Raw genomic sequence first — 57,671 nt, 5'->3', positions numbered from 1 at the left:
CAAGCTTGATGGCCGAGTACTTGCCGTTGCTCATGGACCAGTTGTCTTCGCAAGATGTCGATGTGTTGCCGGGGCGGATTCACCTGAACGAGGCCCCAGTGGAGATTCTTGCCGGATTGCCGTTGGTGGATGCCGATACGATGGCGGCGATCGTGGAAGCCCGCAGTTCCGGCGGTACCGGAACAGCATTGGATTCATCGACCGATCGCAGCCACGAGACGTGGCCGTTGACCGAAGGGATCGTGACGTTGGACCAGATGCGAGCGTTGCTGCCGTTGGTGACCGTCGGCGGCAGCGTCTTCCGAGCACAGATCATCGGCTTCGACGACTCGAGCGGTTTGGCGTCTCGCGGCGAGGCGATCATCGACGCCACAACGCTCAACCCTCAACTGGTCGCCTATCGAGACTTGACACATTTGGGTCGGGGGTTCGATGCCTCGGTCTTGGGAGGGAATCCAACCCAGTGAAAACTTATCTAGCCAGTACTCAGACTCAGCCGCTAACCGATCGAGTTGCAGTTATCGCGGCATCCGCACGCGATGCACTGGTGCACTCGTTCCCAAGCTCCCGCCCTCTTGATAGGCCACAAGTCCTCATGCTCCCCTGCCAGCTCGTCTGGCAGGAAGCCGAGGTTAGCAAGCTAGACACAAGCCGCAATTCGACCAACCTTCCGATTTTCACTTGTGCTCGCCGCTTGAAGCGGCGAGCACAAGTGAAAATCGGAAGGTTGGGAGGGCGTCGTTGTCTAGCTGGCGAACCTAATTCACCCACGAGACAAGCTCGTGGGGGTCAAAAAAGATGTGGCCTATCAAGAGGGCTCCCGCCTCCCGATCACCACTTAGATTCAGTTTAAGTTTAGTTTAAAGCAGACCTTCGAGTAAACTTGGGGTTGCCCAATTCAATCTTCAATCGTCAATCGTCAATCTTCAATAAAAAATCTCATGCTCTCTGTTGCCCTCGATTGGGATGATGAACAAATTCGCTTGGTCGCCGGCGAGTCCGATGGCGTCTCGACACGGTTGCGCCATGCCGCGATCGTTCCGGTGGGCGAAAGCGGATTGGTTGCGACGCTGCAATCGCTGATCGCAAAATACTCCCTTCAAAAGTGCCCGTGTTTGGTCGCCGTCGGTCGCGACCAAGCGGAGCTGCGTCAGATGGATTTCCCGCCGGTACCGGTCGAGGAGCTGCCCGACATGGTTCGCTTTCAAGCGATCCGGCAGTTCGCTTCGGCGGGCGACAGTGCGACGGTGGACTTCATCACGACCCAAGTCGACGATCAAGGCATCAAGGCGATCGTTTCAGCAACCGGACCGAATCATCTCAAGCCGATTCACAAGATCATCGATTCGACCGGATGGACGCTCCAGCGGATCGCGTTGAGGCCGATCGCCTCGGCTGCCTTGTACCGCATTTTCGTGTTGGAGAATCGTGGAAAAGGCATTGCCCAATCGGGACCGGTCACTTCGCTCGCCGATGGACCTTCGACCTTGGCGTTGATCGACTTGGTCAGTGACGAAGCCGAGATCGTCCTGCTGAGGCGCAGTCAGATCGTCTTCGTCCGCTCGGTTCGGTTGCCTTCGGAAATGCCGGCTCGAACGAATGCGTTGGCTGGCGAAATCCGCCGCAGCATGATGGCGTGCGGTGCCGCAGGCACCAATTGCAACGTGATCATGTGGGGTGTTGCCGATCGGCACGCGGTCGAGATCGCAAAGTTGGGCGAGCGACTCAGTGAACAACAAGAGGCCGCCTGTTTGACTCAATTGATCGATCCGCTCGAACTGGTCGGCGCGGACGATTCGGCCCGTCAGTCCGTGGGACAAACCGTCGGACGTCTCGCGCCCTTGGTCGGCCTGTTAGCCGCCAACAGCGGCCACGCGGACAAATTGATTGACTTCGAGAATCCTCGCAAGACGATCGAGGTCACAACCGACCGCCGCAAGGTAGCCGCCATGGTCGGTGTCCCCGTCGCGGTCGTCGCGGCGATCGTGTGGATGCTCTGGGGCAATCTCGCGAGACTCGACCGTCAGATCGAACAGCAGATGTTCGCCAACGCGGAGTTGCGATCAAAATCCGACGACGCCGAAGTCATGATCGACCAAACCGCTCGTATCGATCAATTCCTCAACGGCGATGTGAACTGGCTCGAAGAGTTGCAACGACTTGCGACGACAATGCCGAGTTCGGATCAGTTGATCCTGCGAGAAGTGAACGCGGCGTCGGAAGTTCGTGATGGTGGCGGGCGTCTGGTCGTTTCGGGGCGTGTGACATCGCCAGCTGTGATCGACGAATTTGAAGCCACCATGCGAGACGACTCGCATCAAATCATTGGTGACAAGGTCACTCAATTGGCAACCGAGGACGCTTACCGTTGGCAGATGACGCAGACCATCTTGGTCGCACCCGATGCGGTTCAATCACAACGGTACGAGCGGATACAACAGCAAGAACTTCGTGACCAGATCAAGGGTGAGGACATGAACAACGAATTGAATGCCACCGAGGAATCGGATGCCACCGAAGAAGAGGTGAGTGCCGACGAAGAGATCGAACGCACCGCGAATGACAATGGACTCACCCTGAAAGAGGTGCAAGCATGACCCAGCGAGAACGATTTTTGTCGATCATTATCGGTGGCTTGGTCTTTGTCGTTGCCGCGCAGTGGATCTTCAATCAGTACCGAGGTGCGCTGCGATTTAGGCAGAACCGGCTGAACTCATTGGCCGGCGAAGCAGAGACAATGCAGATGACTTGGTTAGCTGGTGCCGAGGCCGAGCGGCAGATGGGCGAGTACAAAATCCGCTCGCTTTCGAGTGATCCCCAGATCGCTCAAAGCTCGTTTCAATCTTGGCTGCTCGAGACGGTCCGAGAGGTCGGACTTCAAGACGCCATCGTCGATCCGGTCGGCGACATTCCGGTCGGAGACTTGTATCGTCGCTACGGTTTTCGATTGTCGGGTAAGACCGATTTGCCCGGATTGCTTGATTTGGTTTATGAGGTGCAAGCTCGCGATCAGCTGCATCGCATCCGTGATCTCAACTTCGCACCCGTCACGAAGGCCGCCCGCCGGGGAGTTTCGGAAGAGGAAACCGAAGACACGCTGAGCGTGGTGATGGTGATCGACGCGATCTCCTTGAGCATTGCGGAAACGAATCCGCCGACACCAACGGACCAACCCTCATGGCGGATTGCGCAATCCAAAGAAGACTACCGCAACAGCATCCTGAATCGCAATTTTTTCAAGCCACCCAATCAGGCACCACGCTATCGCGGATCGGAGCAGTTGGTGGCGACGATCGGTCAATCCAATGAGTTGAAATTCGAGTTTGAGGATCCCGAGAAGCATGACATCCGGCTGACCATCGACGGTGACTTACCGCCGTGGGCAATGTGGGATGAATCTCGCGGCCGATTGATCGTGTCGCCTCCAAAGCCGACGGAAGGCGAATCGGTTGACGGCGAGGAATCACCAACTCCATCTGCGGAGCTGGCTCCGATCGAAGTCCAAGTGACCGCCATCGACAACGGTTATCCGTCCCGGCAGACGACGCAAACGGTTCTTGTGAAGACTCAAGAGCCACCTCCGCCACCCAAGCCGACACCGCCGTCACCTGGATTCGACGACTCCACTCAGACTTTCTTGACGGCATTGGTCCATGGACGTGATGATTGGACGGCCTGGATGAGCGTCCGTACTCGGGGCCAAACGCTGAAGTTGAAAGTCGGTGACGAGTTCGAGATCGGCACGGTTCGCGGGAAGGTCACCGGCGTGACGTCTCGAAGCGTGATGATCGAGATCGACGGTCAGTCGTACGAACTAAAACCGGCGGACAAACTCAGTGACGCGATCAAGTCGTAAGACGTTGTCGGCTTAAAAGTTTGGGGAAGGCTGCATCGTGGCACGGTGGTCCCCACCGTGATTCACGGTGGGGACCGCCGTGACACGATTTCTAACGCGAAAACACTTTCGTCCGATCGAGTCAGGGATCTCATGAAACGCATCACCTCGCAAGTCGTTGCGCTTGGAATTGTCTTGGCAATCGCATCGGCGGAACTCGGCTACGCCGGCCGGCCCAATGTTGTCTTGATCATCGCCGACGATCTGATTCCGTATCTCGGGGCATCTCAAAACGCCCTTCCCGAGCGTCCGATGTATTGGCGAGTGGGTGAGCGGGCGGCGCTGCGTCGTGGCCATTGGAAGGTGTCTCGACAGGCGGGCAAGGGAGCGTCGCTGGCTTGGACGTTGACGGATTTGAAGAACGATTTTGCCGAACAAAACGATTTGGCCGACCGGCATGCAGGTTTATTGAACGAGTTGGTTGCGGAGTGGGAAAAAGTCGACGCTCAAATGGTACAACCAGCTTGGTGATACCAAGCGTCCTTTTTGGGAGAGGCTTTCTAACTTCGCCGAACCGTCCGATCGACTACAATGGACTCCTTCCCACTCTTCCGCCTGCTCCTATTTCGCCGTGTTAGAAGCCAAGATCACGATCTTTGAAGACAACCGGGAGCAATGGTCCTCGGTCATCCCCCTGCCCGCCGAGCTAGGCCGGCAGAAGCCGGACGAGCCTTCTGCGTTTCAGGTATTGGACTTGGGGACGCATTATCGTGTCACGATCGCCTCGAGCGACGTTCGCGAGGTTTCCCGGACCGCGATCCGTTTGGATTTTGACCAAAACGGCGGCTTGGTCGTGCGAAACGTTCACCCTCGATTGACGTTTTTGATCGGGGATCCAACCGGTCCCTTGCCTCCGGGCCATGAATACTCGGTAAAGACGCCGACGACTGTCGTGATCACACGAAGTTGTTCGGTGAGGATGGAACCGGTGAACACTCTTCGCAAGCCGGCCGATAGCGCCGTCGAGTCGTTTGCCGGCGATTCATTGCGGACGATGCAATGGATACCCCCGGGAAGCGAAGACGACCAACCCGCCGATCTGGGAAACCTTCTGCGCAGTGACGAAGACGACCAGCGGGGCCGGCTGGCCGTTACGATGGTCAAGAAGGCACTGGAGGTGGTGCAAAAAGCCGCAGGCAGTGACGAGTTCTTTCAAGCGGCGATTGAAAGCACGGCGAAGATGGTCGACTTGGATCACGCCTACGTTCTGCTTCGTAGCGATAATCATTGGACCTTGCGGTCGACCTATTCCAGGAAAAACAATGAGTCGTGGAAGCACGAGGACGGTAACGACACCGAAGGAATTCCCGAAGGCAGCGGTCGGTTACTTGATCGGCTGATGCTCGATAAACAAACCGTCATTTTTGAGCCCGAGAACTATTTGTCATCGATCGGGTCATCATTGATGTTACTGGGTCGAGCGGTGGCCGCACCGATGTTTGATTACGATCATAATGTCATTGGTGCTCTCTATGGTGATCGGCGTTTGGGCAGTGATTCGCCCGACGCCCCGATCGGTGATTTGGAGGCGGCCCTGATCGAAGTCATGGCGGCGGCCGTGGCTTCAGGAATCGCTCGGCAAAAAGAGGAAGCGGGACGACGTCGCGAAGCCGATTTGCGTTCATCAATGAACCAGTTCTTCTCGCCGGAAGTCCTCGCTTCGTTGCAAGCCGATGAAGGCTTGTTGTCCGGACGCGATGCTGAGGTGACCGTTCTGTTTTGCGATATTCGAGGGTTCAGCGCGGTCAGCGAACGCGTCGGTCCTCAACGGACGATCGAATGGATCAACGACATCCTGACGGAGTTATCAGAGTGCGTCTTGGCAACCGACGGCGTCTTGGTGGACTACATCGGCGATGAACTGATGGCGATGTGGGGTGCCCCGGCCGATCAACCTCACCACGCCGAATTGGCCTGCCAGGCGGCACTCGCGATGCTGCAAAAAGTCGAGCCGTTGCGGCAGCGATGGAGCGACATCACGCCTGAGAGATTCGGCATCGGCATCGGAATCAACACGGGAAACGCTCGCGTTGGTAATACCGGCTCTCGCGTCAAGTTTAAGTACGGGCCACTGGGCAACACCGTCAACATCGCCAGTCGCGTGCAGGGAATGACGAAGCAGTTCGGCGTCACCGCCTTGGTGACCCAGTCGACTCTTGAAGCGGTCCAGGCAAGCCGCGATACCAGCGTCATCACCTTTCGGCAGATTGCCGACGTCCGACCGGTCGGTGTTCAATCGCATTTGCGAATTCACCAGCTCGCTCACCAGTCGACGCCCGCTTGGAACGATCTGAAAGATCGATACGAAGAGGCTCTGCAGAATTTTCATGACAATAATCTGACCCGAGCCGCCCGCGTGCTCGTATCGTTGATGGATACGCATCCCGAAGACACGCCCTCAACGATGTTGTTGCAACGCGTCGTCGACGCGATCGTGCGCGGCGAACAATCCGTCGACGCTGTCTTGCAACTGGTCAACAAATAACGCGTCCATCACTCTACCGCAACGCCCGCCGCTAGCGGGCTGTTGACTTAATCGTAACCCGACGCCTGAGCGAGGGATTGAGCGTCATTCAATCCTCTGTATGTATCCCTCGCTCACGCTTCGGGTTACGATGCAGACTCAATCAATAGGTCGCTAGCCGTCGGTTCACTTAACCAACAAGCCCGATTGTCCCGGTGCAGATTTCACAAACCTCTGCCAACGAATTGCGGCGCAGTTTGTTTCTACGCAATGCGAGATCAATCAGAAGCGTTTTTTGCGCGTGGCGGCGACTTTCAGTCGCCGTTTCGAAAATTGGCGACTGAAAGTCGCCACCACGGGCGCCCGCGTACAATTTGGCGTTCATCCTGTTCAGTAATCCACACGATCGTAAAGGACACAATATGACAAAACCCAATCAACAACGTGCGGTGCTCGCAGGAGGTTGTTTCTGGGGGATGCAAGATTTAATTCGTAAGCTTCCCGGCATTGAATCGACACGCGTCGGCTATACCGGCGGCGACGTCCCCAATGCGACCTATCGCAACCACGGATCACACGCCGAAGGGATCGAAATTCTTTTCGATCCATCGCTGATCACGTACCGGCGAATCCTTGAGTTTTTCTTCCAAATTCACGACCCGACGACGCCAAATCGTCAAGGAAACGACCGCGGCCCGTCGTACCGGTCGGCGATCTATTATGTCGACGAAGAGCAACGGCAAACGGCCGTTGACACCATCGCCGACGTCGACGCGTCAGGCTTATGGCCGGGAAAAGTGGTAACCGAAGTCGAACCGGTCGGGGACTTTTGGGACGCCGAACCGGAGCACCAGGATTATCTTGAAAAGTTTCCCGGTGGATACACGTGCCATTTCCCACGACCGGATTGGGTATTGCCCGCGCGTCCGGTTTCGTCCACTACAAAAGATGGATCGCCCGACTAAACTTGTCGAGATTCGGAATCCATTTTCCGCCCTCCTTTCCTCCTTCCCAGAGCGTCCCCCTTCATGACCAATCAACCTTCCCGCCGTCGATTCCTGCAAACCACTGCCGCCTTGGGAGCCTTGTCGGCGTTGGCGCGTCCCGCCGCGATGGCCGCCGAGACCAGTTCGCCCGCGATGCCCTTCAAAATCTCATTGGCCGAATGGTCGTTGCACCGCGCACTCAAAGCGAAAGATGCGACGATCACCAACCTGGATTTCCCCGTGATCGCCCGCGAAAAATTCGGCATCGAGGCGGTCGAGTATGTCAATCAATTCTTCAAGGACAAGGCACGCGACGAAGCCTACCTGTCCGAATTGAACCAACGTTGCAACGACAACGGCGTCAAGAGCGTCTTGATCATGGTCGACGGCGAAGGCCAGTTGGGGCACGCCGACAATGCCGAACGCACCAAAGCGATCGAGCAACACTATCAATGGGTCGACGCCGCCAAATATCTCGGTTGCCACTCGATTCGTGTTAACGCCGCCAGCAGTGGTTCCTACACCGAACAACTCGACTACGCGGCCGACGGATTGCGTCGCTTGAGTGAGTATGCCGCCAAGCAGGACATCGGCGTGATTGTTGAAAACCACGGCGGCTTGAGCAGCAACGGTGCTTGGCTGGCCGTCGTCATGGAACGCGTCGGGATGGAGAACTGCGGTACCCTGCCGGACTTTGGAAACTTCTACATCACCCGTGGCGAAAACCCAGATCTGTTCGATCGATACCACGGCGTGCAAGCTCTGATGCCGTATGCCAAGGCCGTCAGCGCAAAGACGCACGACTTCGATGAGAACGGTAACGAAGTCCACACCGACTACGAAAAGATGATGAAGATCGTCTTGGACTTCGGCTACAACGGCTACGTCGGCATCGAGTACGAAGGCGGCGCCTTGAGCGAAGAGGAAGGCATCATGGCCAGCAAGAAACTGCTCGAACGGGTCGGCCAAAAGCTAGCCTAACCCAGATTTCATAGTCACCACGTAGGCTGGGTCGAAGCCGCTTCGGCGGAGACCCGGCATGTTCGTGATTCTCGAGTGCATGGCATCTGGTCAATTGCCATCGACCAATTGTCCCAATGCCGGGTGTTCTCGTCCCGATGCCGGGTGTTCGTCGCCAAAGCGCTCCTCCACCCAGCCTACAGTGTAGCTGCCGGGTGTTCGTCGCCAGAGCTCTCCTCCACCCAGCCTACCAATGGCGGATTACCCCCTGCCCGATTCGAACGAGCGTTTCCGACTGGATGAGCCGACGTCCTGGGCCACTAGACGAAGGGGGCAAATCACGAGCGACAAAGCCAACCTGTTAACCTGCAAGCCTGCAAACCTGTCAACCTCAAACCCTTACATCTTGTCGGTCACTTTACTAACAACCTTGTCGATCAAGCCGTACTGACACGCTTCGTCGGCCGACATGAATCGGTCTCGGTCGGTATCTTCCTCGATCTTCTCGAGCGAGTGGCCGGTATGTTCGATCATGATTTCGTTCATCCGTTGTTTAATCCGTCGTAGTTCACCGACGTGAATTTCGACCTCACGGGCCGTGCCCTGCATCCCGGCGAGCGGTTGGTGGATCATGATTCGGGCGTTGGGCAGCGAGTATCGCTTGCCTTTGGCACCGGCGGTCAGCAAGACCGCACCCATCGACGCAGCTTGGCCGATGCAATACGTCGCCACATCGCAGCTGACGAATTGCATCGTGTCGTAAATCGCCATGCCAGCGGTGATGCTACCGCCGGGAGAATTGATGTACATGTGGATGTCCGCTTTGGGATCATCCGATTGCAAGAATAGCATTTGCGCGACGAGCGCGTTGCTGATTTGATCGTCAACCTGTTGACCCAAGAAAATGATTCGATCCTTGAGCAAGCGGCTGTAAATATCGTACGTGCGTTCTTCGCGACCGTTGCTCTCGACGACGTAAGGGATGATTGGCATGGGAAAATCTTTCGGATGCGGGATTGGATGGTTAGGAAATGGTACCGACGAAGAGCGTCTCAGGCTTCTTCTTTCTCTTCTTCTTCGAGCGGTTCGCCCTTAAGTAGGTCATCGACGAGACCGTACTCCTTGGCCTCTTCGGCTGACAAGAAGAAGTCACGGTCGGTGTCTTTGGCGATCTGTTCGATCGACTTGCCACTGTGACTACTGATGATTTGATTCAGCTTGTCGCGGTATCGGAACATTTCCGACGCTTGAATTTCAATATCGCTAATCTGGCCCGAAACGCCGCCCATCGGTTGGTGCATCATCACCCGACTATTGGGCAAACAGAATCGTTTGCCTTTAGCACCACCGACCAACAATACGGCCGCACCGCTGCACGCTTCGCCGACACAATAAGTCGCCACGGGGCAAGAAACCATTTGCATCGTGTCGTAGATCGCCAAGGTCGCGGTCACACTACCGCCCGGCGAATTGATGTAAAAGTGGATGTCCTTGCGGCGATTTTCGCTCTGCAAGTACAACAGCTTCATCACGATTTCGTTGGCATTGGCGTAATGGATTTCGCCCTGCAAAAACACGATCCGGTTTTCGAGCAACAAGTCGCCGAGCGTCATCTGACGCTGGCGTTGGTAACTCTGGGAAGCGTAACTGGCGGCCATGCGATGATCGGACATCGAATCGACGCCACCGGCGATCATGTGAGACGAGTAACCAAACGGATCGGACATTCGATAAATACCTTCAGGGGGAAACACGGGCGACCATCTCGCGGCTAACCAAGAACGCCCAATCGGTGCGGTGAGCTTCGTAGCCAACACGAGCTTGTTCATAACAGTGTTCGCGATCGGCAAGCAAGTGACAAGGCGGGGACAATCTGGGAGTTTTTCAGCGATCAAGAGCGGGAATGGATAAGGGATCCTCGTGGCGGCGACCGAAAGTTGACACCACGGAGAGGAAATCGACAAAAGTAACCCGGAGTGGGAGCGAGGGATTCCTGCTGATCCCTCGCTTATGCTGCGGGTTACGATTGAGCGGGAAATCAGCTCATTTGAGTTTTCTCGGGCGCGTCCACCGATGGTTCATGGGATGGTAAAGTATTTATTCTCCACGACTGAATTCCCTTTGAGAAATCCTCATGTGTATCACGACCAACCCGCTATTTCGCCTATTTTTACATGCCTGTCGCTGCCTCATTTTGATTGCCGTGACAGGCACCTTGATGGCCCAGGGAATTGGGCCGGCTTGGTCTCAAGAGGCGTCGTCAGTTAATTCGCAGATCGAAGCCCCAGTCGAGCCCCCAGTTGAGCCCGCCGTCGAGCCGAAGCGCGAATCAGAAGTTGATTCCAAAGCCGCAAACGATCCGAATTGGGAACTTTTGACGCTGGGGCAGCTCAAGATCGCCGTCGAGAAATGGGATGACGAAATCCAAAAACTCGAACAAAAGGACCAAGACGAGCCTGACCCGCAAAACGCCGTTTTGCTGCTCGGCAGCAGTAGTATCCGGTTGTGGGAAAACGCGGCCGGTGCCTTGGCCCCGTATCCAGTCATCCGGCGCGGATACGGTGGAGCGAAATACAGCGATCTGTTGGTCTATTCTCGACGTTTGATCGTCCCCCACGAATTTCGCGCAGCCGTGATCTTTGTCGCCAACGACATCACGGGCGGTCAATCCGATCACGAAGTCGAGGCCGTCGAAAAATGGGTACGGGCCATCGTCCGGACTGCCCGGGAACACCAACCGCAAGCCGCGATTCTATTGGTCGAAGTCACGCCGACGCCGTCGCGTTTTGACGCCTGGTCCAAGATCCGCGAACTCAACGGGAAGATAAGAGAGATCGCCCTGACCGAACCGAACACCTACTTCGTCGCCACCGCCGAGTTTTACATGGACCGGGACGACCAGCCTCGAGCGGAGTTCTTCCGTGACGATCGGCTACATCAAAACGAAGCTGGTTACGCGATTTGGGCTTCCTTGATCAAACGCCGCCTAGATGAAGTCCTCTCCGGCTCGTAGGACGGAATCGACAATGGTAACCCGCAGCGTAAGCGAGGGATTCCTGCTCATCCCTCGCTCACGCTGCGGGTTACCATTGAGCCCGCAGTGAACTCATTTGGACTTTTGTCAGACGCGTCGTTTCGGCAAGCGTTAGCGTTTTCCTCACGGAAGCGGATTTCACTGCATCGTCTGCTTTGTTTGGGCGATTCCGTTTCCGGCTTTACGCCTTCATCTTGCGGTAACGCTCGATCAACGCGTTCGTGCTACTGTCGTGATTCAACTCGCCGCCATCGGCGTCAAGTTCAGGGATGATGTTCTTGGCCAGGACTTTGCCTAACTCCACGCCCCACTGGTCGAACGCGTCGAGATCCCAAATCACACTCTGGACGTAGACACTGTGTTCGTACAAAGCTACCAATTTGCCCAGCATCGACGGAGACATCGACTCACCGAACAACGTATTGGAAGGTCGGTTTCCTTCAAAAACGCGATGTGGCACGAGCCAGTCTTCGGTGCCTTCGGATCGAACTTCGTCCGCAGTTTTGCCGAAAGCTAAGGCCTCGCTTTGCGCGAGAACGTTGGCGATCAAAATGTCTTGATGCGAACCGATCGGATTGAGCGATTTCGCAAACGCGATGAAATCACAGGGAATCAAACGAGTTCCCTGATGAATGAGTTGGTAGAACGAGTGCTGTCCATTGGTGCCCGGTTCGCCCCAATAAATCAGACCCGTTTCATAGTCCACTTTCTCACCGGCGACGGTCACGTATTTGCCATTGCTTTCCATCGTCAGTTGCTGCAAGTACGCCGGGAAACGCTTGAGATATTGCTCGTAGGGCAAGACCGCACAGGTTTCGACGCCGAAGAAGTTGGAATACCAAACCGACAATAAAGCCATCACCACCGGCAAGTTTTTCCGAGCCGGAGCGGTTCGAAAGTGTTGGTCCATTTCATGGAATCCGGCTAGCATCTCCGAGAATCCTTCCGGGCCGATCGCGAGCATCGTGGATAGTCCGATCGCCGAATCCATCGAATAGCGACCGCCAACCCAATCCCAGAACTCGAACATGTTGTCCGTGTCGATGCCGAATGCCGAAACCTTTTCTGCGTTCGTCGATAAGGCGACGAAGTGTTTGGCGGTGGCCGACTGGTCGCCACCAACGGATCGCAATAACCACTCGCGGGCGGTCTCCGCATTGGTCATCGTTTCGATCGTCGTGAACGTTTTCGATGCGACGATGAACAGGGTTTCGGTCGGATCTAAATCTTGAGTGGCCTCGGCAAAGTCAGTGGCGTCGACATTGCTGACGAACCGGACGGTCAAGTTGCGATCACTGAAGTGTTTCAAGGCCTCGTACGCCATCACCGGACCAAGGTCAGAGCCGCCGATTCCGATGTTAACGATGTTTTTAATTGGTTTACCGGTGTGCCCTTTCCAAGCACCCGACCGAACCCGTTGACTGAACGCGGACATCTTCTCGAGCACCGCGTGGACTTCCGGAACAACATCCACACCATCAACAACCAACGACATCTCTTTCGGCGCTCGCAGTGCGGTATGCAGGACGGCTCGGTTCTCGGTCAGGTTGATCTTCTCACCGGTGAACATTGCTTCGATCTTGCCGGGGAGCCCTTGCGAATCGGCAAGGTTGATGAGCAAGTCAAGGGTTTGGCGATTGATGCGGTTTTTGGAATAGTCGAGGTACAAGCCCGCCGCCTCGATCGTCATCTGACGTCCGCGAGATTCATCCTCTCGGAAAAAATCTCGCAGATGCACATCCTTGATCGACGCATAATGATCTTGCAAAGCGTTCCATTGCGGACTGGACGTGATCGAAGGCATTGGGTTGGCCAGAGTTTCAGGGAGCTACGGATGAGTCATCAAGCTCCCAAGAATAACAATTGCCTCGCGCCCGCGAAACAGACCCCCGCGAAACAGACTCAGCGCCGCACGACCCTACAGTCCGCCAAACAATAGCAACAAGAGCACGGTTCCGATGACGGAAACGATCAGCGATCCGATACAGCCGAGCCGATTGGAAAAGAACGCAAACATCGTTATGACCAAGACCGATCTTTCATCCGATCCCACAAACTGGGTTCGGGGGTCGACTGCATGTATAGTGCGGTCACGGCGGCTCCGACGAGGATGCCGGCGACGAAACTGGCAAGTACCGATTCGGTCGGTCGGCTGGCAATGCACTCGTCGGCTCGCATGTAGGCCAACTGAGCCGATTCACTCGCGTGAGACCACTGATCACCTGCGACTTGGCTAACCCGGTCGACCATTGTCTCGTGCGGAGCAAACTCGTTGACAACCGAGTTGATTTCATCGTCACTGGCGTCCACCCGTTGCGAAATAAACTCGACGAGCTGCTTTTCGTCATTTGGACAATCGACCAGCTCATCGCGGTTGAGATGCGGCCAGCGTTGGGTGATCGCTTCGCGGACCTGCATCCACTTGAACTCACTGGTTTCTTCAATCTTGGATTCTGTACTCATGGTTGGTTTCCTTGGGATTCGACTTCAGTAGTGACGTGAGATATCGGGATTCAGTTTGATCGGCGGATCGATTTGATCAGCTCTGGCTTGTTCATCTTGCTTCGTCTGTGAACTTAACGTTGCGAATCTCATGCCATTGGCCGGCGAATGAAAACTCCATGAAGTGGATTCGAAGGGTATGACGAATGCTTCTCTCAGAGTGAACGCCGCAGGCACCGTTGTCCCGGCGTTTCCCCTCTCCGACATTCAGGAACTCGATGATGTCAAAGACTCGCTTTGCACTCGCTACCGTTGCTTTCGCTACGCTGTGCACCCTCTCACCGCTTCGTGCTCAGCAAAATGCAGGCACGCCACCGGTTGACCTTCCCGGATCGCAAATCAACCAATCCGAACGCTATGAAGCTCGCCGAGCTTCTGCGGATAACAACCAGCAGGGGTTGACGGTGAAGGAAGCGATCGTCAAGAAACTACACAAAGCCAACCAAGCGGAGATCGAACTGGCCAAGATGGCGATCGAGAAGACCGACAACGACGACGTCAAGCAGTTCGCGCAGACGCTCGTACAGGACCACCAAGCCTGCCAGCAAAAATTGAAGCAACTGACGAACATGAAATCTGCGACTAAAGCGACTTCACCCACAACCGTTGGTTCGCCGATGGTGCCGCAGGCGTTGTGCCAGGTCGTCGATCAAGCGAGCGAAAATGCTCTTATGATGATCAAAGAGATGCTCAGCAATTACGAAGGCCAAGACTTCAACATGGCATTTCTCGGGCAACAGTCCGTTGCCCATACGATGATGTTGGCCGAGCTCAAAGCGATCGAAAGCACCGGACCGAATGAATTGCAATCGGTCGCTCAAGAAATGAGCAAAAAGGTGGAAAAACATCTTAAGAAAGCTAAGGACCTTGCGAAAAAGCTGGAAGACGATCGCAGCAACAAACAATCGAGCGATCGATCTTAGTGCTCGATTCTGATTCAATCTTGGAGTGAGCCGAACACCCTAGCGAGCTTTTGAGTTAATCGTAACCCGAAGCGTGAGCGAGGGATTCAACGCCATTGAATTCTCTTTATATATCCCTCGCTCACGCTTTTTGAAGTTGCGCTTTTGCCTGTGGCATTGGTTTATCGTAACCCGACGCGTAAGCGAGGGATGAGTCAATATCAATTATCCCTCGCTTACGCAGCGGGTTACGAAAAAAACGCAGCATCAAAACTCACGCTTCGGGTTTCGATTCGGATTAGACCAACAGCCCGCTATCGGGCTGTTGATTTAATCGTAACCCGAAGCGTCAGCGAGGGATTGATCGCTATTAAATCCTCTGTATGTATCCCTCGCTCACGCTTCGGGTTGCGATGCAAACTAAATCAACAGCTCGGTTGCACCCAAACGGCTAATGTTGCCAACCCTAAAGTGGAATCTAGACAAAGCACTAGCCCTTTTCGAGTGTGCCATACGCTTCCCGCACCAATGCTTCTCCGTGGGTTCGCTCCAATCGCCGGATCGTGAAATGGGCACGAGCTAAGTCTTGGTAGTGATCGATGAAATAGCTATTGATCAATGCGCCGCCAAGGGCACCGATGACCGGAATCGCTTGCGCTGCGATCTTTTCGCTGACCACGACTCCGAACCGGTTCCCGATCTGGCTGACCAATTTTACCAGCGGCGGGGCCGCTCGATCCGACAGCCCGTGCTTGATCACATATTGCGACGCGTCTCGGATTTGTTTCGCCATCGCCGCGCGGACGGCAAAGTACCCGATCTCGGTGTCGTCTTCGATTTGGTCGCTATCGCCCGGGTCCAAGGCAAAAACTTGCAAGCACGCCAGTCTTGCTTCCACGCTCGAGAGGTCTTCACCCTCACTGCGGGCGATATCGGCGACGCTGCGGAGGATCAAGACAGTCGAGACCGGCAGTTCCGCTGCGATCGTGGCTCCGCCCAACGCTCCCCCGGCTGCGCCGGACAATCCGGCAAGCAATTTATGCGTCAATAACCGAGGTTTACCCGTTTTGACCGTGTCATCGCCAAGCGTTCGAAGCGCGACATCCAGTGCAATGCCCAGGGACTTCTCGATTGCCGCGTAGATCGCGTTCTCGGCAACGCCCGGCAACATCTTCAGCGACGCTGTAATCGGCGCCCCGACCAGTTCGGTCAGTCGATCGGCAATTCCGGTATGTTCCAAAATTCGCTTGGCTTCACGAAGCTCCGCCAACTCCTCATCGGAAAGTTCTCCATCAAGTACGTCAACCATGTCATCGGTCCTTTCGAATGTTTGTTTGGGAGCCTCACCGGCTCGTCAGTTGGAACAAAGGTTGCATTGTCGCAATTTAACGGTGTCAGAACGCAACCTTGTCACTCTGTACGCCCTCGCCGCTGAAACGTTCTTGTCGGAAGTCATGATGGAATTCATTCGTTTGTTGATCGTGTTTCTTGTCCCGCCCTTGGCGGTTTACTTGCAGTTTGGCATCGATCGGCACTTCTGGGCTAGTTGCCTTTTAACGGTCCTTGGATTCGTGCCAGGTGTACTTTACAGCCTCTACGTGATGACCGCCCGCCCTCCCGGCTTATCCCGACTTAGCATCGCGTGAACATTAAGTGGTGGCGACTTTCAGTCGCCAAACCCTGAAACGTCGACTGAAAGTCGACGCCACGTTAAGAATCCAGCACTTATTGTTCACGCGATGCTTAGGTAACTCCATACTTCATCGAGCCGTACGCGATCTATCAGTTCGTGCACGATGACCAGTTGATCCTAGAGACCCGTTGATCATAGGCACGAGACGCAATTCCTGAAATTGCGTTTTTTGACAGCCCCTAGGTCGACAGACAAGTTTTCGGGGCGTGAGTCCCTGGAAAACAGATTGGTTCGGTTTCCAACCCATTCCTGAGATCGACGCCGGCAATATCGACGCCGGCAATATCGACTCCGGCAATATCGACGATCGGGAACTGGTAGCCATCACCGAACACAAAGACGTGGCTGAATGGTCGTTCAAACCGAGAGTTGCCGGTTAAATTCTTGGCGCAATCTGACTCGTCTGAAAAATTTCGTCGCGAACCCCCAGGAATCTGAAAGACTCCTCTTCAGCAACCCAGGATCACGTGCTAAACTCTCGCAACGACGCTGCCCAAGGCTCGCAAGAGCCAACGCAAAGCGGTTCAAGTGTCGAATCAGCCGTCAGGATCACTCATGATTGTTCGTTTCTAAACGAGCCTCGCGGGTGTTTCCCTGGAAAACTGCCCCGTGGTGTAATTGGCAACACAACTGGTTTTGGTCCAGTCATTCTAGGTTCGAGTCCTAGCGGGGTAGCTTAATGGCAAGTCAGCCAAAGCCGATTGAAGACAAACCCTGTTATTTGCAGGGTTTTCCTCAATCGGCTTTTTTTGTGTCTCGGGATGGCGGCCGTTAGCCTGCACCCCCGGTGGTGGATTCGATGGTTGATTTCCCAGGCGGTGCGAATTTTTTGTATCGGCTTTTTCCACTCGATCAAACCGGCTCGGGTGATGATCGCGTCCATTGTCGTCAAAATTTTGTCGGTGTGAGCGTATCGGGTTGGGACGTAAACGGCACCTTCGGCAACCATCTCGCATGCACGCGTTCGATCGGCCCTAGCTCGGGGAAATTGCACCAAGGCGGACGGGGGGGGACGCCATCTTTACGCTGTTGGCTAGGTCCATGTTATGATTGGCTTTCACACCGCGTCTCTCTTCGAAGTACGCCCTACCTTATGCCCATCGAACAACCTGATAGTGACGCGACGATCGTGCCGGGCATGAATGACGCTTCGTCACGATCAATTGATACCGAGGCAAAAACCGGAGTCACCACGTGGATTGGTCCTCCAGTGGATCGGGGAAACGTGCCCTCGATCGAAACCGTCGTGCCAGACACTGATTCAGGTGGTGCTCGTCTTTCTGATTCCGAAACGGCTAGACGGGTCCACCGCGAAGCGGCCAGGCGTTTCAGTATTTTGCGTCCCCATGCCCAAGGTGGTCTCGGCAAAGTCTCCGTAGCCAAGGACCTCGAGCTCAATCGCGAAGTCGCCTTCAAAGAGATCCGGCTTCAATACGCCGATGACGAATCGGCTCGGGCTCGTTTCTTGTTAGAAGCCGAAGTGACCGGCGGACTCGAACATCCGAGCATCGTCCCGGTTTATGGAATGGGCTTCTTTCCCGACGGCCGCCCCTATTATGCGATGAGGTTCATCAAGGGGCAAAGTCTTCAAGACGTGGTCGACCGGTATCATCAGACACCAACCGCGTCCGTCGAAGAACGTTCAGTGGAACTCCGCGGCTTGTTGCAACGATTCGTTGCCGTTTGTCAAGCGATCGAATATGCACATAGCCGAGGCATCATTCATCGCGACATCAAGCCAGCAAATATCATGTTGGGATCATATGGCGAAACCCTGGTCGTCGATTGGGGGCTCGCCAAACCGCTGGGCCAAAAGGATATCTCGTCTGAACCAATCGGCTCTGTCGAGACGACTCCCGATGATCCGCTTCAGCCGGTTTCAGGCCGGTCCGTCGAGCCGACGCGGATGGGATCGACGATCGGGACATTGCAATTCATGGGACCGGAACAAGCTGCCGGGCGGATCGATCTAATCGGGCCGCCCGCTGACATCTACAGCCTTGGTGCAACGCTTTATTATCTGCTGACAGGTCGTACGTCGGTAACGGGCAAAGCATTGGCTGATGTTCTCAAGGCGATTCAATCGGGAGACATCGCACCACCGAGTACCGTTCTGCCGGGCGTTTCTAAATCGCTCGATGCCATTTGTCTGAAGGCGATGGCGTTGAAACCGGAAGACCGATATGTGTCCGCTCGTGCGATGGCAAGCGATTTAGAACGCTGGATGGCCGATGAGCCAGTCAGCGTTTACGTCGAGTCGCAAACCGATCGCATGGCTCGATGGTTACGCCATAACGGGGCTTGGTTTCGTGCGGTCTCTCTTGCAACCGTCGCCATCATCGTCGTCCTGCTCGTGGCGGTTGTCTTGATCAGCGGACAACGCAACATCGCCGACCAACAACGTCTTCTTGCCGAGAACCTGGCCAACGAAAAGTCAGTGTTGGCTGCACGTGAAACGGAGCTTCGCAAGAAGGCTCAGTGGCAGGCGGCCAGTCGTTCGTTCGAACAAAGTTTGTCGCTATTCGAGCGTCGCGATCCGTCTGACGGCGTCTTGTCGCTGGTGCAAAACTTGGAGGAAGCCCAGGCGATCGATGCAACCGATCTCGAATACTCCATCCGCGAACAGATTGGCCGGTGGGAAGGTGCGTTGAACACGCTCGAGTCGACGATCGTTTCGGACGGAGCGATCCGCGGGTTGTTGTTGAGCTCCGACGGGAACAAGCTGCTAGTCACAACCAATGGGCCGACCATGCTGATGGATCTGGCCACCGACCGTCCGATCGGTTCTCCACTGAAACATGATCAACGTGTGACTGCGATGGCATTTTGCACGATGACCGATCGTCTGATTACGGCCAGCGAAGATAAGACGATCCGCTATTGGAACGCGAGCACCGGCGAAGCACTCGGCGAGCCGATTTCGGTAGACGAGGTTGTCGTCGCGTTATCGCTAAATTCGGACGAACGTGTTTTGGCGACGGCCTCCGCTACTGAGATTCGTTTGTGGGACGTCGACTCTCGCGAGCCGGGCAACGAAGTTCTCACCCATACTGGATCAATCACAGACGTCGCCTTTTGTCCCTCGTCGCCCCTGCTTCTCGCATCCGACTGGGAGGGCCACGTGAATGTCTGGAATACTGAGACTCGCAAGATGATTGGCGTTTCTTGGGACCTTGGTTCGGCGGTGCTTGATGTTGCCATTTCACCTGACGGCAAAACGGCCGCCACCGCCGAACTCAACCATCAAGTGCGTCTGTGGGATATTAATACAGGCAAGCAGGTCGGATTGCCGCTGATGCATGCGGGCATGGTCGGTCATGTTAGTTTCAGTCCTGACGGTCGTCGGCTGGTCACCGGATGTGTCGATCAGCGGGCGAGGGTTTGGGAAACCGCGACGGGTGACTTGGTGGGATCTGCCTTGCATCATACGTCGATCGTTAACGCGGCGATCTTCACGAAGGATAACGAGTTTGTGTTGACGGGTTGCGGCGACTCGGGACTTCGCCGGTGGCGAGTTGCGAATGGTCGCTCGGCAGAAATACCGCTGGGTCGGAATGCCAACGTCATTGCGACCCAATTTGACCCTTCGTCGGAGTCGTTGTTGACGGTTTCTGGTGCCATCGTCGCGGGAACCTATGTGTTGCCCGGCGAACTTCGTCTTGTCAAGTTTCCAAAAGGCAGGTTCCTTGACGAACCGATATCAGCAGGCGACTCGATTTCAGGCGAAAGATGGCTCGAAGTCGCGACCTTATCTCAAAACGGCAAGTTGTTCGCAACCGCATCCGACGAACATGCGGTGCAAGTTTGGAGCGTGGAAACAGGCGAGCCGGTATCGCAGGCGATCGAGCTGGACTCCGTGCCAAAGAATCTCGCGTTCAGTCCTGATCACTCGATTCTGCTGGTAGGAACCGAAGCGGGTAATGTTCACCTTTGGGACATTACCAAGAGCGAGTTAGCGGGATCAACGATTCGGCTCGCCAACCGGATTTCGGCTAGTGCTTTTTTTCCCAATGGCGATCGCTTTCTTGTCGGCTCGTGGGATGAAAAGGTAAGGATTTATTCCCTGAATCACATGTCGAACCAGTCGCCGATCGAATTGCCTCAGGAAAGTCTCGTCACATCAGTCGGCGTCAACCCTGCAGGAACCATGTATTTTACCTGTGTCGCCAATGGCGGTATCCGGCTTTGGGACGCGTTGACGAACCAGCAGATCGGGTCAGTCATGAAACATGATTCGAGAGTCAAGTGTGCGGCGTTTTCTCCCAATGGCAAAACCATTGTGGCTGGCTACTTAGATGGCAGCATTCGCCAATGGGATTCGCGAACCGGCAGTGAAATTGGTCCGCCGTTACGGCACTCGAAAGAGATCATGGCGATGGATCTGAGCCGCAACGGACAATGGCTGGCAACGGCGAGTGCCGACTGGACCGCTAAGCTGTGGAACATTGGTGCGGCCACGGGAACCACGGAGACGATCCGGCGGCGTTTTGAACGTCTTACCAACCGCGAGCAACTTGCCGACGGATCGTTTCAGGTGTTAACGATAGAACAATGGAAAGAACGAGAGTTACCACGTGATTGATCGCGAATTTGATCCGCGAGCGGCGTGTTGATTTAGTTTGCGTCGCAACCCGAAGCGTGAGTTTGGAAGTTGCGTTCTTTCGTAACCCGCTGCGTAAGCGAGGGATCATTGAAACTGACTCATCCCTCGCTCACGCTTCGGGATACGATTCAATCAACGGCTCGCAAACGCCGGTGACCGAAGCCTCAAGTTCCTGAACGGCTTCCGAAGCGAATGCTCAAAAATCAGATTAATGGTTAGATTTAATCGATTGTGAGGATTGTAAGGCCGATACCGGAAATGACCTAGCAGAGTTTCGGGGGAACTGGCCCTCACACTGCCGAAGTGTATACCGAGGGATGTTCGTGCAGAACTGGCTGTTTTTCCTCGCCGTTGAAACAGTCGTGCTGGTTTGCACGGTGACGAACTCGTCGGCCCAGGTCCCAGGAACGGTCCTCGGTCGCGACGGAAAGCTTGCGTACGTCGCCAACGATCCGGCCTACCGGGCATATGCCTCGCTAACCGGTCGGGCCGATGATCCCAATCGGGTCCACACCGACTTGTTCGCACCACTGGTCTCGCAACACGATGATCTCCTGTTTGCTGATGTGCGAGGTCAGTTTCTCTACGGCGGTGGAGCGGAAGGCAACTTGGGCTTGGCGTACCGTCACATGTTCGACAACAGTTTCATCGTCGGCACATACGGCTTTTATGATGTGAAGCGATCGACCAATGAAAACACGTTTCATCAAGCGGCATTTGGGATTGAATTGCTCAGCGACCTGTTTGACGCACGTTGGAACGGCTACATCCCCGAAGGAGGTTCGGCCCATGCGGCTCAGGCCACTGCGGTCGTATCGGGAGGAAACTTAGTCGTCCAGAACAACACCGAGCGAGCCTATTACGGTACCGATGCCGAGGTCGGCATGTTGCTTTGGCGTTTGCCTCAGTGGTGCGACAGCGAGGTTCGGGCCTTCGCCGGTGGCTACCACTTCGACACTAACTCACCGACCGCCAATTCCATTTCAGGACCAAGGATTCGAGCCGAATTGCGATCGTTTGATCTGCCGTTCCTGGCGATCGATTCGCGGATGACCGTCGGGTTCCAATATCAATACGACAGTGTTCGTCACTCGCAAACCGCCGCGACCATTGGGATACGAATGCCGTTCGGGTTGGATCGTCATCGGCGACGGAAAATGACTCATCTCGAGCGACGCATGACTGACGTCATCGTGCGAGACGTCGATGTGGTGGCCGCCGTGACGCCCACGCCAAACGGTCAAGAAACCGCCGTGCACGCGATCTATGAATTTGAGATCGGCTCCGTCACGGTCTTGGATGCGCGAACGGATGACCTTCCTAATGCGGTCGCCACCGCCACCACCGACTCGGTGATCATTGATGGAGGCAGCGGGAACTTGGAACTCGACGAACCGATCGAAGTTCAATTGGGTCAGCAACTGCTCGCCGGCGGACTACGGGTCAAAGGGGCTGACACCGGTATCCAAGCGAAGTTCGGAACTCCGATCAAAATAACCGGAACGGATGATACCAAAGCGGTGATTTTGACGGCGGACCACAGCATCATCTCGGGCTTCGACATATACGGAGGAAAGCACGGTATTTCGAGTGACTTGCCCGGAGGATTGGATGACTTGATCGGCGTGCTGATTTTCAGCAACAACGTCAGCGACGCCGCCGACAGTGGATTCCGTTTCGGAACATTGGATCCCTTGAGCGTGATCGCGCACAACCGGTCGACGGGTAACGGGAACCATGGATTCGACATCGAGTTGAATGAGGGTGAGTTCTATCAAAACAACTCACTCGGAAACGTCGGCAATGGATTTGACCTGTTCGACAATGATGGTGAAGTCACGCTCAACCGGTCGCTGCGAAACGAAGGATTTGGCTTCTACGCAGGTGATAACTCCGGCAAGTTCAACCTCAACGAAGCGTACGAGAATGACGCGAGCGGATTCGATTTTGCCGACAATAACGGCGAGATCAACAACAACCTATCCGCCGACAATGGTTTGCAAGGATTCACATTCGCGGCCAACAACGGAACGGTCAAAGGCAACGCGGCATTCGATAACGGCTCACTCGGGTTTGACTTCGTCGACAACAACGGCACGATTCAAGAAAACCTGGCGTTTGACAATGGTTCGGTCGGATTCGATTTTGCCGACAACTACGGTGATTTCCTTGACAACAGTTCATCGGGCAATGGTTTGGTCGGCTACTTCTTCAATAACAACTACGGGAACGTCCTCCGCAATACGGCCAACCTCAATGGTGATGAAGGCTTCTTCTTCACGGACAACATTTTTGGTGGTGTCTTCTCCGGCAATACCGCGTCGGTAAACGGTGACGTTGGATTCTTGTTCTCGAACAATGATGGTGATTTTGTCGACAACGTAGCCGATGCCAACGGATTGACCGGATTTCGTTTCGCCGAGAACTCGGGCACGGGAACATTCGAAGGTAACTCCGCCGACTTCAACGGTGACTTAGGCTACGAAGGCGTCAACAATGGAACCGCGTCTGCGAATACGGGGACCGGAAACGTCTCGGGAGGCGATTCCTTCCCATGATCAATCAAGCCAGTTGGATAAAAAGATCGATCAGTATCCTGTTGGTCAGTTCGGCGATGTGGCATACCGAACAGGCGAGTTCGCAAGATTTCGCAGCGCCGGTGCAGTCGCCCGCAGTGCCGATGGAAATGCAGATGCCCATACCAAGCCCGATGCAATTGCCGGAGGATGCGGAGCGTCCACCGTCTCGCCTCGATGGCGTCTCCTCCACGGATTCTGACGCTGAGAAATCGATCGCGTCGGATGATCGTGTCGCGAGGTTGTTTGGTGACGTCAGTCAAATCGACGGGTTGCCAGCAGATCGAGAGTCGCTGGCGATCTCGCCTGCCGCCGATGCCGTTTTTCGGGAAGAGGCCTTGGGTCGACGCACCGCTGATATCGGCGACTTGTTGCGACGATCCAAAGGAGCCCACGGCGTTTCGATTCAAAACCGAACCCCGATCGTGAGCGACACTCGCATTCGTGGGCAACGTGTCGGCCAGGTATTGGCGTCGGGGTCCTATTGGGCACCCGCCCGAATGGACCTGGACACCATGATGAGCAAGATCGACTCGCGTCTGATTCAGGACTCCATTTTGATCAAAGGACCGTACGCAAGTCGCTACGGCCCCGGCTTTCGTTTTGTTGATTTGGAGTTTCTGCAATCGCCACGCTACCTTGACGGCTATGAAGGACACGGGTCCACAAGCGGAACGTACAACACCAACGGTGACCAGTTTTATGGACGCCAGTCGTTTTGGGGCGGGGCGGAGGACTACGGTTTTCACTTAAGTTATGGGCATCGCGTGGGGAGCGATTACGAGACCGGAAAAGACGGATTCTTCATTCCGGCCGACTACAAGTCTCGGGATCTGTTCGTTGCCGTCGGCTTCGATCTGAATGACCATGAAAGAATCGAATTGAATGCTTTACGGTTGGATCAAACGGACTTGGAGTTCCCTGGATTGGTGACCGACCTGAATCTATTGGTCACCGATGGGTATGAAATGACCTATGTCAATGAAGATCCCGGGTTCGCCGACTACTTTACGTCCGAGGTTTGGTACAACCGCACACGATTCGAAGGCGATACCAAGCGACCAAGCAAAGCTCGTCAGATTCCGACTTTAGTCGACGCGTTTCAACCATCGTTTCTCGGGGCAGCGGATGGTTTCACTTTCACCGATGGGGATGCATTATCGGCTGGTTACCGTTTCGAGGCCACCTTCTTCAGTGACGGAGATCAGTGTTCGGTCGGAACGGACTTGATCTATCTGAATCAAGAGCTCAACGAATACGACTTTTATGATCCCGACCCGAACGATAACAACTTTCCGATCCCCCGCAGCGATTCGATCGACATCGGAATCTATGCCGAGCGAATCGTTCAGGCTAATGACGTCTGGGTGTTGACGGCGGGGACACGGCTGGACGGCGTCTTCACCGATTCTCGTGACAATGTGCAAGGGGTCCCGTATGCGATCAGTGATGCCGAAGGCACAACGCTAGAAAAAGAATTCTTCCTTGGGTCGGCGTATCTGACGGCTAATCGCGATCTCGGTTTGGGATGGACCGCAAACGCGGGCATGGGTTTCGCAATGCGGCAGCCGACGTTAACCGAGATGTACGCCGAGTATACGTTTATCGGATCTCTGCAACGAGGACTCACGTTTCTTGATGGCGATCCCAACCTGAAATCTGAAAAACTGTATCAAATGGACCTTGGTGTTGAGTACATCGAGAATGGCGTGCAATTCGGCTTGCATGGTCACCACGCCTTTATTCAGGACTATATCACGTACGATTTGTTCGATCCCGCAGGAACCATTGACGGGTTTCAGCAGGGTGCTTCGTTCGTCAACACCGACTTAGCCACGTTGTCAGGATTCGAAACCTATGGCCAGTTCGAGATGTCTTCGATGATGTCTGTATTCGGAATCCTCACTTTTGTGGAGGGACGTGACCACACCCGAATTGATCCTTCGAGACATACGGGAGAGCCGACTCGCAGCGATAGCACGGTGGAGGCCGAACCGTTGCCGGGGATCGCACCGATGGAAGCGCGGACTGGGATTGTCATTCACGATCCGTCGCCGCTAGACCGTTGGGGAATCGAGCTTTCCGCTCGAATCGTCGACAACCAGGATCGCGTCGCGTCCACCTTGCAAGAGATCGAAACCCCGGGGTTCACCGTTTACGACATTCGAACTTACCAACGACTTGGTGCCCTATTGGTCACCAGTGGATTTGAAAACGTTACCGATAAGTTCTATCGAGAACACATCGACTATCGTTCTGGTCTAGGCGTGTTTCGCCCCGGCTTCGGGTTCTATGTGGGCGCGGAACTGACGTATTGAGTACGTTGGATGAGGTTCGGAAGCAACCCTCAGGAACTGCTAGTCTTGGCGACTTACGGTTAGCCGCAATGACGCGACAATGGATTTCCACCGGGCTTGCGGGCTGTTGATTTTGTCGTATACCGAATGACAACAATTAGCCGATGGGCGTTAGCCCCGGTTCAGCGATGCCGCAACCGTGGCTAACGCCAAAACGGCTAATAAAGTCAGCAGTCTCCTTCGCGGGGGAGAGGGGAACCAGAATGTCGTAGAGTAAAACTTGCGCGATCGGGAGTCACCGCAATACCAACCTTTTAGCAACCCAGCGTTAGCCAAGTTTGCCGTCCAAAAAGAATTACTGTACGTCGCCTACCGAGTCGATCCGTAAGCGGAGCTGATTGCATCGGGATACGTCGTCAGGTTGGAGCGGTTGGTAGTCCTTGAGAATCTCAAAAGCGTCGAGTGATTTCTTCGCATGATCGATGCTTAGGGCGCGAGAACTTGCGTCGGCGGATTCGAAAATCAGGTTGGACAAAGCCGCGTGAGTTTGAGCATATCGATGCAGAATGTCGTAGGTGATTTCCTCCCGCAGGAGGGCTTCGTAAGTCTGCAAGGACTGCCGCAGTAGCTGACCGGCGAGCTCTGGGTCTCGTTGGCCGCCTCGTGAAAGCAGCGTCCCAAGATTGTTTTTTGAGGTCGCCAAGTTCACTCGATAAAACTCATCGTCGTCCGTCAAACGCCAGGCGGTATCGAGGTGCGTGATTGAATCCTTGAAATCGGCAGCGGCTTCCTGGAGCATCCCAAGTCGCACCCGAATGTTGCCACGTTGCAGCAAGGCATGGGCACTGGATTGCAAATAGTCGATCCGGTCTGAATCAAGCTGGATCCATTGGTCAAGGTCGTTAATCAACCGAGACCAGCTTTCTTGGGCACGTTCGTAGTTTTCGGCATCTTGCAGCCGGCGCGAGTTGTCGGTTTGAATGGTTTCGGAAAGTCGTCGATCGCCAACGGTTCCTCTTTGTCGGACGAGCCAGCTCGCAATTTCGATGGCACGTAAATACGGTGGCTCGGTCCAAGAGTGATGTCGCCGCACCTTAAGATTGTTACGATAGGCAAGTTCCAGGCGTACCGCAGCGGACGCGGCCCGAGCGACCAGCGGAGGCATCGCCGCGTCACAGGTCGGTTGATCTATCGAGAGATTGTTCAACAATTGTTCGTCAAGCCACTGACGAGCCGCATGTATCCGCTCGATCGAAGGCGGCTCCGTATAGGCTGAGTCGGGAAGCAGTAGCTGTCCGATCAGCGAATTCACCCGCTCGATCCCAAACTGACTCTCGAGCTTGGTTTCGATCGACCCAACCGACACTAACCTGACTTTCCATTTCTCATCGTCGTCGCCAGTATCGTTGAGCAGAGATTCGGCCGCGGCATACTGCCGACATGCGTCCTCTATCTGGTCCGTTAGACGGTAAAGATCGCCCAACCGAAGATGCGTCTTGATCCGTTCCAATAACGCCAGTTGTTCGGTGTCGTTTCTGCATTGACGCAAGTCGAAGGTTCCGAGGACGCGACTCGTCTCGGCTTGCTCGGTCAAACCGATGTTCTGGCTTGCAATTCCTTCGTATTGCTCGATGGCGCGGTCCAAGAGTTCCGATCGGATCGAAGCCATTCCTGGGTAGAACTGCAATGACCCACTGAGTTCGACAAGCCACGTATCGGTGGCTTCGAGCGTTTCGCCAAGTTGAAGGATCGCTTCCCGGTGAGCTTGTTGAGCTTCAATGCGGGCGATTCGCTCGGCACGATGCGATCGGTGAAGAAAAACTGCAAAGACGAGAGCGGCAACTAGCAATGCGGTGGTCGAGATTGCGGCAGTGGCCGCAACGCCTTGGTGATGACGGCACCAACGGATCGCTCGTTCCAAACCATTCTCGCGATGAACCGAGACCGAATCTCCCGCGATGAACCGCCTCACATCCTGAGCAAGCTCTTGCGCGTCAGGATACCGGTCATGTTGGGACGCTGACATCGCTTTGCGAACGATGGATAACAGTGGCGTCGGTGTGAGCGGTTGGATGGTTCGAAGATCTGGATAATCGGCGTTTCGAACTTGTTGCAGGATCGAGTCGACCGACTGCCCTTGATAGGGATGGCGACCCGCAATGATCGTGTAGAGGACAACACCTAGAGAGTACAAATCCGATGAAATGTTGATCCGAGACACTTCGCCCCGCGCTTGTTCGGGGGACATGTAGGCAGGTGTGCCGATAACGGTTCCGTCGGGCTCGAACAATGATGAGACATCGGCCAAGCCGACCGGCTTTGACGGGACGGTAGTTGACGCAGACTCGGGCGGGCGGCTTTCGACCGACTGAGCGAGTCCCCAGTCCAACACGACGGTTTCGCCAAAGTCGCTGATCATGACATTAGAAGGTTTCAAATCGCGATGAACGACGCCACGTTGGTGTGCGTAAGCCACCGCGTGACAAACGTCGACGAATCGTTGCAGCAAGGGTTCGAGAGAATCGCCGAACTGAAATCGAGTTTGGTTACCGGTCTGCCGGATAGCTTGATGATGGTCTTGAATGTACTTGGCAAGAGTGATGCCATCGAGCAGCTTCATGACATAGAAGGCATCGCGTCGATCGCCCAACTCGTGGACCGGAACGATTCCGGGATGTTGGAGCTGACTGGTGACCTTGGCCTCGTGCAAGAACCGTTGCCGTTCTTGTTCACTGACATCGTTGACGTCACAGAACCGCTTGACCGCCACTTCACGATCAAGCTGGCGATCGAAGGCTTTTTCCACGATTCCCCATCCACCACGTCCGACCTCCGCCAACCGCTCGTAACGAGAAGGTTCCTCGCAAGAATTTGGCGTGATTGAGACCGCAACAGACTTGTCTTCTGACGAGCCTTTTGCGCCGGATCCGATGGTCGGATCTTGCGGGGGCAGATTCAGCGGAGCTTTTCGTGATCGACTGCCTCCCAACGAGCTGTTTCTCGACGAGGCCTTCCTTGACGAGGCCTTTCTCGACGAGGCCTTTCTCGACGGGTTCTTTCCAGGCGATTTTCCATCGCGATTCTTCGAATCATTGTCGGGCGATCCGACGACCTCGTCACTCGACGGCGTACCGGAGCGACAGGTCGATTCGGGGTCGGGCGATCGGGAGTCGTGCATGACGACAGATGCTCAGAAGACTCGTGGTGCCGTGTTGATCCGATTGCCGATCAATCGATTGAATGCTATGGCAAGCGTAGGTCGCACCCGCCAAACGCGAGACGATGACGAAACCAAGCGAGCTACGGTCGTCGCTAACCCAGTCCGTTCGTAACGGTGGTTGGGGTTCTGAGGATCGTGTGCATGGCAAGTTCGCGTTCCACGATCTGATCGCAAAAAACTTTCCAAGTTTCATCGGGCAAGTAAATGGTAATCCGACGGGTTACGCCTTGTTGAATATAACGTAACCCGACACGCAACTTTTGAAGTTGTTCTTTTTTCGTAACCCGCAGCGTAAGCGAGGGATTCTTTGGCTGCATCCAACTATAAGGGATCCCCTGCTCACCGACGTGTTGAGCTAAAAGTTTGGCACCACGCCGTTCGGAGAAGCAAGCCGAGGTCAGTGCGGTTTTCGGGCCAACGGCCCATCCGTTTGCCTAGCCCAGTCCGAAGGGCTGGGTGATCGATGACACGTTATTAGGTAGGACCAATGGTCCGGCCGTTTGTTCACGTCGCTAGCAAACGGCCGGACCTTCGGCCCTTCACGAATCGCTCGCACATTCAACCCAGCCCTGAGGGCTGGGCTAGGTAAACAGCCGGGCCTTTGGCCCTAAGTCTTGACAACCGGGGCTAACGCCCATCGGCTAATTGCCGTGATTCGGCATCCGATTAATTCAACACACCGTTGCGTGTGGGGTTCGGAAATCCGGACGTTATCCTCGACCGTTTTTTCAGCCGAACAGCTTCGCGATCGGGGTACCGTTGTCGGTGATGGGGACGGGGCGATCGCCGTCGTAGAGCGTCTTGGCATGATCTACTTGTAGGGCTGAGCAGACGGTTGCAAAGAAGTCTGGAACGCTCACAGGATCGGCGAGGATTGTTTTGGAAAGTTCGTCCGTTTGACCATAGGCGCCACAGTGCCGCAAGCCGCCTCCGGCCAACACGCACGTGAACGCTTTACCTTGATGACCGCGTCCGCCTCCGCTGTCGAACTCGGGTGGACGTCCGAATTCAGTGGTGATCATGATGAGGGTCTTGTCGAGCATGTCAACTCGCTCGAGATCGGTAATGAGTGTCGCGACCGCATGATCGAGTTCCGCAATCAGTCGATGCTGATCGACGATCCCTGCGTTATGAACATCCCATCCGGCACCGTTAAGGAAGTTGAGATTGTGCGAGACTTCGACAAACCGCACCCCGCGTTCGACCAGACGACGGCTTAACAAACAACGCTGGCCGAACTCCCCGCCGTACTCGTTTCGCAGCGAATCGCTTTCGCGACCCAAATCGAAGACGCTGGAGAATTCCGGGCCGCTGAGTTTCAGGCTTTGTTGGATCGCCGCGTCGTAATCTTTCAAACGTTGATCGGCGGCGGTTTTGCCAGCGTATCGCAGTGTCTCAAGGAAGGCTTCGCGACGAGCCTGTCGATCCGCCGTGATTCCATCGGGCCGGGACAATCCGGCGGGACCACGACTGGTATCCGTCAAATAGAGGTAACCACTTTGTGCACCGAGAAAACCGGGACCGCGGGTAACGTTGGGATATCCGATAAGCACGTAAGGCGGAACGCCATCGCCGATCGCACCTCGTTGGTTGGCAATGATCGATCCGATCGAGGGATAGGTCACCGTTCCGCTGATATCGCGCCCGGTATGCATTCGATTGGTCGCGGCGGCGTGTTCGTCGATGACGCCGTGGTTTACCGAGCGGACGGCCGTAATGCGTTCCATCTGTGCGGCCATCCGTGGCAAATGCTCGCAGACCTGCACGCCTTCGACAGCCGTGTCGATGGGGGAATAGTAACTGCCTGGTTTCTTGGCCTTCGGGTCGCCGATGCGTTTGGGGTCGAACGTGTCGATCTGTCCCATTCCGCCACCGAGCCAGATTGAAATGACATGTTCGGCGCGACCAGCAGGACGCGACGACGTCTGCGATGCTCGGCCCTCGCCTTGGGCGAGTAGGCATCCGGTCGATGCGGTCGCCGCAGCCAACCAACGACGACGATTGATGGGGGTGTTCATGGTTTCAATTCCTTTTCCGGGCAGGCACTCAAGGTACCCAAACAAACTCATTATGGTTGATCAAACTCCAAACGACATCTTCGTACATCATACGCCATTGCGGGCGTAACCTGGGATCCGGCGCTGGGCCGCGTTGCACGCGTCGTTGGATCTCTTGCTGGATTTCGTTCGCTTCGCCGACGAGGTGATTCGTCCAGGTGACGACGGGCAAGGGCTCGTCCGCAGGCACCTCGCTGAACTCGGCATCGGGGAGGATTCGGTCTTCGAATCCGGTCGCCAAAGCGAGAGTGAACTTCTCGCGTTCGGTGTCCGATGGGAATCTGGACAGGAATCGCAGAAACAAGGATTCGAGCAAGCTCTCGGCGTCGGCGGTTTGAATTGCCAGTTCCGCGAGTTCGCTTCCCGCAGACGCTCGTGTCAAATTCGATGTCAGAGTTCCGTTGGCAAGGATTCCGGGTTGCAACACGTTGGGATCCGTGTCCCGAAGGGCGATCGGGTTTTGTCTTGCTCCCGTCCAACCGAAAGCGTCGAGAACGTCAACGACGACTTGGGCTCGTGGCATCGAAAGACTCGGACGGTCACGTTCGTTTTGTAACCCGCAAAACATCCATGCGCGATGGGGAACGCCTAAAGAGAGTCGCTTGGATTCGGGAAGTGAGCCATCGTGCACGAACGTCAGCTCTTCGACATTCATCGTCGAACCGGTGCAATGAAACAGCGAATCGACCACTTGCTCCGCCGAGAGACGCCGCCGATCCGGTGCAGCAAAGTAGCGTTGTTCTTCCGAATCGGTCGCATTGTCGCCGATCGCTTCGCGTTGATACAAATCCGACCGCATGATCAATCGCATGATGTGTTTGATGTCATAGTCATGCAGGACAAGTTCATTCCCCAGCCAATTGAGCAATTCCGGGTGGCTGGGTGTCTTACCTTCCCAATCGTCGACCGGTTCAACAAGACCCGTGCCGATGAGCCGTTTCCATAAGTGGTTGACCAAAACCCGCGGAAAACGCTCGTTAGCAATGGATGTGAACATCAACGCGGCTTGCTCGCGAGTGTCCTCGGGCTTCCGTAACCATGTTTCGAAAGACTTTGCCGGTGCGGAAGAATCCGATGAAATCAAATCATCAAACGGCCAGGAAGCTTGAGCCGGATGCGAGAAATCCATCGTGACACTGATGAGCGACTCACGTTCCTTGCTTTCGAAAAACGCATCCGGCACTCGACTGGTTTTTGGTGGCGTCAGTGGGCGACGTCCAAGCATTGCGGCAAGAGAATAAAGGTCCTCTTGGGTTGTCGAATGGTAGGGCGAATCATGACACTTCGCACACTTCATCTCGATGCCCAAGAATGCCGACGACAACAGGTGCGCTTTCGCCGCCATCGGCGAATCATTCTCTCCTGCCAGCTCGAAACCGGCACTGCCGCCGGCGTGTTGATCGCCACGCATTAGGATTAAATTCGTAACCATGCGATCCAACGCCATGTTGTCTTTGAGCGAGTCATGCAAGAACCATCGGAACGGTCCGGTACTGCCCATCGATGGGTTGAGTAACGCAGGATTCTCGGCCAGCAAGTCCATGAACAAACTGACCCAGTGATCCGCATAGCGATCGTCTCGCAGCAACTTGTCGATCCACCGGAGTCGCTTGTCTTGGCTTGTATCGGACAAGAAGGCCTTGGCTTCGGCGGCAGTCGGCGGGATTCCGATCGTATCGAGATGCAAGCGGCGAATGAACGCGGCGTCATCGATGAGCGGTGACGGCTGAAGCTTGGCCGAATCAACAATCGGCTCAGGCCAAACGGCACCAGCGGCGACCCAATTTTCAAGTGTGCTGATTTGAGCGTCGGTCAACCCTTCGTCGGTCGGTGGCATCGCGCGGTCACGAACCTGAACGATTAGTTCGCTCGCATCGGGATCAAAAGGGACGACCGCGAGCTGTTCCGATTCACCCGGCTTCAACATTTCGTCGCGATGATCCAACCGCAACCCGCCTTTTTGTTTTTGACCGTGACATCGGAAGCACTGGTCTCGCAAAATCGGCAACACTTCCGAATGAAACGTTTCGGCATCTTGAAGTGCTTTCGCGTCGGCCTGACGTTTGACGGCCTTCACTATTTTGGACTTGATGAACGCGTCGATCGAATGCTGTTCGTTCGATGAGCTTTTCACCAACTCGCGAGCGGCCTGGTGACGTTGGTCCCAATAGTCGTCCTCCGACGCGGCAGCCCGTCTTCGATCGGAATCTTCCAAGCTAACCAGCGACGCTTCGATTTGCGGCAAAGCCTGTTCGACCGCTGCGTCGGTTAACGGCATCGTGTCTGTCGGCGAAAGAATCAAGAAGTCGCCGCTGCCTTCGGGTTGGATGGCAACGCACACCTCGCCCGACTCGACTCGCAGCCCGTTGCCGCCCACAACGAATTCCAAAACGACCCGGGATCGGGTGGAGTCGGATTCAACGGTATGTTCGACGATCGCTTCTTGTTGAACGAAACCGGCGCGTCGTCCACCGGGAAAGGGAGGTTCGGCAGGCGGAACGATCGGTTCCAGATTCCCACCCCGCCGCCGCAACGGTTGAGTCGTCGCCACTAATTTTCCATCGATCCACAATCGGCTCAGCGATCGTGCCCGCAACAGCATGCGATGAGTCCCGGCGGGCAATCGAAAATCACCAGCAATCCGAACCAGCACCGGCGAATCCCATAGTACTCGCGATCCCTGAGCGTCAAATCGGGCCGGCATCCGAGGTAGCAAGAACGAAGACGTCGACCATCGTGTTGTTTCGTCCGGCCACGTTTCGCCTTCGACCAACCATCGACCCGCGTCGCCGAGCCCCTCGTGAAACGTGACGAGAACGCGGTTTGGATCGGGCAAGGTCATGTCCGGCATTACCGCAGGCAGAGCAACGGTCTTGAGCGGTCCGTCGCGCGGCGGGGTTCGCGTAGCGAGAACATCATCACTGAGGATCATGCGATGCACGGCAACCTCGTCGATCCAACCCGAAAAGCTATTGCTGTTGTTGCCGCGACTCGCCGAACCGATCCAAACTTCGTCTTCATCGACCACGGGAGGCAACTTAGTTGCTCCGCCCATGTCCCACACGCCCTCGACCCTTTGTCCATCGATCCAACCTCGGATCGATTCCGGATCGCCAAATTGGTATCCGACGGCGATATGATGCCAACCCGATGAAATGCGAAAACCCTCCGTGCTTGTCCAGCGGTGCCAATGCTTGTCGCTCGAAGTCGGTTCGGTCGCAAACAGAAAACTAAGTTTCGCGACGCCGTTTTGGGACGTCGTTCGTAATGCCCAGTTCTGGTTGTCTTTGGGGAATCTTGGTGATCCGGAGCGTCCCTTGCCGATCACGTACATCTGATGACCATCTCGGGTTTTGTCTAACTTGACGAACGCCTCGATCGTAATCTCATCATCTTGTTGAAATTGAAAACGCGTTGGCTCGTCGGCGGTCGGAATGAACACATATCCCTTGCCACCGAACCGCAACGCGGTGTTGTCGCTGGGAAGATCCGGAAACTCCGGCGGACGTGGGCCGGTTTGGTCCCGTTTGACATCGCCGTTGATCTCAAAAGGGATCGTTTCCTCGGATCCGAAACTCCATTTGCCGATCATGCCCTCGTCGGCATCCGCGACCGTGCAAATCAATACCACACAAAACGTGACGATGAACAGGTGTTTTAACATCCCGAGATAGTTCATGGAGGTCGGTGAATATTTCATTGAATGATTGCCTTGATAACGGACGGGTTCGTATTGTACTCGATTTCGTAATGCGTCGGCGCAATTCATCGCGTTGAACGTTCGGCAGATGTGGGCAACTCGCCGGCTTGCCAGCGAGCGATCAGCGGGATCGTGACGGCGGCCCCCAGCCACGCCAAGGCGAGGTCTTTCTGGGCGTCCCAGGGATCGCCCTGCTGGCCATTGTAAGACTCCGCCATCGCTGGCGAAAAGGCGATGGCGATTTGCCACTCGAGGACTTCATACGCGGCTCCGACGGCGAGGACACAGCACATCGCCAAGACCGCCGCCGCCAACGGGCGGACTTGGCAGAACGACTGGATTAGATTCGACAAGGGAGGCAGACCGAGCACGCCCGAAGCGAAATGAACCAGACGATCGTAGTGGTTGCGTTTCCAATCAAACATCTCGGTCAATGTTCGTCCGGTTAATATTCGAACGACGTCGTCGTAAGGTACAAATGAATATATCCATCGCGCGCCGATCAGATGCAGCCACAAGAACGCAAGGCAACAACCCACCGCTAGCCGTGTCGGTTGAAACCAAATCACCGATCCGATCAAAAGCGTGATACCCAATACAGTCGGTACGTGCTGAAGGACTAACTCATTGGGATACGGGGCCGCGATGAATGATGCAGGGATCGCGACGACCGTCGCGAGCAGCAGGAACGTTTGAAGTCTCACTCGGAGGGCTCCTGGGCATCGATCGCCAACACATGAATGCAGTCGGCCCGAAACCTTACGTAGCCCAATGCGACGGTCGCTAAACAAAAGGTGATGATCGAGATGGGGGCGACGCCGGCCGCCAACATTCTGGGCGTGTCGAGGAATCGATCGCCCGCCCACCAAGCCAACGCGAGATACACACCATTGGCCAACAGGCAAAAATCGGCAACGAACCAGCACCACGATTGCCGGATCAACAACGCGGCCAAGATCGGGAGCGTCACTCCCAAAACTGGCCCGGCCCAAAGCGTTAACATGGGATTGGGATCGGGATTGTGCAATGAGAACGGTAGACGCCACGGCGAAACCGAGTAACCCGTCAGCGTCGCTCCACCACACCATCCGCCGATCAGATGCCCGATCTCGTGGCTAAACGTCATCGTGATCCAAGAGCACGCGATTAGGATCGCGAACGAACCGTAGCGACTTGTTGCATCACGGCGCATCCGGTTCCGCTTTCGATTCTTCGGTGAGAATGAAATCGGAAAATAACTGGTCCACGTCGCGTCGCATCCTCGCCGCGACCGGAGAACCATCGAGCGAACCGAGATCACCTTGGGTCAACTCGACGAGCGGCTGAAAGAACTTTTGGTGAAACGCGTCGACGGTCGTTTCGATGAATCCGTCTTCGCTCGAGAACGGGACGAGCAGTTCCATGTGACGAGAGCGATCGTTGCGAAACATCTCGATCAACAACTGGCCCCCGTCGAATGGTCGTACGTTGATCTCGCACCCTTGGTCGTGTTCGAAGAAACGGCTCGACGAAGCAAGGCACGACGCGATCGCTTGTTCCCGTTCGCCGTTCTGGACGTTCAAACGGATCGGAACGGCGATGTCCAATAAACGAAACGCTTGCGGGAAATCTCTCAACGTCGTGCTCCAATGATCGATAGCAACTTGAGGTTGATCCAGTTGCCACGCCGCTTGCCCGGCGATGGTTGCCACGAAGGCGCGATACAACTTTTCCGCTCGCGGTGGCAAGTCCACGAGTGCGGCGTCGGCCAAACGCAATGCTTCGGATTCGTCGCCCTGGCGCAAACGAACGCCCGCCCGAAGGGCTTGAAAGTACGGTGGCATCCAAGGTTGTTGCTCGGCTTGTTCGGCCTGGTTCAAAGCGACTTCCAAGACGCCTAGTGGGACCAAGTCGAGAAGTAAGAACCGGTGCCATGATTGCACCTGACTTTCGATACCCACACCACCGGGTTTGTAAGGACTCACCAAGTCGACAAGCCGCGTGCCGTTCAACTCGCTCGTGAGTCGTTGCTTGGTCGTCCACAGCGATGCTTGCAGCGACGCTATTCGGGAGAGCGACTTACCAACGGGAACCGATCCAATGGATAGTTGTTCCTGCAATTGCTCGCGTTCGTATTTCTGAATCGTCCATAAGATCAACGCGTCGGAGATACTTAAGTCGATCGACGAGTTACTCGTCGAAGCGGCACGGTCAGGCGATTCGGTCGCACGTCTTGCGAATCGCATCGCCAATTCGGACTCGTTGTATGCCAGCAACACCGATGCGATCGCGAGGTTCGTGTTCGCTTCGTCGTCGTGCAATGTATATGGCTCACGATCGCCTCGGTCCACTTGCGCTTTCTTGATCGCGTCGAGTGCTTCGGGAAAACGACCTTGCTGGACCAGCATTGCCGACAGCGGAACATAAGGTGACGAGTTCATCGGACTCTCCGTCGCATCCGCCGCTGCCAAGAACGCCTGTTCGGCTTCGCCAAAGCTTGCATTAAAAATTGCGGCGTAACCCAAATTGTTTTGCAGCACTCGTTGATTGGGAAAACGTTCACACATTTGACGTGCGGCCTGCAAGCTTGACTCGCGGCTCTTGAGCTTGTCTTCGATGATCATCAACGAATTACTCGCGTCGATGTCGTATTGACCGAGCCCTTGATACCTCGCAACCTCAGCCCGCGCCTCGTCGAATTTTTCAAGTTTGATCCATGCGAACGTTTTCAGCCAAGGAACCGGTGCGTAAACCTGCTCGATTCGATCGGCGGCCATCAGGACTTCTTCGGAACGGTCCATTGCCGTGAGGATATCCCATTCCGTCGAAAGGATTCGGATGTACCACTCTTGCCCGATCGGATCGTGTGGGTTGTCGTCCGCCATCGCCTCCGCCTGTCGCCGAGCGGCTCGGATCGAATTGAGTGCATAGGCCATGTCGCTCTCGGCGAACGCTTCGACTCTCGCCATCGCGTAGAGTCCGACGATCGAATCGGGACTTTCCCGCAAGATCGCGTCGGCTAGCGTACGTGCTTCGGCGTACCGTTCTTCCTCGACCGCTATGAACAGATCTTTTTCCTGTTGAGAGCCTTGCGCCAGAATCGTTCGCTCGAGCGAGTTCTCGGACACCTCGGCGATCGTATTCCAATAGTCCTCGTAGGCGGCCTCATCGTCGGGCGATGGTTCCTCTCGCAGCGGGATGATCTCGGGAAAGCCATCGGCAACGTGCTCAAAAGGACTGGGCGGATACAGCACCTCGTTGTTTTGGCAACCGGCGAGACCGCAACCGAGCAGACCGCAACCGATGATGCCGACAGCCCAGATGCATTCGAACGTTCGCCACCTCATTTCAACGAATCTCGGCAAAGCGATTCGATCACTTGCAACGTGACCTCCTCGACGATCGTATCGGACGAAGCGATTCCCGGCTGCAACTCCAACCGATGACTGAAGACCGGTAGCGACAATGCCTTCAAGTCGTCAGGAATGACGAAGTCGCGGCCGTACATCATCGCGCGAGCCTGCAACGCGGGGATCGTGACAACTAGCGCGCGGGTGGAGATCCCCTGTGCGACACGCGGGTCCGCTCGTAATCGACCTGCGATCTCGACGAGTGATTCGGTGATCGAACGCGAGATTTTGATTTGGTCTTGAATGACCTTCCGTGCTTGCGAAATCGATTCGGGTGTGATCAGTGGCGGAGACGCATCGGGTTCACGGGTGGATTGGGCCGCCGATGTCGCGTGTCCATCTTCGCGACACTGTGGGTACTTCATCGCCAGCACTTGCAACTCGTGATCCCGCGAAAGAAACGTCATCCGAATTTTGAACAGGAACCGATCCAGCTGAGCCTTCGGCAGCGGATAAGTGCCCGCTTGATCGAGAGGGTTCTGGGTCGCCAAAACCAAGAACGTGTCTTCGAGCGGATGCGTGACGTTGTCGACGGTGACTTGTTTCTCGGCCATCGCCTCAAGCATCGATGACTGCACCTTGGGGCTGGTCCGGTTGATTTCGTCTGCCAAAACGATGTTTGCGAAAACCGGGCCAGGCTGATAGGTCAACTGGTTCCGATTGGGATCGAACACGGTCGTACCCGTGACGTCCGATGGCAACAAATCCGGCGTGAACTGAATCCGCCGAAACGCGGCGAAGCGAGGATCGGAGTTCGTTGCCCGATGGATGCAACCGCCAAGAGCTTTCGCGAGCGTCGTTTTGCCCGAACCCGGATGGTCCTCAAGCAAAACGTGACCGTCCGCGAACAACGCCACCAAGATCAGATCGATCACGTCCGACCGCCCTTGAACCTGCGTCTCGCATGAGTTCTTGAGGGCGTGATAGATGGCTTGGACGTCCGACAACGTCTTGACGGTGGGAACCATGAAAGACTCGTTCTTCCGGAAAGGCTTGATTGGCTTTGATCGATCGGCTTGGTATTCTATCACAAGGGGGGTGAAAGAATCATCCTGCAGACCTCCGCGTTTTGTCAGGGCGAGTTCAACGACTTGTCCATCTCAACCAAAGACACGTTTGAATACGCTCAAATCCACTCTCCGATCAGTCCTTGACTGGATTCCGTTGACCGCGAGGGGAGTCATTCTGATTCCGGTTGCTTGGTGGACGCTGCGGAATCTTGCCTTGCAACAGCACGATCGATTGTTATTGGCCGCCACGACGGGAGGACTCTGTTTGTTGATTGCGATCGCAATGGTGGTCTTCGCTACCGCAATCGCGCTTCGTTGGATGAAGACGCCGGCCTTGTCGGACATCCGAGGGATGGAGACGGTTGAAATTTCGACCGGCTTGGTTCTTCCCGTTTGGGTGAGTTTGCCTTGCATCGCCGTTGACATTCGTTGGCTCAACTTTGAGGGCGTCGATGTGTCCATCGTAAGCCAACAAGGTTGTCTTCACGAACGAGCTCGGCCATCGCAACGCGGCCAGCGAGACGAACTGGTTCGGCAATTCGAAATCGGCGATGTGTTCGGTTTATCCCGAGTGAAGTTTCAGCGGACCTTTCCACAATCCGTTCGGATTGAACCATTGCCTGCGGTCAACGCTGCGGTGACGCAAGTCCGCCGCGATCAACAGGGTGACGATCTGGCTCACCCGAATGGAAAACCACATGGCGATTTGATCGAGATGCGTCACTACCGCCCCGGCGATCCATTGAAATTGGTGCTTTGGAAGCACTACGCACGAACGAAGCAGCTTCTAGTCCGTCAACCAGAAAAATCGATCGCGTGCATGACCCAAACGATCGCGTGTTTCGTCGCCGGCCCGGGTGACCAAGCCAGTGCTGGTGTGGCACGAACGATCTTGACGGAATTGACTCAGGCGGGCGAAGAGTTGTTGTTTCAAGCGGACGGTGCCTCGCGGGCGACCGATTGCGCCTTCGAGGCTCTTGATCAGATCATCCAATCGGCCGACATGCGGGTTCGTGGAGGTGGAATCATCGCGGCATTGGGCGCGACGATGCCGTCGAACGTGATTCGTCATTGCATCGCGTTTGTTCCCAGTCAACCAGGACCTTGGATCGATCATGTGATTGCCGGCAAGACGGCATCGCATTGGGAAATCGATGCCGTGATCGGCGTCGATGAACCGATCTCATCGAAGCCTCATCGATTTCTTCCTTCATGGACTTTTCGTAAGCCGTCGGCAGAATTGGTGCAACTTGACGAAGTCCAGTCGGTGGTCAGTCGTTTGACTCAAGCGGGGATTGCGACGCGAATCATCCATCGCCGATCGGGCCAACCTATCTCAACGATCTCGTTGCGGGGACAATCGGCATGAGTCGACCCGACACGCGCAAGCAGACGATGGTGCTGGCGATCGCATATGGCGTCGCGTTCATGATCTTGTCGTCGGCGATCGCGAGCGTTCCGGGAGTCGTTGCGACCGGACTCGGTGCAGTTGCCGGTGTGTATTCGTATCGTTGGTTGATCGACCAAACCTTTCGCAATGCAGTTCCTGCGTTGATCGCGTTGGCGTTCTTGATCTTCGGACTCTGGGGACCGGCTTGGATCGGACAAGCGTCGTGGGTAGCGAGTTTGTTCGGGATCTCCGCCACTTTGGTTCTGATTCAATCGGCGACTCTGGCGATCACGTCGCTCGGTGTGGTGATGCTAGCCCGAGCGTTGAATCAAAGCTCGCGGGTGTTCTCGATGATCGATGGTTTGGTGATGGTGGCGGCAATCTGCGGACGTTTCGCGGCGCATCGCAACTACCATTGGGGACATCCACGGTTCCTCGCCGATTGGGCGGGTATCGAAGGCTACGAACTTCCATTCCTGTTCGTGCTTCTCGGACTCGTCGCCTTGTCGTTCGGACTGATTGCGGGGATGCGAATCACTAGTGCCCGACACGCCGCCCTCTCGGTGATCAGTGTATTGTTGTTCTTTATGGTGTTGATGTGGCTCGGTGGCAGATTTTTGCGAAACCCAACCTCTGAACTAATCGTTTCATCGGGCAAGGCCGCCCAACGGTCCGGCGGTACGCTTTCGAATGATCCTTCCGATCAAGGGGAACCGGACGAGACATCAGATGGCTCCGGCACCGGCGGTCAAGCCGAAGAGCTAGGCGCTGAGACTGAGGGTAGCGGTTCGGCCGAATCGAGCGGCTCGGAAGGAAATGGCGATTCAGAATCGGGAAAAGGGTCTGAATCAAACAGCGAGACCCAGCCAAACAGCAACTCTCAGTCAAACAACGAGTCCGATTCGGGCAACGCACCGGCTACAAATGCGAAACGTGGTCGAAGCGGTCGCTCGAAATCCGACGATCCGATGCCTTCGGCCGCTAACCAATCGACCACGCCCGAGCCGATAGCGTTGGTGTTGCTGGAAAAGAATTTTCAGCCCGTCGAGAACGCTTGGTATTTTCGGCAGACCGCAGTCAGCCTGTTCAACGGCAAGCGTTTGGTGACCGCATCGGAGGACCGCTTCGACGACGATATTCCCAGCGGATTCTCGAGTGACGAGGTCGAGATTGTTGGAATCCCGTTACCCGAGAATATGCACGATATCGTTCCGCTGGTGGTTAACTTGATCGCCGAGCAACCTCGGCCGTTCAGTATGCCCAGCATGATTTCGTTTGCCCCGATGCGGAACCCGGACCCCGAGTATTTTCGTCAGTCGTTCCGCGCCGAAAGTTGCGTTCTAACCGATGAGACGGTCGAGGAGGAAACTTTCAGCTTGTACTCATCGTTGTGCTACTTTGATGAAGGCGACTCCGAATGGGACGAGGACTTGTGGGCCCACTACACGCGCGGCCCCGACGATCCTCGATACCGTGAACTCGCCGAAACGATCATCGCCGAACGAATCACGACGGTCGCGTATGAAGGGCTCGAAGATTCGGCGATGCTCAAGACGCTGGCGATCAAACGGTGGTTGGAAAAAAACACGACCTATTCGCACGACCCGCGATTCGACGATCCGACCGTCAATCCGGCGGAACAGTTTCTTTTCGGCGAACGTTTCGGTTACTGCGTTCATATCTCGCACGCGACCGTTTATCTTTTGCGTTCGCTCGGCATTCCCGCGCGGATCGGAACCGGGTACATGGTTCCGACTCAGCGGAATGGGAAGTCCTCATCGATCTTGATTCAGTCCACCGACGCGCATGCGTGGCCGGAAATTTATCTCGACGGAGCGGGCTGGGTGGTTGCGGACGTCTCACCGGAGAAAATCGACGAATCAACGCTGATTGCGCCGGAGCCCGATCCGACGGTCGGTCAGTTCTTGGCCGACAAGGCTCGCAACAAGGACCAGCACCAACGTCGTATTCGCGAAAAGAAGTACTCTCGCCATTTTCCGTTGAAACTGGCCGACCTGCCATGGATTTTGCTGGCGGCAATCGCGTTGCTTTACCTGATCAAATCATGGATCCGGTGGTGCCCCTGGATCGCGGGCGAGGAAGATTTCGTTCGCGTGACTCAGCGGGCGGCCATCTTGCATCTCGCCGAGATCGGGATTCAAAGAGGATTTGGTGAAACGCGATCGGAGTTTAGCCAACGAATCTCGAATCATTTTCCCGAGTTCGCGGACTTGACCGACGCTCACATGAGTGAAGTCTACGGACGCGGTCGACATTCTACGCGTCAAGAATGTTTGAAGGCTAACCTGCAAACGCGGTTGCGTTCACGGCAATCGGCCGGTTGGCCGCGTTGGGTGATCGGCATCCTCGATCCTCGTTTTTGGACGCTGGTGAGGTGAGAAAATCAAAATCTCTTCCGCGCATGTCCGGTCGAGGCTTCCTTTCAGTATTCTAGGGATAACGACGTGTTGAATCGGACCGATGGATCGGGGTGACGTGTGTCGGTTTCGTCGAAGAACTCTGCGACTTTCTTAATGTCCCATCTGAGCTAATTATGATTTTCACCGTTTACCGGACCTGGATTCGCGGCCTTTGCTGGGTCGGCATGAGTGCGTGTTGGGCGACCGTTGCGTCGGCCGATCTCGATTCGATCGCGCTCACCGAAGTGAAGGGGATCCTTCGCAGTCGTTGTTTAGAATGCCACCGTGCGGAAGCCTCGTCGACTGATTTTGATGTGCTCGACGTCGAATCCCTCATCAAATCAAAAACCGTCGCTCCTGGCGACGCCGACGGTTCGGCGTTGATGCGGGTCATCACGACGGACGACCCGGAAGTTCGAATGCCTCAAGATCTCCCCGCCTTACCCGCCGAGGAAATCGAAAAAATTCGCCGTTGGATCGCCGGCGGAGCGAAAGCGTTCCCGGAAGATGTCCAGCGCCCCGAGGTCCAACAGCAGGAGGATGCGTTTGCGGGATTGGTGGGCGTCGAATACGTCTTGAAACAAATTCTCGCTCACCAGAGAAAACAGAAGCCGGATCACCAGAGATACATCCGCTACTTTAGCTGCAATCACCTGCTGACTCGTGGTGCCACGCGTGACGAGTTGAATCTACAGCGGGACGCATTGGCTAAAACGATCAATCACCTGACGTACGAGCGTGATCCCGTCGAACTCGAAATCATCGATGGTGAAACGGCAACCGTGTTCGCCGTCGACATACGCAAGTTGGGATGGCACGCCGATGTGCTAAAGGCATCGGACAGTTTTTTGGCGACCAAGAGCAGTCTCGATAAGTACGACCTGATTCTTTTGGAGTATCCCTATGGGATCGGATACGAAGATTCGGAAACGTACGATCGTTTGGAGCGGGAGTTCTTGAAACCTTCGGAGATGGTCCGTCAGATTCCCTATCTGCGTTCAGATTGGTTCTGCAGCACGGCGTTGCAACCGGTACTCTATCACGACATCATGGGATTGCCCCACACGGTTTCGGAACTCGAACGCGACATCATCGGGGTGGACGCGGACGAAGAGCTTCACCACGAACGCATCCATCGTGGAGCGGTCATTTTGTCGGGCGTCTCGCGGAACAACCGGGCTGCCGAACGCTATTCGGCACCGCACGGCGCGTATTGGAAGTCGATCGACTATTCCAGCAACGTGGGTAGCGAGAACATCTTCCGCGACCCGGTCGACTTGCATGGCGTCGGTGGCGAAATGATTTTCAATTTGCCCAACGGTTTGCAAGGCTACTACCTAGCCGATGCCGCCGGCAACCGTCTCGATGCCGGGCCGACGGCGATCGTCACGGATAAATTCGCCGAAGACAAAGTCGTTCGCAACGCATTGTCGTGTGTTCGATGTCATGACAAAGGAATCAAACCATTCAAAGACGTCGTTCGTCCGGCGATCGAGAGCTTGCCCGGACATTTGGGATTCAACAAGAAACAAGTGCTCGCACTGTATCCCGAACAGGACGAACTCAGTGCGCTACTCAAAAAAGATACCGATCGTTTTCTTGGCGCCTTGGAAAAAGTCTTGGGACGGCCTCAATCGATCGAGCCACTGGTGCCGGTGACACGTCGGTACTTGGAAGACCCGTTGTTGTTGGGCACGGTCGCTGGTGAACTCGGTTTGGAAGATTCCGAAGACATGGCGGCAGTATTCCGCAGTCGCCAGTTCACGTCGTTGGGTTTGCTACCGTTGGCCAGCAAAGGCGCGATCCGTCGCGATACTTGGGAAGACTACTTTGACCAAGTCGTCCACCAACTTGGGCTCGGTAAACCGGTCGTGCCGCTCGATGCGATCTCGCGACGTAACTACGCTCCCTTGGGCGTTGGACCAGACATTACACTTACGACGACTCGCGGCACTCGGTTGTTCGGCGCGGGCGACAAGATCGCGATTCTGGTCAAGAACAATGGCAAGCTACCCATCTTCATTGAATTGATCGGCACCAGCACTCGGGGCGAAAATATCGTCCTCGTTCCGGCAGGAACGAAACTGTCGCCCGGTCAAGAGCACCGTTTCCCCGAGGAAGGCACCCTGACCGTCAAAGCTGCCACGGGCCAAGAATTCATCACCGTCTTTAGCAGCGATCAGTCCTTCGTCGCGGGAACCCGTTATCACGGCAAGCACACCGCCGACCGTTACGTCCACGACCTCTCGACGATCAACACCGCGCCGATCGTCAAGAAAACGCTCGTGATCGAAACGCGGTAGTCAGCTTTGCCGTTCAAGCGAACATCACCGGTTCGCCTTGTATCAGTTATCGCCGCATTCGGTGTCTTTTTTAGGCAATTGATACAAGCCCGCCGCGCGACGGCGTGTTGATTGAGTGCACGTTTGGGCGTTTTCGTTTAACGGCAAGCCGCAGGCGCCCGCGTTTTCAAACTCTGTCGCCTGCGGCTTGCCGTTAAACGATTCAATCACCAGACCGTTGCGCGTCGGGCTTGTAGGTTTGCGGCGTAACCGCTCAACGGTTAAGGGGGGGCTTTTGACCGACGCTCACATGTCGATCTCATAGCCTTTGCGACATTCTCGCGAGAGGAACGCATTGGCTTGTTCGTCACCGACGATTTCGCGTTTGGTCGGGTCCCAGTTCAGTTCCCGTCCTAAACGGATTGCGATGTTGGCCAAGTGACAAATTTCTAGCATGCGGTTGTGTGACCAAACATCGGAGATGGGTTGTTCACGCGACGCCATGGCGGCAACAAAGTTGGCGGTATGATTCTCGCTCACCGGGCCACCATAGACGGCTTCCACGGCACCTTCGGGTAACGGATTGGACTCTAAGTCTTCGACCGGTTTGCCGGTCAATTTGCCGCGATTGACAAAGAATCGCCCCTTCGTTCCTTCGAACAGAATACCATTGTCGCCTTCGCTGGTGATCACCAACGGAATGTCGCCGGGCATGTTGGCATGGATCTCGAACTTGGTCGGCGAATTGTATTGATCGTCGACGGTCGGATATCCATTCTCATATTCGACCGGCAACGAATAACTGACCGGGGTAATCTTGTTCGGTCCCGAATCGCTCGCGCCCAGTGCCCAGGTCGCGATGTCGACGTGGTGGGCACCCCAGTCATTCATTTGGCCACCGGAATACTCGTACCAATTGCGCCATGCGTAATGGCAGTTCGTGTAGAGCGGGACGCCGCCGCCGTAACCTTCACGCATTTGAGGCAACGCGCGATAAGGAACCTTGGCAGCCGGGCCGAGCCACTTGTCCCAATCGAGTCCTTCAGGCACATCGATGGCCGGAATCACCGGCGATCCGGTCGCACCATTGATTCCGCAAGTCACTTTCACAATCTCACCAATTCGGCCGTCTCGAATCAACGCGATCGCTTTGAGGAATCGCTGATCGCTCTCGGTACGCTGCATCGTCCCGACCTGGAATACTCGGCCGGTCTGTTTGACCACTCGCTCGATCAATTTTCCTTCGTCGATCGTCAACGTCAGCGGTTTTTCGCAATAGACGTCCTTGCCGGCCAACATCGCTTCGACCGAAATTTTCGTGTGCCAGTGATCGGGCGTCGCGATCATTACCGCGTCGATATCGTCTCGCTCGAGAACCTTGCGGTAGTCGCTGTATCCATCCGCCTTTTTGCCGGTTTGCTTTTCGAGTTTCTCAAGGTTCTCCCCGAGCACGTTGGCGTCGACATCCGCGAAAGCCGCAAAGTCGGCGAATTTGGTCGATTTGCTGGTAATCGACCAACCTTGATTACGCAAACCAATCGTGGCAAAAACCGGCCGTTCGTTCGGCGACTCTTGACCACGGGTGAGGCTGCTCGAGCCCACAAAATATCCAGTCGCCGCCGCAGCGGAAGTGGTTCGCAAAAAGTGACGGCGGTTCAGGGGACGGGGAGAAGACATTCAAAGCCTCAGGGTGAAGGGTGGTTGAAAATGGCGGATTTCGCATCGCGGAGCAGGATTATACTTGAACTGAAATCAACCGGTGAGCGATGAGCGGGTCGTTTCTACGACGTGGACTTGAGCCGTTTGGTTCGAATGCCGACGGGTGGAACGGGTATAAGCAACATAATCGCCGTTGGCCGAATAGACGACCGCAGTGCCCTGAGGCGGATGCTCACAATCGGGATCGGTCAAAGATGTGATTTGACCGGTCTGGGTATCGACTTCGCCGACCGCGTTACTGATCACGCAAGCGATCGCCCGGCCATCGCTGCGAAACGTGAAGCTGGACGCGATGCCGTGTTGTCCATCGGTGAGCTGCCGGAGCGACTCACCATCGGGTGAAGTGAGCCAGATCTGCACGACACCGGCATCGTCGCGCATCAAGAACGCGATTTGTCGACCGTCGGGCGAACTGCGCGGCCAATGCCGTACATCGCAAGCAAGACCTGGAAAAACGCGATCCGTCGTCCGAGTGAGGCGACGTTGCAAGGTACCTTTGGGCGGGCGAGGGCGAGTCGTCGGTGTGCCCTCGAGCGGACCTTCCCCGGCCATGCAGCAATCAGCGGGAAGCTGACACAGAAACAACTCCGGGACAGACTTTCCTTGGACCGTCATGACATCGCCGATAAAAGCAAACGCACCCGATGATTCGGGATCGTCGTTCGACCGATAGGTCGATGGCAACCATGCATCCTCGTAGGCGCGGCTGATTTGATCGCTGCCCGGTTCCGGCCGATCGTGAGTCCGCGTTGCCAGAAAACTAAAGAACTCACCGTCGTGGTTTCGAGGATGGGTTTTCGGAACGGCGATCCGTCGGATCGGAATCGATACGCCAACGTTGCGTTGATTGCGTTCGCACCGTTCGTCGTCGGCCACGTCGAGTACATGATCTTCGTAGGTATAACTGATCGAACGCCCGTCCGCACAAAACACATGCACGTGCGAACCGCCACGCAGCGCACCCGGAGTAAAGGGTGGAACCAGATCGCGGGCGTCCAAATTCAAAACCGAATCGGGTTGTCCCGGCGTCATCACGATGCCGCGTCGATGGCAAGCCGAATATCGCCAATCGCTCGTCGGTCGTGACGGACCATGGATGAATGCGATTCGATCATCCGTGGGGCTGGCCGTGACCACGCCTACCTTCGCATCATCGCGGGCCTGGAAAATAACCTGGACTTCTCCCGTTTGGTGATCGACTCGCTCGATCCGATCACCATCGAATCGGTGATCTGCGGAACGAACGTCGTAGTAGATCCAACGACCATCGTGCGACCATACGTTTGCGTTGGTCAAAACATGATTATCCGACGAATCAGTCAGGCAGATCTCTATCGAATTCATGGAGGGGACAAGTCGCGGCCGGAAAAACGAGAGAGTGGTAACAGGTTCAAGATCGTTCTTGCATCCAACGTTTAAGTGAAAATAGCTGCGATGTCTATAGAAACGTCGCTTTTCCACACGGATTCGTGGTTGTTGCGTTGCTCGGTCAGCGATCGGCGTTCCGCCCGATCGGGAAGCTCAACTGACACACAACGCGCAGTCGTTACGACCTGCAGCACGACCGTCGATTGGCCGAACGGGGTGCGGTAATTCTCGATGACTCATCCCGATCGAATTATGATGGTAGCGTTCGCTCTCCTTTTTTAAGCAAACAAGCGATGAATTCACCCCTATTTCGACGGCAGTTTCTCCAGCGTTCGGTTGCAGCCGTGTTGGCCACTTCTCAATTGCCCCGTTCGGTTTGGTCGCAATCGAATGCACCGGTTGACGCAACCCAAACCGCCGATTCCCAGCCGCATCTTCCGTCGTACTCGGATACGAAAACGTTCGAGTGGAAATTCGGGATGTCGATCCGAACGCCGGTTGCCTTTACCAACGGCTTGGCGACGTTTCCCATTCCGATGGATTGGCCCGAACAGAGCGTTCAGATCATCACTCGCGATGTGGATTCCCTAGTCAGCCATTTGCAGGTGCGTGACCTTGATGGTGGGGCGCGGCAGGTCGTGCTCGCGATTCCTCGTGTGACTTCCAATCAATCGCTCGACGTGAACTTCACCATCCGAATTGATAAACGCGATATCGTTGCTCCTGCGGATCCAAGTTCGCTCGTGATTCCGCAACGCGTTTCGCGTGAGATGCGAGCCTACATGGGCAACAGTCCGATGATCGACGCGACTCATGGAAACATCCGAGCGTTGTCTCGAGAACTGGCCGATACGGCACCCCAGTTGGCATGGGACCGGGTGCGTCAGATCTACGATACCGTTCGAAAAAAAGTACGTTACGTCGAAGGGCCGATTCGCAACGCATCGGACGCGCTGAAAGAGGGCGAAGGTGATTGCGAAGACATGACGAGTTTGTTTGTCGCGTTGTGTCGAAACGCGGGTGTGCCGGCGAGGATGGTATGGATTCCCGGTCACTGTTACCCAGAGTTCTACTTAGAAGTGGATGGCGACGGCGACGAATCGGGTGCGTGGTATCCTTGCCAAGCGGCCGGAAGCGAATTGTTCGGTGAGATGCAAGAGGATCGGCCTGTCCTGCAAAAAGGCGATCGTTTTCGAGTCGTCGAAACAAAGAAGATCGAGCGATACGTCAGCGAGTTCTTTCGTTGCGATCGACGCGGCAACGGCTCCCCTGTCGTTCAGTTCTCAAGGCAGTTGGTCAGTCCAGCGGGTGCCGAGCAGAATCGACCGTAAACGATGATGGGTCGGCCTAGTGCTTAAAATGAGGGTTGGCTTAAAACGTGGCACGGTGGTCCCCACCGTGATTCTCGACGGAGGACCGTCGAGCCACGTTGCCGACACCCTAAAGCCAATTGTGGATGAAGCACTAGATACTGCCGTTGACCTTGTCGCCGCGAACTTGATCGTTTCGCTTGTTCACCCACACCAAGTAACGCTTCCAACCGTCACGGTCGAACCGGGTCATTTCTTCGAATCGGTTGTCCCATGTTTCAGGAATCCGTTCTAGCACGTCCTCGGCCTGAGCGAGCAACAGATCGGCTTCGCGGTCCCGTCCAAGTAGACGCGCCATTCGGGCCTGGCCCAGCAATGCTTCGAGGGCGGGCGGCTCGTTGATGTATCGCAATGACATATCACGATACGCGTCGGCGGCTTCGACGTAGCGCTGCATGGTTTTCAATGTGTCGGCTTGGCCGAGCAACGAATTTCGCAAGATAGACTGTTGCTTTTCACTGAGGTCGCCGTCGCGCTCCTCCGAATCAAGAAATCGAATCAAGGCGGTGAACTGATCCAGCGCGGCTTGCCGGTATCGATTGCTCTTCTGGCGGAAATCACGTTTGGCTGAATCGAGCAATGAATCCACTTGCATTTCAGCTTCTGGCAATCGGGCGGCCAGAAGTTGGCCTCGGGCGAAAAGGTAGCGATTCGTTTGAGCGCGGGGCGACGGCCAGTAACGTTCAACGGCTTCGTTGAGGCGGCGCAGTGCCTCGGTCAGCTTGGGTTCGATGACGCGCATCGAATCGATTCTTTCGGCTAGTTTCAATTCGTCGGTTTGCATGATTGCCATATCGCTTTCGGCGTAGAGCAGTTCACCGAGGGTATGCAACGAGTCTCTCCAAATCGGACTTTGAGGTGTTAACTTTCCGTCACTTAAATTTTCAAGGAGGAGCGTCTTGGCTTGCTCGTTGTCTTTCGTATCGGCGGCGGCTTGGGCGGCGAGCAGTCGTGCCTCGTATCGCATCGGATCGCGCTCGAATTCGACGATGCAGGTTTGCAACGACTTCATCGCGGCGACGGGTTGCCCCTCGGCCAAAAGGGCACGTCCATGCGCGACAAGCCCTTGAGGCTGGCGCATTCGATCTTCGTAGCGAAGATATTTTTCCAGCAATACGATACTCTTGGAAAAGTGCCGACCTCGTTGATATGCGTCGATCGCCGACCAGAGCGTTTTGACGTAGTTTTCGGTATTGAATTCTTCATTCGCGGCGATCGAGAACGCGTCCCCGGCTTCTCGATACTTGGACCTCGCGACCTCGAATGCTTCACGCGATGTTTCACCGCCGGGACCGCGTCCATCTTTCAAGGTCGCATCTCCCCAATCGCGGTACGCGATGGCTTTTTCGGTTGACGCCGCATCAACGCCGAATAAACTCGTCACCGCATCGGCGATCTCGACGGTTGATTGGTACTCCCCGGCACCTCTTAGACGCGCAAGCACGTTCTTGATACGACTTTGAAAGTCGGACTCGCGTTTGTTGGTGAAGTTCAAATGTCGACTTTGCGAGATCTCACGAACGAGATAGCGAGACGTTTGCAGAACGTCTTCACCGAGCGAATCTTCGGCCAACAGTTCCATTTCCGAGAGACCCCCTTCGAGACCTTCTTCACTGAACGGGCGTTGCTGTCGAACCTGGGTGAACTCAGCCAACGCGAGCGACGTTTCTCCCGCCAACAGTAACGCTTGCCCGGCAGTGATCCGAGATTGCGCTGCGAGTTTCGGCGCGGCTTCGCGTTGCATCACGGTGAGGTCTTTGATTAGGTCCAACAATTCGGTTCGCTGGGATGGACTTACCTGTAAGTGCGCTTTCGTCGGAACGCCGGCTGCAAGTACCTCGCCGAGCGTCGGTTCGATTCCCGACAAGACTTCCTCGACGACCCGATGGGCATGTGCGAGCAACAGGGAGTCTGCCGCGTTGAGTGCCCACCGATCTTGCACCTCGACGGCTGGTTGGATGCGCGTCTTGGCGTTCTCGATCACCCGTTCGGCTTGATCGAAACGCTTTAACTGTATCAACCACTGAATCTTCAATAGCTCGGACTCGGTTCGCTTTTGCCGGTCTAGTGATTCTTGAGCCAACACTTCGTCGATCGCTACGATGGCTTCGCTCAAGTCCTCTCGAGGGCGACGCGCGCTGGAGATCGCCAGAAGCGGCTTGAGCTCATCTCGCATCGTGAGGTCGCGCTGGATAGCCTCCTGCAAATATTGCGTTGCCTTTTCGTAATCGCCCAGTTCTTGATGGGCGATTCCGAGCATTCGATAACCGTCGGCGTCACGCCCCGGAGGAAACCCTAGCTTGTTGGCTTTCTCAAGATAGGGAACGGCTTCCTTGAGTCGCTCTCGGCGATCAGCCGGCAACTCCAATTCGATCGCTTCTTGAAACAGCCCGGCACCGACAAGAAATTTTTGTAGAGGCAGCCATCCGTCCGGTTTGTCGGCCGCTTCGGCCGGTTCGGCGACAGTGTCATCCCCACCCGGCCCCTCGTCGATGATCGCTTCAGGCTCCGCATCGGCGCCCTCGTCGGGGATCTCGGCTTCTCCGGTCGGCTGACCGTCGGTGTCCAAAGCGATCGGTTTGTCATCCGGCAAGACAACTTGAGCGGCCAGGTTTCCGGCAACTTTTACGTTCCCGGCGACGTACTGTGCCGCAGCGAGACGCAGCTTGTCCTCGTCCGTAATCTCGGAGCTTCCCGCCCATACGGCGAACAGATACGCAAAACCGATAAACGTCGCGACCGTGGTCGAGATTGCCGCGATCATCGCAAAGGACGGACCGCCTCGCGGGCGTTTTTCCGAATCGGATTGGACGTCAGGTCGATCAGGCACGCAGGTAACTTTCGGGCAGGACGGAACGGTGACCCGTACCGCCGATACCAAAAGACACTAGGTGATGACAAGAGATCTAGGCCAACCGATCGTATTGAAACGTACATCATTGGACTGCGACTTTGGTCTCAGGTCGGAGCCCTTTTTATAGGCCACATCTTTTTGACCCCCACGAGCTCGTCTCGTGGGTGAACAAGGTTCGCAAGCTAGACACCGACGCCCTCCCCGTCCACCGAGTTTCACTTGTGCTCGCCGCTTGAAGCGGCGAGCACAAGTGAAACTCGGTGGTTTGCGCTAATTGCGGCTTGTGTCTAGCTTGCCAACCTCGACTTCCTGCCAGACGAGCTGGCAGGGGAGCGATAAATGATGACTTGTGTAGGATAAAAAGGGCGGGAGCCTGGAAACGAGGTCAAAGTCACGTGGTTCGCAGTTCAAACGCCATCCTAGATGCTCGGTCCGGGCTGCCGGTTCTGGATGCTCAGTTCCGCTTCGCGGTCGTCACCGCCGTATTTCAACACCGCGTGAATGTCATACGGCTCCATCCGGGCTTCGCCACCGAGGTCTTCGAGGTGAATCAAGAACGAACATCCGACAATCTTGGCGTCGCACTTTTCGAGTAATCGCAAGCATGCCTCGATCGTCCCGCCCGTCGCGAGCAGATCGTCGACGATCAAGACCTTTTGTCCGGGACGGATTCCGTCAACGTGAATCTGTAACTCGTCGGTGCCATACTCCAACTCATAGGCAAACGAATGCAGATCGAATGGGAGTTTGCCCGGTTTGCGAATCGGGACGAATCCGGCACCAAGCTTCATCGCCAAAGGTGTGCCGAAGATAAACCCACGGGCCTCTGCCGCCGCGACGATCTCGACTCCTGCATCCAAGAACGGCGCTGCCATGGCCTCGATCGCGTGGTTCAACGCTTCCGCATCGGCAAGCAACGGTGTGATGTCGCGAAACAGGATCCCTGGCTTGGGATAGTCGGGGATTTCTCGAATGTATGAACGCAAGTCGGTCATCAAAGTTAGTCTCAGGCGAAATCGGAAAGGAAACGGAGTCGATCATCAAACGAAATCGGATGTCGGGCGAATGGATTCTACCATTGAGGTTTGGTTTTCTTAGCGAATGCATCGATCCCCTCGCCAGCCGATTCGGTCGTGCATGCGGTGGCACTGTCGGCCGCAGCGGCGGAAATTTGCGTCAATAGCAATTCACCCACACTTTCGTTGATGAGTCGCTTGGTGGCTTGAATCGCTTGAGGAGATCCTACCGAAGCCTCCTTGGCGACTTGGCATGCGGTCACCCAGATCTGATCGCTCGTGATCGGCGGTTGAACCAGCAAACCGACCGAAAACGCTTCGTCGGCCGAAATCGGATTGCCGGTCAAACTCATCCTCGCGGCCAACGATGTGTTGATGCGAAACGCGAGCAGCGCCGCCGTGATCCCGCCGACCAATCCATGTCGCACCGCGCCAGCGGCAAAGACCGCTTTGTCCGTCGCAACGATCATGTCACAGGCCAGCGCGATTGCAAATCCCGCGCCCAGCGCTGGACCATCGATCGCCGCGACGATCGGTTTGGGTAGCCTCAATAATTCTTCGCAAGTTTCGGCCAATTGCCGCCAATACTCAAACCACTGTTGACGTTGCTCTCGTTCGGGTAGCTCTCGAATCTCTTTCAGGACGCTCATGTCCACGCCGCTGCAAAAGCTCGAGCCGTGAGCGGTCAACACCACCGCTCGGACACGCTTTTCCTGATGGACGTCACTGATCGCTTGCCGCAAATCGCTCAATAGCCCGGGGCTCAACGCGCCGTGCTTTTCAGGCCGATCGATCAACAACGTCGCTACGCGATCATGAACTTTGACTTCGATGTGTTGCATAATGGACCGTTATACCATCAACAGCAGGACCCCGATCAAGATGCCAGCCACACAGATCGCCTTGGATTTCAAATTCACTTCGCCGATCATCCGACTGCCCAATAGTATTGTCACCATGACGCTGGTTCGGCGCAGCGAAGAGACGATCGACACGAGCGCGTCGGGGTCCGCCAACGCCGTGAAATACGCCATATCCGCGGCAAGTAATACAGGACTGATCAACAAGATCGAATAGCGAAAATGAAACGGTGCGGGCGTTTTCACGGTCGTGCCGATCGGTTGGGTTGATTTCCGCCCCGCCCTCTCGCGTCGCCGATCGTTCCACCACCAACCCGCCATGGGAATCATCACCGGAACCAAATAAAAACTAAACCAAGCCTGCACGGTCGCCGGTCCGAATCCGTATCGCTGCAATAGGATTTTATCGTAGATCGAGCTGATCGCGCCCAATATCGTCGCGCCGATCATCACGAATACCGCTCGATTGGTGGTGAAGCGAATTCCTTCTTTTTGACCGACAATGGACAGCCCCCAAAAGAAGACCAACACCACCACGATTCCTAACCACTGTCGGGGTGAGGGACGTTCGCCCAGCCAACCGACCGCCATCGCGAGCGTCCACAGAGGACTCGTTGAACGGATCGGCGCGGCGATCGAAAGCGGCAATTCTTTAAGCGCGTGAAAGGCCATCGTCCACGATGTACCGACCAAAACAGCTTTGCCCGCCAACATCAAGTGTTCGTTGCGATCAAGTGGATCGACAACCAACCACCGGGCGATGTACTCGACGCCGAACAAACGTTGCCAACCGAGCAACACAGCCCAAATGATCGCACCGATGCTGACGCTAATCAGCAACACCAGCGGCACCGCGTTGCCACGCACGGAGATTTTTTTAACGACATCATAAAGGCCCAAAAGTGACGCCGAAATGATTGTCAAGACCATCCAGTCCACTAGCGGGCCCCGATCGCATCGAGCGGTTGATTGACAACCGTTTTGGATTTCGTTTCCACGGGGGTTCGTTGTCGATTGGCCTCAAAGACGTTTTCCCACCAATCGGCCGCGTCGATTTGATGCCAACCACTCGACTCCGGCATGGCGTCCAACTCCTGAACCAATTCCGCGACCGACGCCGGGCGGTCCTTGGGATTGATCGACAAGCATTTCATGATGCATTTTTGTAATGGTTCAGGCAGTCGGCGTCCGAGTCGTTCGTCGGGCGGTATCGGTGGGCGTTCCAATTGCTTCAAACACAAATCGATCGCCGAATCGCCTTCATAGGTCGGTTTGCCAGTGATCAACGCGTAGGCGACCGCGCCGATCGAATACAGGTCACCCGATCGACTCGCCAGCGTCGCATCGCGGATCGTTTCGGGCGCCATATACAACGGAGTCCCCGTGATCGAATTGGACTGCGTCATCGTCAACGCGATCGTTTCGACCGCGTTGGTATCCTTGACCAAACCAAAATCGAGCACCTTGATGTGATCATACGAACTCGACTGGGCACACAACAAGATATTGCCCGGTTTGATATCACGATGGATCAAGCCCGCCTGATGAGCTTCGGCGATCGAACCACATATTTGCAACAGCAAATGAACCGTCCGTTCGGGCGTCTGAGGGCCGTAGAAGTCAATCAGTTGTTGCAGCGAGATCCCGTCAATGTATTCCATGACATAATAAAAAATGCCTCCCTCATCGCTCGGTTCCGGATCCGCTTTATCCGTCGCGTTGGGGTCCCGAATCGCTTTGGCGATTTGAGAAGCCGACGCATTGAGCGCCAGCCCCGATCGAGACAAATCTTCGACCTGTCCATAGTCATAGATTGCGATCGTGTTGGGATGTCTTAAATGGGACGTCAGTTGGACTTCTCGTCGGAATCGCGTGATCGCTTGCTTGGAAAGTTGTTCACCTTCGAGCACCTTGATTGCCACGTCACGGCGCAAGAACTGATGCCGACCTCGATACACCGATCCCATTCCACCGACTCCCAAGAGTTCGGTGAGTTCGTATTGTCCCAATCGACGCACGGCCGTTTCGCGGGCTTGCAATCGGTTGCGCAGTTGTCGCGTGCGAATCGCTAGAATCGCAACGCAGATTCCCAATCCCGCCAGCAAGACCGACATGCAGACGATTAAAAGATTCAATAACCGCACCGATGCAAACGCAACGTCCTTGTCAGCTTCCATCGCCATCCCGAGATGATACTCGGAAAGCCATTGCCAAACGCCGCAGACCGAGACGCCGCGATAGTCGGCATATCCGTCCATGTCCAATCCGGACGATCCGCGGATCGCTTTTTCTGCCATCTTGGTCAAGGGTCGAGCCGCCCACTCTTGGCCTGACAACTTGACCGCGTCCCTCATTTCAAAACCGGGATCACGCAGAACAATCGGCTGCCAATCTTGATCCCCCGCAAGGCTGTTGTTGGCGTGCGAATTCAATCGGGGGCGCGAAAGCAGTTGCCCGTTTCGATCGAACAGGCACGCCGCCTCGGCATCGGACACCGATAAGCGATCACTCAGGTCAAGTCGAGGGTCGATCACCCAGCCGATCGCCGCCTTGAATTGGAAGTCATCGACCCAGGGCGACAAGCAGACAATCATACCGTCACGATATTCCTTGACCTCACGCGGAAGGATCAAGCGAGAGTATTCCAGCTCGAGCTTTTGATGATCTTCGTCGTTCCATCCGCAGTGCTGATCGATCCGGCTGGCATCATCCGACGCAACGATCTTGCCCTCGTCGTCGACGACGAGCCACGCGACCACACCGGGCCGTTGCCCCGCCATCCGTCGCGCGAGATATCGCCTTGATTCGGTAGCGGGCGAGGCCGGAGCGCCGATCAAGTCCGCGATCGCTGTCATCACCATCGGTTCACGAACCAAACGCTCCGCTTCGTGTCGCAGTTCGCCGATGTAGGCGTCAAAGATCGCGACCTTACCTCGCAAAATCTCTTCGATCGCACGGCCGTAAAGCTGCCGCATCGACCGCTCGATGACGACCGAAACGATCGCCATCACCACAATCATCAGGACCAGGAACGCAATCCCCAACCACATCGTTCTCGAGTGCGGCGATCCCGGTTCGACACCGGTCCGCAAGCGATGAGAATC

Annotated in this window: 39 protein-coding genes and 2 tRNA genes (2 of these 41 cut by a window edge); 20 read left to right on the top strand and 21 right to left on the bottom strand. The window is 55.6% G+C overall.

Annotation, left to right across the window (positions count from 1 at the left end; translation table 11 throughout):
• The 7 genes from Pla100_RS23735 to Pla100_RS23705 form a co-directional block, all read left to right on the top strand.
• Positions 1–467: the final stretch of a type II secretion system protein GspK gene (locus Pla100_RS23735; protein WP_146580861.1), read on the top strand. Its footprint begins 1,261 nt before the window's first position; 467 of the gene's 1,728 nt are visible here — the last part of the coding sequence; its start codon lies beyond the left edge, outside the window; the stop codon is at positions 465–467.
• A 474-nt stretch (positions 468–941) separates the two neighbouring features.
• Positions 942–2,597: a hypothetical protein gene (locus tag Pla100_RS23730; RefSeq protein ID WP_146580859.1), complete on the top strand. Its 1,656-nt coding sequence runs from the start codon at positions 942–944 to the stop codon at positions 2,595–2,597.
• Positions 2,594–3,856 carry a hypothetical protein gene (locus Pla100_RS23725; protein ID WP_146580857.1) on the top strand — a complete coding sequence of 421 codons (1,263 nt, stop codon included), beginning with the start codon at positions 2,594–2,596 and terminating at the stop codon, positions 3,854–3,856. The genes Pla100_RS23730 and Pla100_RS23725 overlap by 4 nt, the downstream gene beginning before the upstream one ends.
• A 132-nt stretch (positions 3,857–3,988) precedes the next feature.
• The gene (locus Pla100_RS23720) at positions 3,989–4,366 is read left to right on the top strand and encodes an alkaline phosphatase family protein (protein WP_146580855.1); all 378 of its coding nucleotides are present in this window, start codon (positions 3,989–3,991) and stop codon (positions 4,364–4,366) included.
• A 100-nt stretch (positions 4,367–4,466) separates the two neighbouring features.
• Positions 4,467–6,380, top strand: a complete 1,914-nt coding sequence (locus tag Pla100_RS23715) for an adenylate/guanylate cyclase domain-containing protein (protein WP_146580854.1) — start codon at positions 4,467–4,469, stop codon at positions 6,378–6,380.
• Between the two features lie 401 nt (positions 6,381–6,781).
• A complete protein-coding gene (gene msrA, locus Pla100_RS23710) occupies positions 6,782–7,324 on the top strand; it encodes a peptide-methionine (S)-S-oxide reductase MsrA (RefSeq protein ID WP_146580852.1) in 543 nt (180 codons plus the stop codon).
• 63 nt (positions 7,325–7,387) lie between these two features.
• Complete coding sequence (locus Pla100_RS23705; protein ID WP_146580850.1) at positions 7,388–8,326, top strand: sugar phosphate isomerase/epimerase family protein; 939 nt, start codon at positions 7,388–7,390, stop codon at positions 8,324–8,326.
• A gap of 241 nt (positions 8,327–8,567) precedes the next feature.
• On the opposite strand, the gene Pla100_RS31060 is transcribed toward Pla100_RS23705, so the two are convergent.
• The 4 genes from Pla100_RS31060 to Pla100_RS32220 all read right to left on the bottom strand — a co-directional run bounded on the left by Pla100_RS31060 (position 8,568) and on the right by Pla100_RS32220 (position 10,177).
• Positions 8,568–8,640: transfer RNA gene (locus Pla100_RS31060), tRNA-Asp, on the bottom strand.
• 64 nt (positions 8,641–8,704) lie between these two features.
• Positions 8,705–9,298 carry an ATP-dependent Clp endopeptidase proteolytic subunit ClpP gene (gene clpP, locus Pla100_RS23700; protein WP_146580848.1) on the bottom strand — a complete coding sequence of 198 codons (594 nt, stop codon included), beginning with the start codon at positions 9,296–9,298 and terminating at the stop codon, positions 8,705–8,707.
• 59 nt (positions 9,299–9,357) lie between these two features.
• On the bottom strand, positions 9,358–9,978 hold the full coding sequence (locus tag Pla100_RS23695; RefSeq protein WP_146580965.1) for a ClpP family protease: 621 nt from the start codon (positions 9,976–9,978) through the stop codon (positions 9,358–9,360).
• Positions 9,979–10,045: 67 nt separating this feature from the next.
• Positions 10,046–10,177, bottom strand: coding sequence for a hypothetical protein (locus tag Pla100_RS32220; RefSeq protein ID WP_261344819.1), 132 nt, complete (start codon positions 10,175–10,177; stop codon positions 10,046–10,048).
• 262 nt (positions 10,178–10,439) lie between these two features.
• On the opposite strand from Pla100_RS32220, the gene Pla100_RS23690 reads away from it, so the two are divergent.
• Positions 10,440–11,318, top strand: a complete 879-nt coding sequence (locus Pla100_RS23690) for a GDSL-type esterase/lipase family protein (protein ID WP_146580846.1) — start codon at positions 10,440–10,442, stop codon at positions 11,316–11,318.
• A 202-nt stretch (positions 11,319–11,520) separates the two neighbouring features.
• On the opposite strand, the gene pgi is transcribed toward Pla100_RS23690, so the two are convergent.
• Positions 11,521–13,143 carry a glucose-6-phosphate isomerase gene (gene pgi / locus Pla100_RS23685; protein WP_146580844.1) on the bottom strand — a complete coding sequence of 541 codons (1,623 nt, stop codon included), beginning with the start codon at positions 13,141–13,143 and terminating at the stop codon, positions 11,521–11,523.
• 215 nt (positions 13,144–13,358) lie between these two features.
• On the bottom strand, positions 13,359–13,802 hold the full coding sequence (locus Pla100_RS23680) for a hypothetical protein (RefSeq protein ID WP_146580843.1): 444 nt from the start codon (positions 13,800–13,802) through the stop codon (positions 13,359–13,361).
• A 257-nt stretch (positions 13,803–14,059) separates the two neighbouring features.
• Here Pla100_RS23680 and Pla100_RS23675 point away from each other — a divergent pair, with 257 nt between their 5' ends.
• Complete coding sequence (locus tag Pla100_RS23675; RefSeq protein ID WP_146580840.1) at positions 14,060–14,764, top strand: DUF4142 domain-containing protein; 705 nt, start codon at positions 14,060–14,062, stop codon at positions 14,762–14,764.
• Between the two features lie 469 nt (positions 14,765–15,233).
• On the opposite strand, the gene Pla100_RS23670 is transcribed toward Pla100_RS23675, so the two are convergent.
• Positions 15,234–16,052 (bottom strand): EcsC family protein, encoded by an 819-nt coding sequence (locus tag Pla100_RS23670; RefSeq protein ID WP_146580838.1) that lies wholly within the window; start codon positions 16,050–16,052, stop codon positions 15,234–15,236.
• Positions 16,053–16,134: 82 nt separating this feature from the next.
• On the opposite strand from Pla100_RS23670, the gene Pla100_RS23665 reads away from it, so the two are divergent.
• From Pla100_RS23665 to Pla100_RS23645, 6 genes are all read left to right on the top strand, one after another.
• The gene (locus Pla100_RS23665; protein WP_231603467.1) at positions 16,135–16,389 is read left to right on the top strand and encodes a YqaE/Pmp3 family membrane protein; all 255 of its coding nucleotides are present in this window, start codon (positions 16,135–16,137) and stop codon (positions 16,387–16,389) included.
• Between the two features lie 253 nt (positions 16,390–16,642).
• Complete coding sequence (locus tag Pla100_RS31055) at positions 16,643–16,816, top strand: hypothetical protein (protein WP_197168185.1); 174 nt, start codon at positions 16,643–16,645, stop codon at positions 16,814–16,816.
• A 223-nt stretch (positions 16,817–17,039) separates the two neighbouring features.
• Positions 17,040–17,111: transfer RNA gene (locus Pla100_RS23660), tRNA-Gln, on the top strand.
• A gap of 418 nt (positions 17,112–17,529) precedes the next feature.
• Positions 17,530–21,018 carry a protein kinase domain-containing protein gene (locus tag Pla100_RS23655; protein ID WP_197168184.1) on the top strand — a complete coding sequence of 1,163 codons (3,489 nt, stop codon included), beginning with the start codon at positions 17,530–17,532 and terminating at the stop codon, positions 21,016–21,018.
• A gap of 344 nt (positions 21,019–21,362) precedes the next feature.
• Positions 21,363–23,597 carry a right-handed parallel beta-helix repeat-containing protein gene (locus Pla100_RS23650; protein WP_146580833.1) on the top strand — a complete coding sequence of 745 codons (2,235 nt, stop codon included), beginning with the start codon at positions 21,363–21,365 and terminating at the stop codon, positions 23,595–23,597.
• Positions 23,594–25,933: a TonB-dependent receptor domain-containing protein gene (locus tag Pla100_RS23645; RefSeq protein ID WP_231603465.1), complete on the top strand. Its 2,340-nt coding sequence runs from the start codon at positions 23,594–23,596 to the stop codon at positions 25,931–25,933. The genes Pla100_RS23650 and Pla100_RS23645 overlap by 4 nt, the downstream gene beginning before the upstream one ends.
• A gap of 334 nt (positions 25,934–26,267) precedes the next feature.
• Here the strand turns inward: Pla100_RS23645 and Pla100_RS23640 are convergent, their stop codons facing one another.
• Entirely contained in the window at positions 26,268–28,751 is a 2,484-nt protein-coding gene (locus tag Pla100_RS23640) for a protein kinase domain-containing protein (protein ID WP_390620661.1), read from the bottom strand.
• Between the two features lie 37 nt (positions 28,752–28,788).
• Here Pla100_RS23640 and Pla100_RS32485 point away from each other — a divergent pair, with 37 nt between their 5' ends.
• The gene (locus Pla100_RS32485; protein ID WP_231603461.1) at positions 28,789–29,244 is read left to right on the top strand and encodes a hypothetical protein; all 456 of its coding nucleotides are present in this window, start codon (positions 28,789–28,791) and stop codon (positions 29,242–29,244) included.
• 616 nt (positions 29,245–29,860) lie between these two features.
• Here Pla100_RS32485 and Pla100_RS23635 read toward each other — a convergent pair.
• The 6 genes from Pla100_RS23635 to Pla100_RS23610 form a co-directional block, all read right to left on the bottom strand.
• Positions 29,861–31,150 (bottom strand): DUF1501 domain-containing protein, encoded by a 1,290-nt coding sequence (locus Pla100_RS23635; protein WP_146580830.1) that lies wholly within the window; start codon positions 31,148–31,150, stop codon positions 29,861–29,863.
• A gap of 28 nt (positions 31,151–31,178) precedes the next feature.
• Positions 31,179–34,889, bottom strand: a complete 3,711-nt coding sequence (locus Pla100_RS23630) for a DUF1553 domain-containing protein (RefSeq protein WP_231603459.1) — start codon at positions 34,887–34,889, stop codon at positions 31,179–31,181.
• Between the two features lie 65 nt (positions 34,890–34,954).
• Positions 34,955–35,593, bottom strand: a complete 639-nt coding sequence (locus tag Pla100_RS23625) for a DUF2238 domain-containing protein (protein ID WP_146580828.1) — start codon at positions 35,591–35,593, stop codon at positions 34,955–34,957.
• A complete protein-coding gene (locus Pla100_RS23620; RefSeq protein WP_146580826.1) occupies positions 35,590–36,015 on the bottom strand; it encodes a hypothetical protein in 426 nt (141 codons plus the stop codon). The genes Pla100_RS23625 and Pla100_RS23620 overlap by 4 nt, the downstream gene beginning before the upstream one ends.
• A 55-nt stretch (positions 36,016–36,070) precedes the next feature.
• On the bottom strand, positions 36,071–38,215 hold the full coding sequence (locus Pla100_RS23615) for a tetratricopeptide repeat protein (protein ID WP_197168183.1): 2,145 nt from the start codon (positions 38,213–38,215) through the stop codon (positions 36,071–36,073).
• Positions 38,212–39,246: an AAA family ATPase gene (locus Pla100_RS23610; protein WP_146580822.1), complete on the bottom strand. Its 1,035-nt coding sequence runs from the start codon at positions 39,244–39,246 to the stop codon at positions 38,212–38,214. Before Pla100_RS23610 ends, Pla100_RS23615 begins: the two co-directional genes overlap by 4 nt.
• A gap of 148 nt (positions 39,247–39,394) precedes the next feature.
• On the opposite strand from Pla100_RS23610, the gene Pla100_RS23605 reads away from it, so the two are divergent.
• The 3 genes from Pla100_RS23605 (at position 39,395) to Pla100_RS23595 (ending at position 45,401) form a co-directional block, all read left to right on the top strand.
• Positions 39,395–40,657: a DUF58 domain-containing protein gene (locus tag Pla100_RS23605; protein WP_197168182.1), complete on the top strand. Its 1,263-nt coding sequence runs from the start codon at positions 39,395–39,397 to the stop codon at positions 40,655–40,657.
• Positions 40,654–43,077 carry a transglutaminase domain-containing protein gene (locus Pla100_RS23600; protein ID WP_146580818.1) on the top strand — a complete coding sequence of 808 codons (2,424 nt, stop codon included), beginning with the start codon at positions 40,654–40,656 and terminating at the stop codon, positions 43,075–43,077. The genes Pla100_RS23605 and Pla100_RS23600 overlap by 4 nt, the downstream gene beginning before the upstream one ends.
• A 155-nt stretch (positions 43,078–43,232) precedes the next feature.
• Positions 43,233–45,401 (top strand): c-type cytochrome domain-containing protein, encoded by a 2,169-nt coding sequence (locus Pla100_RS23595; RefSeq protein ID WP_146580816.1) that lies wholly within the window; start codon positions 43,233–43,235, stop codon positions 45,399–45,401.
• A gap of 285 nt (positions 45,402–45,686) precedes the next feature.
• Here Pla100_RS23595 and Pla100_RS23590 read toward each other — a convergent pair whose 3' ends face one another.
• Both Pla100_RS23590 and Pla100_RS23585 read right to left on the bottom strand, forming a co-directional pair.
• On the bottom strand, positions 45,687–47,057 hold the full coding sequence (locus Pla100_RS23590; RefSeq protein WP_146580814.1) for a Gfo/Idh/MocA family protein: 1,371 nt from the start codon (positions 47,055–47,057) through the stop codon (positions 45,687–45,689).
• Positions 47,058–47,132: 75 nt separating this feature from the next.
• Positions 47,133–48,395: a DUF3748 domain-containing protein gene (locus tag Pla100_RS23585; RefSeq protein ID WP_231603457.1), complete on the bottom strand. Its 1,263-nt coding sequence runs from the start codon at positions 48,393–48,395 to the stop codon at positions 47,133–47,135.
• Between the two features lie 365 nt (positions 48,396–48,760).
• Between Pla100_RS23585 and Pla100_RS23580 the strand changes: the two genes are divergently transcribed.
• Positions 48,761–49,798, top strand: a complete 1,038-nt coding sequence (locus Pla100_RS23580) for a transglutaminase-like domain-containing protein (RefSeq protein WP_146580811.1) — start codon at positions 48,761–48,763, stop codon at positions 49,796–49,798.
• Positions 49,799–49,931: 133 nt separating this feature from the next.
• Here Pla100_RS23580 and Pla100_RS23575 read toward each other — a convergent pair whose 3' ends face one another.
• From Pla100_RS23575 to Pla100_RS23555, 5 genes are all read right to left on the bottom strand, one after another.
• Entirely contained in the window at positions 49,932–52,667 is a 2,736-nt protein-coding gene (locus Pla100_RS23575) for a tetratricopeptide repeat protein (protein WP_231603456.1), read from the bottom strand.
• A gap of 443 nt (positions 52,668–53,110) precedes the next feature.
• Positions 53,111–53,686 (bottom strand): adenine phosphoribosyltransferase, encoded by a 576-nt coding sequence (locus Pla100_RS23570; RefSeq protein ID WP_146580809.1) that lies wholly within the window; start codon positions 53,684–53,686, stop codon positions 53,111–53,113.
• Positions 53,687–53,763: 77 nt separating this feature from the next.
• On the bottom strand, positions 53,764–54,549 hold the full coding sequence (locus Pla100_RS23565; protein ID WP_146580807.1) for an enoyl-CoA hydratase/isomerase family protein: 786 nt from the start codon (positions 54,547–54,549) through the stop codon (positions 53,764–53,766).
• A 9-nt stretch (positions 54,550–54,558) separates the two neighbouring features.
• Positions 54,559–55,497, bottom strand: coding sequence for an EamA family transporter (locus Pla100_RS23560; RefSeq protein WP_197168181.1), 939 nt, complete (start codon positions 55,495–55,497; stop codon positions 54,559–54,561).
• Positions 55,498–55,505: 8 nt separating this feature from the next.
• On the bottom strand, positions 55,506–57,671 hold the 3' portion of the coding sequence (locus Pla100_RS23555; RefSeq protein ID WP_231603454.1) for a serine/threonine-protein kinase. The gene runs 6 nt beyond the window's last position; 2,166 of the gene's 2,172 nt are visible here — the last part of the coding sequence; its start codon lies off the right edge, out of view; the stop codon is at positions 55,506–55,508.

It is taken from the genome of Neorhodopirellula pilleata (assembly GCF_007859915.1).
Lineage (GTDB): Bacteria > Planctomycetota > Planctomycetia > Pirellulales > Pirellulaceae > Rhodopirellula > Rhodopirellula pilleata.
This window is presented reverse-complemented; position numbering and strand designations above follow the sequence as displayed.

Coding starts and splice junctions, on each gene's coding strand:
- Pla100_RS23570 (WP_146580809.1), bottom strand. CDS start 53,686: ATGACCGACTTGCGTTCATACATTCGAGAAATCCCCGACTATCCCAAG.
- Pla100_RS23705 (WP_146580850.1), top strand. CDS start 7,388: ATGACCAATCAACCTTCCCGCCGTCGATTCCTGCAAACCACTGCCGCC.
- Pla100_RS23680 (WP_146580843.1), bottom strand. CDS start 13,802: ATGAGTACAGAATCCAAGATTGAAGAAACCAGTGAGTTCAAGTGGATG.
- Pla100_RS23590 (WP_146580814.1), bottom strand. CDS start 47,057: ATGTCTTCTCCCCGTCCCCTGAACCGCCGTCACTTTTTGCGAACCACT.
- pgi (WP_146580844.1), bottom strand. CDS start 13,143: ATGCCTTCGATCACGTCCAGTCCGCAATGGAACGCTTTGCAAGATCAT.
- Pla100_RS23730 (WP_146580859.1), top strand. CDS start 942: ATGCTCTCTGTTGCCCTCGATTGGGATGATGAACAAATTCGCTTGGTC.
- Pla100_RS23630 (WP_231603459.1), bottom strand. CDS start 34,889: ATGAAATATTCACCGACCTCCATGAACTATCTCGGGATGTTAAAACAC.
- Pla100_RS23675 (WP_146580840.1), top strand. CDS start 14,060: ATGATGTCAAAGACTCGCTTTGCACTCGCTACCGTTGCTTTCGCTACG.
- Pla100_RS23645 (WP_231603465.1), top strand. CDS start 23,594: ATGATCAATCAAGCCAGTTGGATAAAAAGATCGATCAGTATCCTGTTG.
- Pla100_RS23720 (WP_146580855.1), top strand. CDS start 3,989: ATGAAACGCATCACCTCGCAAGTCGTTGCGCTTGGAATTGTCTTGGCA.
- Pla100_RS23560 (WP_197168181.1), bottom strand. CDS start 55,497: ATGGTCTTGACAATCATTTCGGCGTCACTTTTGGGCCTTTATGATGTC.
- msrA (WP_146580852.1), top strand. CDS start 6,782: ATGACAAAACCCAATCAACAACGTGCGGTGCTCGCAGGAGGTTGTTTC.
- Pla100_RS23565 (WP_146580807.1), bottom strand. CDS start 54,549: ATGCAACACATCGAAGTCAAAGTTCATGATCGCGTAGCGACGTTGTTG.
- Pla100_RS23670 (WP_146580838.1), bottom strand. CDS start 16,052: ATGGTTGACGTACTTGATGGAGAACTTTCCGATGAGGAGTTGGCGGAG.
- Pla100_RS23635 (WP_146580830.1), bottom strand. CDS start 31,150: ATGAACACCCCCATCAATCGTCGTCGTTGGTTGGCTGCGGCGACCGCA.
- Pla100_RS23620 (WP_146580826.1), bottom strand. CDS start 36,015: ATGACGTTTAGCCACGAGATCGGGCATCTGATCGGCGGATGGTGTGGT.
- Pla100_RS23615 (WP_197168183.1), bottom strand. CDS start 38,215: ATGAGGTGGCGAACGTTCGAATGCATCTGGGCTGTCGGCATCATCGGT.
- Pla100_RS23610 (WP_146580822.1), bottom strand. CDS start 39,246: ATGGTTCCCACCGTCAAGACGTTGTCGGACGTCCAAGCCATCTATCAC.
- clpP (WP_146580848.1), bottom strand. CDS start 9,298: ATGCCAATCATCCCTTACGTCGTCGAGAGCAACGGTCGCGAAGAACGC.
- Pla100_RS23725 (WP_146580857.1), top strand. CDS start 2,594: ATGACCCAGCGAGAACGATTTTTGTCGATCATTATCGGTGGCTTGGTC.
- Pla100_RS23580 (WP_146580811.1), top strand. CDS start 48,761: ATGAATTCACCCCTATTTCGACGGCAGTTTCTCCAGCGTTCGGTTGCA.
- Pla100_RS23690 (WP_146580846.1), top strand. CDS start 10,440: ATGTGTATCACGACCAACCCGCTATTTCGCCTATTTTTACATGCCTGT.
- Pla100_RS23695 (WP_146580965.1), bottom strand. CDS start 9,978: ATGTCCGATCATCGCATGGCCGCCAGTTACGCTTCCCAGAGTTACCAA.
- Pla100_RS23595 (WP_146580816.1), top strand. CDS start 43,233: ATGATTTTCACCGTTTACCGGACCTGGATTCGCGGCCTTTGCTGGGTC.
- Pla100_RS23655 (WP_197168184.1), top strand. CDS start 17,530: ATGCCCATCGAACAACCTGATAGTGACGCGACGATCGTGCCGGGCATG.
- Pla100_RS23600 (WP_146580818.1), top strand. CDS start 40,654: ATGAGTCGACCCGACACGCGCAAGCAGACGATGGTGCTGGCGATCGCA.